Below are 55,107 nucleotides of genomic sequence, written 5' to 3' on the forward strand. Positions count from 1 at the left end.
ATGGACCGCACGCTCGGCCTCGGTTATGCGGCCGGCTCGTCGATCCTCGTCGCGATCCTGCTGGCGATCTTCGCAGTCTGGCGGCTCAGCGGCGAATCGCTGTCGGTCGACCTGATCCGCACGCGCAAGGTCGAACTGCTGTACTGGATCGCGATCCTGTTCTCGAACACGCTCGGCACCGCGCTCGGCGATTTCCTCGCGGACAGCTCGGGCCTCGGTTTCGGCGGCGGCGCGCTGCTGATCGGCGGGCTGCTAGCAGTGATCGTGCTCGCGCACTATTTCACGCGGATTTCCGGCGTGCTGCTGTTCTGGGCCGCGTTCGTGCTCACGCGCCCGTTCGGCGCGACGGTCGGCGACCTGCTGACGAAGCCGGTCGCGAAGGGCGGCCTCGCGCTCGGTACGGTCGGTTCGTCGGCCGTGCTGCTCGGCGTGCTGGTCGCGATGGTGATCTATGCGGGCGTCGCGCAGGCGCGGCGGCGCGAACCGGTACCCGCGCGGATCGCGCAGCCGGCCGGCGAATGACGGCGAACGAAAAAAAGGGCCTCGCGGCCCTTTTTTGTGTGTCGCGTCGTTCAGTGACGGCCGGTGCTGCCGAAGCCGCCTGCGCCGCGATCGCTTTCCGCGAAATCGTCGACGATGTTGAACTGCGCCTGCACGACCGGCACGATCACGAGCTGCGCGAGCCGTTCGAACGGGTTCAGCACGAACTCGGTCTGGCCGCGATTCCACGTCGAGACCATCAACTGGCCCTGGTAGTCGGAGTCGATCAGGCCGACGAGGTTGCCGAGCACGATCCCGTGCTTGTGGCCGAGGCCCGAGCGCGGCAGGATCAGCGCCGCATAGCCTGGGTCGGCGAGGTGGATCGCGAGGCCGGTCGGCACGAGCGTGGTTTCGCCCGGCTGCAGCGTGACCGGCGCGTCGAGGCACGCGCGCAGGTCGAGGCCCGCGCTGCCGGCGGTCGCATAGGCGGGCAGGTAGTCGCGCATGCGCGCGTCGAGAATTTTCAGGTCGAGTTTCATGCGGTCGTCGAATCGGTCGGGAAGGGCGCGGCGGCGCGGGCCGCCGCGCGGGAGATCAGATCAGGCGGTTGTCGGGCAGGCGCTTCGCGATTTCCGCGACGAGCGCATGCGCGAGTTCGTCCTTCGGCGCGCGCGGCAGGCGCGTGAGGCCGGCGGCTTCGAACAGCACGACTTCGTTGTCGTCGCGGCCGAACGTCAGCGGGCCGAGGTTGCCGACCAGCAGCGGCACGTTCTTGCGCTTGCGTTTCTCGTCGCCGTGCACGTCGAGGTCGCCGCTTTCGGCCGCGAACCCGACGCAGAACGGCGGATCGGGCAGCGCGGCGACCGACGCGAGGATGTCGGGGTTCTCGACGAACGCGAGCGCCGGCATCTTGCGGTCGGCCGTCTTCTTCATCTTGTGTTCGGCGGGCTGGTCGACGCGCCAGTCGGCGACCGCGGCCACCGCGATGAAGATGTCGGCATCGGCGACCGCTTGCATCACCGCGTCGTACATCTGCTGTGCGGTCTGCACGTCCTGGCGGGTCACGCCCCACGGCGTGTCGAGCGCGACCGGCCCCGCGACGAGATGCACGTCGGCGCCGGCCTGCTGCGCGGCGCGCGCGAGCGCGAAGCCCATCTTGCCGCTCGAGCGGTTCGTGAGGCCGCGCACGGGGTCGAGCGGTTCGAACGTCGGCCCGGCCGTGATCAGCACGCGCCGGTGCGCGAGCACCTTCGGCGCGAAGTGCGCGACGATCGCTTCATAGATCGCGTCGGGTTCGAGCATGCGGCCGTCGCCGACTTCGCCGCACGCCTGCGCACCCGAATCCGGGCCGAGCACCGACACGCCGTCCGCGCGCAGTTGCGCGACGTTGCGCTGCGTGGCCGGGTTTTGCCACATCTGGCGGTTCATCGCGGGAACGACGAGCAGCGGACAATCGCGCGCGACGCACAGCGTCGACAGCAGGTCGTCCGCGAACCCGTGCGCGAGCTTCGCGAGGAAATCCGTCGACGCGGGCGCGATCACGATCGCGTCGGCTTCGCGCGACAGGTCGATGTGCGCCATGTTGTTGTCGATGCGCGTGTCCCACTGGCTCGTATAGACGGGCCGGCCCGACAGCGCCTGCATCGTGACGGGCGTGATGAACTGCGTGGCGGCTTCGGTCATCGCGACCTGCACGGTCGCGCCGGCCTTGGTGAGCAGCCGCGTGAGCTCGGCGATCTTGTAGCAGGCGATACCGCCCGTCAGGCCGAGAACGAGGTGTTTTCCTGCGAGTTCTGCGTGTGCCAACTCAGGCCTCCAAGGGTCAAACGGGACGGCCGGCGCGAGGCCGGCCGTCGACGCCGAGTATGCGCGCTTAGCGCGAGCCGCGCACGCGACGCAGTTCGTCGTAGATCAGCAGCACCGCGCCGACCGTGATCGCGGAATCGGCGAGGTTGAACGCCGGGAAGTGCCAGGCGCCGAGGTGGAAATCGAGGAAGTCGATCACGTGACCGTAGACGAGCCGGTCGATCACGTTGCCGAGTGCGCCGCCGAGGATCAGCGCGAGCGACAGGCTGAACAGCCGCTGGTGGCCGTGGCGTTTCAGCAGGAAGCAGATCACGAGCGTCGCACCGATCCCGAGCGCTGTGAACGCCCAGCGCTGCCAGCCGCCCGCGGTCGACAGGAAGCCGAACGCGGCGCCGCGGTTGTACACCAGCACGAGGTTGAAGAACGACGTCAGCGCATGCTGCGCGCCGTACGCGAACGTTTTCAGGATCGCGATCTTCGACAGTTGATCGAACAGGATCACGATCAGCGAAATGCCGAGCCAGGGCGCAAGCGCGCCGCTGGCCGGTTTCGACAGGGTTTTCGCCATAGTTAAGCAACGCTCCGGATTTCGCCGTTTTCAAAGAGGTTCGAGAAGCAGCGGCCGCACAGCGTCGGATGATCGGCGTGCGCGCCGACATCTTCGCGGTAGTGCCAGCAGCGTTCGCACTTCTGGTACTTCGACGCGGCCACGTCGACGCTTTCCTGCGCTTCGTCATCGACCTTGACGACCGTCGCGGCCGACGTGATCAGCACGAACTTCAGGTCTTCGCCGAGGCTCGTGAGCGCGTCGTAGCGCGCGCCGCTCGCGTGCACGGCCACTTCGGCCTGCAGCGACGAACCGATGCGGTTCGCGGTGCGCGCTTCCTCGAGCGCCTTCGTCACGTTGCTGCGCACGTCGCGCAGCAGCGCCCACTTGTCGATCAGCGCGGCCGAGCCGGCGACTTCCGGATACGCGTAGTAGGTTTCCGTGAAGATCGTGTCGCTGGCCGGCTGGAACACCTTCCATGCCTCTTCCGCCGTGAACGACAGGAACGGCGCGAGCACACGCAGCAGGCCGTGCGTCAGGTGGTACAGCGCCGTCTGCGCGGAGCGGCGTGCGCGCGAATCGGCCGCGCTTGTGTACAGGCGATCCTTCAGCACGTCGAGGTAGAAGCCGCCGAGATCTTCCGAGCAGTACGTCTGCAGCTTCGCGACAACCGGGTGGAATTCGTACTTCTCGTAGTGGCCGAGGAGTTCCGTCTGCAGTTGCGCCGAGAACGCGACCGCATAACGGTCGATCTCGAGCCATTCGCCGACCGGCACCGCGTGTTGCGCGTAGTCGAAGTCCGACAGGTTCGCGAGCAGGAAGCGCAGCGTGTTGCGGATGCGGCGATAGCCTTCGGTCACGCGCTTCAGGATTTCCTCGGAGATCGCGAGCTCGCCCGAATAGTCGGTCGACGCGATCCACAGGCGGATGATTTCCGCGCCGAGGCGGTTCGCGACTTCATGCGGGTCGACGCCGTTGCCGAGCGACTTGCTCATCTTGCGGCCTTCGCCGTCGACCGTGAAGCCGTGCGTGAGCAGGCCCTTGTACGGTGCGCGGCCGTCGATCATCGACGCGGTCAGCAGCGACGAGTGGAACCAGCCGCGATGCTGGTCCGAGCCCTCGAGGTACAGGTCGGCCGGGAACTGCAGTTGATCCTTGTGCGAGCCGCGCAGCACGTGCCAGTGCGTCGTGCCCGAGTCGAACCACACGTCGAGCGTGTCGCGGTTCTTTTCGTACAGGTTCGCGTCGTCGCCGATCAGCTCGCGCGGATCGAGCGTCTGCCACGCCTCGATGCCCGACTGCTCGACACGTTTCGCGACTTCCTCGAGCAGTTCGAGCGTGCGCGGGTGCAGCTCGCCGGTTTCCTTGTGCACGAAGAACGCCATCGGCACGCCCCACTGGCGCTGGCGCGACAGCGTCCAGTCGGGACGGTTCGCGATCATGCTGAACAGGCGCTGCTTGCCCCACGACGGGTAGAACGCGGTCGCATCGACGCCTTCGAGCGCCGTTTCGCGCAGCGTCTTGCCGCCGGCACGCGGCGTGACGTCCATGCCGGCGAACCATTGCGACGTCGCGCGATAGATGATCGGCGTCTTGTGGCGCCAGCAGTGCATGTAGCTGTGCGTGTACTTCTCGCTGCGCAGCAGCGAGCCGGCCGCGTTCAGCGCTTCGACGATCTTCGGGTTCGCATCCCAGATCGACAGGCCGCCGAACAGCGGCAGCGATTCGATATAACGACCGTCGCCCATCACCGGGTTGATGAAGTCCGAATCGGTCATCCCGTGCGCCTTGCAGGACATGAAGTCCTCGATGCCGTACGCGGGCGACGAGTGCACGACACCGGTACCCGTGTCGGTCGTCACGTAGTCGCCGAGGTAGACGGGCGCGGTGCGCTTGTAGCCGGGGTGGGCCGGTGCGAGCGGGTGATGGAAGCGCAGGTTCGCGAGCTTCACGCCCGGCGTGGTCGCGACGACGCGGCCCGTCAGCTTGAACTCTTCCATGCACGCGGCGACGCGCTCTTCCGCGATGATCAGCAGCCCGCGCTCGGTGTCGACCAGCGCGTAGACGATTTCCGGATGGAGGTTCAGCGCCTGGTTCGCGGGAATCGTCCACGGCGTGGTGGTCCAGATCACGATGCCGCCTTCGGCGCGCGGCAGTGCCGGCAGGCCGAACGCCTGTGCGGTCTTTTCCGGTTCCGCGAACGCGAACATCACGTCGATCGTCGGATCGGTGCGGTCCTTGTACTCGACTTCCGCTTCGGCGAGCGCCGAGCCGCAGTCGAAGCACCAGTTCACCGGCTTCAGCCCGCGATACACATAACCCTTCTCGATGATCTTGCCGAGCGCGCGGAGCTCTTCCGCCTCGTTGACGAAGTTCATCGTCTTGTACGGGTTGGCCCAGTCGCCGAGCACGCCGAGGCGCTTGAAGCCGACCTTCTGCTTCTCGATCTGCTCGGTCGCGTACGCGCGCGCCTTGCTCATCACTTCGGCCGCCGGCAGCGACTTGCCGAACTGCTTCTCGATCTGGATCTCGATCGGCATCCCGTGGCAATCCCAGCCCGGCACGTACGGCGCGTCGAAGCCGGCCATGTTGCGCGACTTGACGACGATGTCCTTCAGGATCTTGTTGACGGCGTGGCCGAGGTGGATGTCGCCGTTCGCATACGGCGGGCCGTCGTGCAGGATGAACTTCGGCCGGCCCTGGCTGGCCGCGCGGATCTTGTCGTAGATGCCGCGCTCTTCCCATTCCTTGACCCATTGCGGCTCGCGCTTGGGCAGGTCGCCGCGCATCGGGAACGGCGTGTCGAGCAGGTTGACCGGATACTTGGCCTGCGGTTTCGAATCGGCTTTCTTGTTGCTCATGATGGGATCGCTATCAAATCGGGGGACGCTCGTGCGTCGTGAATCGGGTATGCGCGCGACTGGGCGGCGCGTGGGTGCGGCGCGGGGCGCCGCCGTCCGGATCAGCTAATTCGGTCGGTTGCCGACGTCGAGAAGCCCGTTGCGCGGCTGCCCGGCGCACGATCGCGCTCGATGAAATACGCGCGCGCATTCGCGACGTCCAGTGCGATCGCGCGCGACAGCGCCTCGAGATCGTCGAATTTCGCTTCGTCGCGCAGCTTCTTCAGGAATTCGACGCGGATGAGCTTGCCGTACGCATCGCCGTGCCAGTCGAGCAGGTGGACTTCGAGCAGCACGCGGCCCGAATCGTCGACGGTCGGGCGCAGGCCGAGGCTCGCGACGCCCGGCAGCGGGTCGGGGCCGAGGCCGTGCACCTGCACGACGAAGATGCCTGCGAGCGCCGGCCGCTTGTGCGCGATCGGCAGGTTCAGCGTCGGGAAGCCGAGGTCGCGGCCGAGCTTCAGCCCGTGCGCGACGTGGCCGCTGATCGCATAACCGTGGCCGAGCGCCTGCGCGGCTGCGTCGAGATCGCCGGCCGCGAGCGCGGCGCGCACGCCCGAACTCGAGATGCGCGTGCCGTCGCTGCCGGCCACCGTGCCCATCTGCTCGACTTCGAAACCGTATTGCTCGCCGGCCGCCTTCAGCGTGTCGAAGGTGCCCGCGCGTTTCGCGCCGTAGCAGAAATCGTCGCCGACCATCATCCAGCGCGTGTGCAGCCCGTTCACCAGCGTGCGCTCGACGAACGCCTGCGGCGACTGGCTCGCGAACGTGTGGTTGAAGTGCTCGACGACCACGCGGTCGACGCCGTGCTCGCGCAGCGCCTCGAGCTTGTCGCGCAGCATCGCGATGCGCGGCGGCGCGCCGGCCGGGTTGAAGAATTCGCGCGGGTGCGGCTCGAAAGTCATCACGCACACGGGCAGGCCGCGCGCGTCCGCTGCCGCGCGCACGCGCGCGAGCAGGGCCTGGTGGCCGCGATGGACACCGTCGAAGTTGCCGATCGTCAGCGCGCACGGGGCGCGGCTCTCGGCGTTGGGCAGGCCGCGGAAGACTTTCACGATAGCGGATGCAGCGTCGGGGGATGGGCGGTGGGATGCCGCAAAGCAGAAGATTATAAACGTTCGGGCGGGCCGGCGGCCGAGAAGGCGGGAAACGCGGGGGCGAATGGTAAAATTCGCGGATGAAAAAACTCGTGATCCTGATTTCCGGTCGCGGCAGCAACATGGAGGCCATCGTTCGCGCGTGCGCGCAGGAACGCTGGCCGGCCGAGGTTGCTGCCGTGATCGCCAACCGGCCCGATGCGGCCGGCCTGGCTTTTGCCGCGTCGCACGGAGTGGCGACCGCGGTGGTCGACCATCGGTCGTTCGACGGCCGCGACAGCTTCGACGCGGCGCTCGCCGCCGAGATCGACCGCTTTGCCCCCGATCTCGTGATCCTCGCGGGCTTCATGCGCATCCTCACGCCGGCATTCGTCAGACGATACGAAGGCCGGCTGCTGAACATCCACCCGTCGCTGCTGCCGAGCTTCAAGGGCATCCACACGCACCAGCAGGCGCTCGACGCGGGTGTCGCGCTGCACGGCGCGAGCGTGCACTTCGTGATTCCCGAGCTCGACAGCGGCGCGATCGTCGCGCAGGGCGCGGTGCCGGTGCGCGCGGGCGACGACGCGGCCGCGCTCGCGCGGCGCGTGCTGACGGTCGAGCATGTGCTGTATCCGCGCGCGGTGCGCTGGTTCGTCGACGGGCGTTTGCGCCTCGAGAACGGCCGGGCAGTGGTGGCGCCGGAAGAGGCGCGCTGGATTTTCGCGGATCAACCGCATACCGAAACGAGTGAGGGCGTATGAAGCTGCACGGATTCCTGATCGGCCAGACCGAGACTTTGCTGGCCGAGGTGCTGAAGTTCGCCGGCCCCGCCGACGCGACGACGAGCCGGTTCTTCCGCGCGCACCCGAAGCTCGGGCATGCCGAGCGCGGCGTGATCGCCGAGGCCGTGTTCGCGGTGCTGCGCCGGAAGATGGAGTTTTCGCATCTCGCCGAGAGCGGCACGGGCACGCCCGCGCGGCGCCTCACGCTGCTCGGCCTGATGCAGACGGCCGGCCGCAATGCGCTGAAGCCGTTTTTGTCCGACACCGAGTCCGCATGGCTCGAGCACGTGTCGAAGATCGATCCCGCGAGCCTGCCGGTGCGCGTGCGCACGAACCTGCCGGACTGGATCCACCAGGCGCTGTCGGCCCGATTCGACGCCGATGAGCTCGCGCAGCTCGCCGCCGCGCTGAACTACCCGGCGCCGCTCGACCTGCGCGCCAACGCGCAGAAGGCGACCCGCGACCAGGTGATCGACGCGCTGCGCGCAAACGGCATCGATGCGGGTGCGACGCCGTTCGCGCCGTTCGGCGTGCGCGTGGTCGGCAAGCCGGCGCTGACGCGCCTGAAGCTGTTCGAGGAAGGCGAGATCGAGGTGCAGGACGAAGGCAGCCAGTTGCTGTGCTCGCTGGTCGCGCCGCGCCGCGGCGAGATGGTCGTCGATTTCTGCGCGGGTGCGGGCGGCAAGACGCTCGCGCTGGGCGCGATGATGCGCTCGACCGGGCGCCTCTATGCGTTCGACGTGTCGGAAAAGCGCCTCGCGAAGCTGAAGCCGCGCCTCGCGCGCAGCGGGCTGTCGAACGTGAACCCCGTGCTGATCGACAGCGAGCACGACGCGAAGATCAAGCGGCTCGCCGGCAAGATCGACCGCGTACTGGTCGACGCGCCGTGCAGCGGCCTCGGCACGCTGCGCCGCAATCCGGACCTGAAGTGGCGCCAGTCGCGCACGTCGATCGACGAATTGACACCGAAGCAGGCGTCGATCCTCGCGAGCGCCGCGCGCCTCGTGAAGAAGGGCGGCCGGCTCGTCTACGCGACCTGCAGCGTGCTCGACGCCGAGAACGAGCGCATCGTCGAGCAGTTCCTGGCCGACCATCCCGAGTTCGTGCTGGTGCCTGCGCAGAAGGTGCTGGCCGACCAGCGCATCGAACTCGAGACGGGCGACTACCTGTCGTTGTGGCCGCACCGTCACGCGACCGACGGCTTCTTCGCCGCGGTGCTCGAGCGGCGCGCGCAGTAACGGCGGCACGGACGGACGATGGAGAATCTGCAGAGCCGCCTGCTGTCGCACCGGCTGGCATCGGTAATTCGCGACTTTCACCAGCCGGTGATGATCTGGCAGGCGGCGATCCTCGTCGGCGCGCTGTGTTTCGCGTGGGTGGCCGCACGCTTCGTGCACGGCCGGATCGATGCGCGCCGGCGGGCGGCCGGACGCGCGCCCGGCGCGGGTGCGCATAGCCTGAAGCGCGCGTTGTTTCCGTTGTTCGGCGGCATCTTCGTGGGCGTCGCGCAGCTTGCGTTCGACCCGTTCATGTCGACGGCGCTGCTGTCGCTCGCGCTCGTGCCGTTGTTCGGCATCGGGCTGATCTACGTGCTGTTCTTCTTCGCGCGGCGCGTGTTCGCGCGCGACGGCCACACGCATGCGTGGCTGTCGATCGTCGAGAAGATCGTGTCGACCGTCGTGTGGGCCGCGATGGTGCTGACCGTGCTCGGCATCCAGCACGACGTGCTCGGCTGGCTCGACAGCGTGCAGTTCCGGGTCGCCAATGCGCACCTCACGCTGCTGTCGCTGATCTCCGGCGCGCTGTGGGTCTGCGTGACACTGATGGTCGCGATGTGGCTCGGCTCGGTGCTCGAGGATCGCCTGACGCGCGCGAGCACGCTCGATGCGAACCTGAAGGTCGTGCTGTCGCGGGTCGGCCGCGCGCTGCTCGTGTTCGCGGCGATCCTGATCGGGCTGTCGCTGGTCGGCATCGACGTGACGGTGCTCGGCGTATTCGGCGGCGCGGTCGGTGTCGGCCTCGGCTTCGGGTTGCAGAAGATCGCGAGCAACTACGTGTCGGGCTTCATCATCCTGCTCGACCGCTCGCTGCGGCTCGGCGACGCGATCAGCGTCGGCGGGCTGCAGGGCGTCGTCACGCAGATCCGCACACGCTACACGGTCGTGCGCGGCCTCGACGGCAACGAGACGCTGATCCCGAACGAGAAGCTGATCACCGACGTCGTGCAGAACCAGTCGTCGTACCTGACGCGCGGTTATGCGAAGGTCGCGGTGCAGGTCGCGTACACGAGCGATGTCGAGCACGCGCTCGTGCTGCTCGCCGACGCCGCGAAGGACGTGCCGCGCGTGCTGGCGGAGCCGGCGCCGACCCCTTATCTGGTGAGCTTCGGCGCGGACGGGATCGACCTGGAGCTCGGTTTCTGGATCGAGGATTCGGCGAAAGGCACGTCGGGCGTGCGCTCGGCCGTGAACCGCAACATCTGGCGGCTGTTCAACGAGCACGGGATTTCGATTCCGTTTCCGCAGCGCGAAGTGCGCGTCGTCGGGCTGCCGGACGGTTTTGCCGCCGCGGGCGCGGTGGCGGGGCATGATCCGGCGGCCGGCAACGGTGCGGCGGACGGGCGCGCGTCGGCTGCATAGCGTGCGTCGGTCGTCGATCGTATCGATCCCGCGGTCGGAACCGGATCGCGGGCCTTTCCAAGTCCGCCCGTGGACTGTTCCAGTTGTGCCAGGGCAAGAAAATATTCATTTTTTACAAAGACTTGGAACGGTTGAAGTAAAATCCAAGTCTATTCGCGGTATGCTTTCATTTTTCTGACGCCTGCGCGAGCCGGCATCGCTCTCATCTCATCACAGGTAACTGCCTTGTTGAATTCCCTGCTCGATTTTCTTTCCCACGGGCTCCTGCATTTTTCGTGGTGGCAGGTCGCGCTGTTCGCGCTCGCCGTCACGCACGTCACGATCATCGGCGTGACGGTCTACCTGCACCGTTGCCAGGCGCACCGCGCGCTGGAACTGCATCCGATCGCGAGCCATTTCTTCCGCGTCTGGCTGTGGATGACGACCGGCATGCTGACCGGCCAGTGGGCCGCGATTCACCGCAAGCACCATGCGAAGTGCGAGACCGAGGAAGATCCGCACAGCCCGCAGACGCGCGGCATCTGGAAGGTGTTCCTCGAGGGCGCCGAGCTGTATCGCGCGGAAGCGAAGAATGAAGAGACGATGCGCAAGTTCAGCCACGGCACGCCGAACGACTGGATCGAGCGCAATCTCTACTCGAAGTACCCGATCCTCGGCATCAGCCTGATGATGGTGATCGACGTCGCGCTGTTCGGCGTGCTCGGCCTGACCGTGTGGGCCGTGCAGATGGTCTGGATTCCGTTCTGGGCGGCAGGCGTCGTCAACGGCTTCGGCCACTTCTGGGGCTACCGCAACTTCAACTCGGCCGACGCGAGCACGAACCTGTTCCCGTGGGGCATCGTGATCGGCGGCGAAGAACTGCACAACAACCACCACACGTTCGCGACGTCGGCGAAGCTGTCGAACAAGTGGTACGAGTTCGACATCGGCTGGATGTACATCCGCATCATGTCGGCGTTCGGTCTCGCGAAGGTGAAGAAGGTCGCGCCGACGCCGCGCCTGAACAAGCCGAAGACGGTGCTGGACCAGGAAACGCTGCAGGCCGTGCTGTCGAACCGCTACGAAGTGATGGCGCGCTACGGCAAGGCCGTGAAGCGTGCGTACCGCCAGGAGCTCGCGCACCTGAAGGAGCTCGGTTCGAGCGAGAAGTACCAGTTGATGCGCGGCGCGCGCAAGTGGTTCCACAAGGACGCCGACGGCCTCGACGAGCCGCAGAAGAAGCTGTTGCCGGAAATCTTCGCGAACAGCCAGAAGCTGCATACGTACTTTCAGTTGCGCCAGGATCTCGCCGCGATCTGGGATCGTTCGACCGCGTCGCGCGAACAGCTTCTCGCGCAATTGCAGGATTGGTGCCATCGCGCAGAACAAAGCGGCATCAAGGCGCTGCAGGAATTCGCGACACGCCTGCGTCGCTACGCCTGATTCGAAATCGATTAGAATCTCAGGACGTCAAAAACCCCGCGTTGGCGGGGTTTTTTCATTTGGGCCACCGTTTTTTGACGGAAGCGATCGGCCCGAATTTGTATGAGGCTTGGGGCAGCGGCGCAATGGTGCCCCGGGGCGAGCGTAGAGGATGGGATCGGAGTAGTGTTGAAGCGCTGATTCTGGTTGACCGCGAAGCATGGGATCGGGGTAGGCGCTAAAGCGATAACTCCGGTCGACCGCGAAGCATGGGACCAGAGTAAGGGCTAAAGCACTAACTCTGATCGACCGCGAAGCATGGGGTCCGAGTAAGCGCTAAAGCGCTCACTCGGACCGACAGGAGATATGGAGATGCAATCGACGATCAAACCCGTCGAGTACGACCGGCCCGTCGCAGCAGGGACCGTGTGCGGCGTGGGGCAGGCATGGGCCAAGGTGCCCGATGCACCGTCCCCCGAGGAACGCGCTGCGCTGAAGGCGCGCATCAAGGCGCTGCTCGTGCGTGAAAAGGCCGTGTTGGTCGCGCACTACTACGTGGATGCCGAGCTGCAGGAACTCGCCGACGAAACCGGCGGCTGCGTTGCCGATTCGCTCGAAATGGCCCGCTTCGGCCGCGATCACGACGCGCAGACGCTGGTCGTCGCCGGCGTGCGCTTCATGGGTGAAACCGCGAAGATCCTGAGCCCGAACAAGCGGATCCTGATGCCCGATCTCGATGCGACCTGTTCGCTCGACCTCGGCTGCCCGGTCGATGAATTCTCGGCGTTCTGCGATGCGCATCCCGATCGCACCGTCGTCGTCTATGCGAACACCAGCGCGGCCGTGAAGGCCCGCGCGGACTGGATGGTCACGTCGTCGATCGGCCTCGAGATCGTGGCCGACCTGCACGCGCGCGGCGAGAAGATCATCTGGGCGCCCGATCGCCATCTCGGCAGTTATATCCAGAAGAAAACCGGCGCGGACATGCTGCTGTGGCAGGGCTCGTGCCTCGTCCACGACGAGTTCAAGGGCATCGAGCTCGACCTGCTGCGCGCCGAATATCCGGATGCGAAGGTGCTCGTCCATCCGGAATCGCCGGAAAGCGTCGTTGCGCAGGCCGATGTGGTCGGCTCGACCACGCAGCTGATCGATGCGGCCGTGAAGCTGGACGCGACGCGCTTCATCGTCGCGACCGATCTCGGCATCCTGCACAAGATGCAGCTCGCGGCGCCCGGCAAGACCTTCATCGCGGCGCCGACGGCCGGCAACAGTGCGACCTGCAAGAGCTGCGCGCACTGCCCGTGGATGGCGATGAACGGCCTCGCGAACCTCGCCGACGTGCTCGAACGCGGTCACAACGAGATCTTCGTCGATCCGGCGATCGGCGAACGTGCGCGCCTGCCGATCGACCGGATGCTCGATTTCGCGGCCGCGCACAAGAAGCGCGTGCAGGCGAGCGGCGACCTGCAGCGCGACCAGCAACTGTTTGCGAACGTGGGGGCGGCATGACCGGTGCAGTCTCCCCGCTTTACGACATCGTTCGCGAGCAATACGGCGCGGCATTCGACGACGCGATCGCGCGCAACGTTGCCGATGCGATCGCGGAAGACGTCGGCACCGGTGACCAGACCGGGCGGCTCGTGCCGGCCGGCGGGCGTCGTCGCGCGCGCATCATCGTGCGCGAGGAAGCCGTGCTGTGCGGCGTGCCGTGGTTCGAGGCCGTGATCGGCCGGATCGATCCGGCGATCACCGTGCAATGGCGCTATCGCGAAGGCGACCGGATGACGCCCGATTCGACCGTCTGCGAACTCGAAGGGCCGGCGCGCGCGCTGTTGACGGCCGAGCGTAACGGGCTGAACTTCCTGCAACTGCTGTCGGGTGTCGCGACCGCGACGCGCCGTTACGTCGACCGCGTCGAAGGCACGCGCGCGAAGATCCTCGATACGCGCAAGACGCTGCCGGGCCTGCGGCTCGCGCAGAAGTACGCGGTGCGCGTTGGCGGCGGCGAGAACCAGCGTCTCGCGCTGTATGACGGCATCCTGATCAAGGAGAACCACATCGCAGCGGCGGGCGGTGTCGGCGAGGCGCTCGACGCGGCGTTCGCACTCGATTCGGGCGTGCCCGTGCAGGTCGAGGTCGAGACGCTCGCGCAGCTCGACACGGCGCTCGCGCATCGCGCGCAGTCGGTGCTGCTCGACAACTTCACGCTCGACATGATGCGTGAAGCGGTGCGTGTGGCGGCCGGCAAGGCCGTGCTCGAAGTGTCGGGCGGCGTCAATTTCGATACGGTCCGCGCGTTCGCGGAGACGGGCGTCGATCGCATCTCGATCGGCGCGCTGACGAAGGACGTGCGCGCGACGGATTATTCGATGCGGATCGTCGACTGATCGAGTGTCATACGATCAGACAAAAAAGCCGTTGGCATGCAAACGCCAACGGCTTTTTTCCTGTGCGGCCGCAACCGGGAAGGGCGCCGCTCAGCGACGCGCGCGCGGCGTGAGCACGCTCGGCAGCGCCTTCGGCAGCGTGTGCGGCCAGTCGCGGCTGTAGTGCAGCCCGCGGCTTTCGCGGCGCGACTGCGCGCTCTTCACGATCAGCGTCGCCACGTCGACGAGGTTGCGCAGTTCGAGCAGGTCGCGCGTCACGCGGAAGTTCGCGTAGTACTCGTGGATCTCGTCGCGCAGCAGCGACAGCCGGTGCTTCGCGCGTTCGAGGCGCTTGTCGGTGCGCACGATGCCGACGTAGTTCCACATCAGGCGGCGCAGCTCGTCCCAGTTGTGCGCGACGACGACTTCCTCGTCCGCATCCGACACGCGGCTTTCGTCCCATGCGGGCAGCGTGGCCGGCGTTTCCGAATCGAAGCCGGCCGCCTCGATCGCTTCGGCCGCCGCGCGGCCGATCACGAGACATTCGAGCAGCGAGTTGCTCGCGAGCCGGTTCGCGCCGTGCAGCCCCGTGTACGACGTTTCGCCGACCGCGTACAGGCCCGCGAGATCGGTGCGCCCGGCAAGATCGGTCACGACGCCGCCGCACGTATAGTGCGCGGCCGGCACGACGGGGATCGGCTGTTTCGCGATGTCGATGCCGAATTCGAGGCAGCGCGCATGGATCGTCGGGAAGTGCTCGCGCAGGAACGCTTCCGGCTGGTGGCTGATGTCGAGATACACGCAGTCGATCCCGCGCTTCTTGATCTCGAAGTCGATCGCGCGCGCGACGATGTCGCGCGGCGCGAGCTCGGCGCGCGGATCGTGCGCGGGCATGAAACGCGTGCCGTCGGGCAGCTTCAGCAGGCCGCCTTCGCCGCGCACGGCCTCCGAAATCAGGAACGATTTCGCATACGGATGGAACAGGCAGGTCGGGTGGAACTGGATGAATTCCATGTTCGACACGCGGCAGCCCGCGCGCCATGCCATCGCGATGCCGTCGCCGGTCGCCGTGTCGGGGTTCGTCGTGTACAGATAGACCTTGCCGGCGCCGCCCGTTGCGAGCACCGTGTGCGGTGCCTCGATCGTGATCGTGCGGTCGTTGTCGACGTCGAGCGCATACAGGCCGTGACAGCGGCGGCCGGGCAGGCCGAGCCGGTCCGACGTGATCAGGTCGATCGCATGGTGATTTTCGAAGAACGTGATGTTCGGATGCTGGCGCGCGCGCTCCGACAGCGTCGCAAGCACCGCATGGCCGGTCGCGTCGGCCGCGTGAATGATCCGGCGGTGGCTGTGGCCGCCTTCGCGCGTCAGGTGGAAGCCGAGTTCGGCTGCGTCGTCCTTCGTGAACGGCACGCCTTGCGAGATCAGCCATTCGATCGCTTCGCGGCCGTGCTCGACGATATAGCGCGTCGCGCCTTCGTCGCACAGGCCGCCACCGGCGACCAGCGTGTCGTCGACGTGGTTCTCGATGCTGTCCGCCGAATCGAGGACCGCCGCGATGCCGCCCTGCGCGTTATCGCTTGCGCCCTCCATCATCGAACGTTTCGCGATCAGCGCGACACGTCGCGTGCTGGCCAGATTGAGTGCGACCGACAGCCCTGCCAGGCCGCTGCCGACGATCGCCACGTCGAATTTCATGCTGCATCTCCATCGTTACGCTTTTGATCTTGTGCGTTCCGGCGGCCACGGCCGCGGAAAGGGGAGAGCATACCGCGTCGGGCCCGAGCGTGCGCGCAAAACAAAAAGCCCCGCATGCGCGGGGCTTTTCGGTCGCCGTCAGGCTGGCAGAAACCGGAGATTACTTGATCTTGGTTTCTTTGTATTCCACATGCTTGCGGACGACGGGATCGAACTTCTTGATCGCCATCTTTTCCGGCATGTTGCGCTTGTTCTTCGTGGTCGTGTAGAAGTGACCCGTACCAGCGGTCGACTCGAGCTTGATCTTGTCGCGTGCGCCTTTTGCCATGATTGTGCTCCTTGGGCTTAGGCTTCGCCGCGTGCGCGCAGGTCAGCGAGCACGGAATCGATGCCGTTCTTGTCGATCAGGCGCAGGCCGGCGTTCGAAACGCGCAGGCGCACCCAGCGGTTTTCGCTCTCTACCCAGAACCGGCGGTTTTGCAGGTTCGGCAGGAAGCGACGCTTGGTCTTGTTGTTGGCGTGGGAAACGTTGTTGCCGCTCATCGGCGCTTTCCCAGTTACTTGGCATACGCGTGCCATGAGAGCACTCCTAATACGCTAAATTCGGGGTTCGATCGCCGATGAAGGTTCTCATCGCACCGCCACGTGATCCATGGCCGCACTCTCAGAACGCCGTAGCCCTTGCAGACAAGGCCCTTCGATGGCTAGAACTGGTTGGAAAAAAGACAGACGGCGATTCTAGCAGAAAAAGTTCAGGAAAATCAAACCTAATTTCGCTTCGCCGTTGTGGCACCCCGAGGCGGGCCGCCGCGCCACAGTCTACAGCCAACCGGCACGTGCGAACGAGAAAGTGTCGCTGGTGCCGACGACGACGTGATCGAGCAGCCGCACGTCGACGAGTTCGAGCGCGTCGCGCAACACGCGGGTCAGGCGGCGGTCCTCCGCGCTCGGCTGCACCGCGCCCGACGGATGGTTGTGCGCGACGATCAGCGCCGCGGCGTTATGCGTCATCGCGCGGCGCACGATCTCGCGCGGGTAGACGGCCATGCGCGTCAGCGAGCCGCGCGTGATTTCCTCCGTCTCGATCAGGCCGTGGCGGGCGTCGAGGTACACCGCGACGAACACTTCGTGCGGGTGCGAGCCGATCTTCAGCCGCAGATAATCCTCGACCGCGCCGGGCGAATCGATCGGCGTACGTTCGGATGCTTTCTCCTTCAGCATGCGCCGCGCGATCTCGGTGACCGCGGCCAGCCGCGTGGAGCGCGCAGGGCCGATGCCCGGGTGCGCTTCGAAATCGTCGGTCGTCGCCTCGAGCAGCCCGCGCAACGTTCCGAACTGCTTGACCAATGCGCGGGCGCTGACGAATACGTCGTGCCCGGGCTTGCCGGTGCCGAGCAGCAGCGCGATCAGTTCGTCGTCGGTCAGCGCGGCCGGTCCGCGCTCCAGCATTCGCTCGCGCGGCCGCTCGGGCCGCCAGTCCACCGGGCGGTGCTTGCGCCGGCGGATCGGGAGGACGCGGCGGGGCGGATCGGTCGGCGCATCGGCGCCGTCGCGGCATTCGACCGGCGGCAGGGCGAGACAGGGTGACAGCATGCTCGAAACTCCATTGGCGGCGGGCGGTCTGCGCGACGTCGTCGCACTTTCCGCCTTGCGCGCTCAGGTGACTTACAATATTGGTTTTGCGCCGGGCCTTTTCGGCCGTATCGGGCGCCGACTGAACGAGTAATTCATGAGCCTCATCGATCTATCCGAAGTGAAGCCCGGTTCCCACGTCACGTTGCATTACCGGCTCGCACTGGCCGACGGCGCCGACATCGTCAACACCTTCACCGACAAGCCGGCCACGCTGCTGCTCGGCGCGGGACAACTGGCGCCGTCGCTGGAACAGATTCTGCTCGGGCTCAGGGTTGGAGACCACTCGACTTTTCAGCTAACGCCCGAACAGGGGTTCGGTCCCCGGAATCCCGACATGCTCCAGCGCGTGACGCTGTCGACGCTGCGCGAGAACGGGATGGTCGGCGACGATTTCACGCCGGGCGAGCTGATCGAGTTCAATGCGCCGGACGGCGGCCGGTATGCGGGGGTGCTGAAGGAAGTCGGTGAAACCTCGGCGCTGTTCGACTTCAACCATCCGCTCGCGGGCCAGGCGCTCACGTTCGAAGTGAAAATCATCGGAATCCTGTAATCATGAGCACCACCGATACGCTGTCCGGGCAGACCGTCGCCGCCGACGCCGAAATCCTGCTGGCCCAGCCGCGCGGCTTCTGCGCGGGCGTCGACCGTGCGATCGAGATCGTCGAGCGCGCGATCGCGATGCACGGTGCGCCGATCTATGTCCGTCACGAAATCGTCCACAACAAGTACGTGGTCGAGGATCTGAAGAAGAAAGGCGCGATCTTCGTCGAGGAACTCGAGGAAGTGCCGGCCGGCAATACCGTGATCTTCAGCGCGCACGGCGTGTCGAAGGCCGTGCGCGACGAGGCCGACGTGCGCGGGTTGCGCATTTACGACGCAACCTGCCCGCTGGTCACGAAGGTGCACGTCGAGGTGGCGAAAATGCGCCAGGACGGCGTCGATATCGTGATGATCGGGCACAAGGGCCACCCGGAAGTCGAAGGCACGATGGGGCAGGTCGAGCGCGGCATGCATCTCGTCGAGAGCGTCGAGGACGTGCAGAAGCTCGAGCTCGCCGATCCCGAGCGCATCGCGCTCGTCACGCAGACGACGCTGTCCGTCGACGACGCGGCCGAGATCATCGCCGCGCTGAAGGCGAAGTATCCGAAGATCCGCGAGCCGAAGAAGCAGGACATCTGCTACGCGACGCAGAACCGCCAGGATGCGGTGAAGTTCATGGCGCCGCAGTGCGACGTCGTGATCGTCGTCGGCAGCCCGAACAGCTCGAACTCGAGCCGGCTTCGCGAAGTGGCCGAGAAGCGCGGTGTGGACGCGTACATGGTCGATGCGCCCGACCAGATCGATCCGGCATGGGTCGCAGGCAAGCGCCGCATCGGCGTGACGGCCGGCGCGTCGGCACCCGAAGTGCTCGCCCAGGCCGTAATCGCGCGACTGCGCGAACTCGGCGTGCGCAACGTTCGCGCGCTCGACGGCATCGAGGAAAACGTGTCGTTTCCGCTGCCACGCGGGTTGAACCTGCCGCCCGCTGCCTGATTGCCGCATCGCACCCGCGGAACACCGAAGCGCGCCTCCCGGCGCGCTTTTTTTTGTACGTCGAAATCGAGATCGCAACCATTATTCGCGATCATGGTGCAACCCGGTTGCTCCGGATGTTCGTAACCGTCTCTCAAAATTGGTTGCAATGCAGGAAAACCCCATCGAATCAGGATTATTGGCGTCCTATAAATGGAGTTACAATGCGCCCGTTTTCAAGCCTGAATGGCTTTGAAATCGGATTTTGGCAAGGCGCGGGAGACCATTCAATGCATGTGAAGTTGGCTTACGCCGTGTCCGTCGCCGCACCGGTTGCAATGCGTGCCGGTTGCAGCAAAAAGAGCGACGACGGGGCGGGCAGGGAGGCTGCGGTGTTCGCGGCATCGCCGGCCAGCGGCGTGCGCGTCGCCGGAACCGGTCGTGCGGCACCATCGGTGTGCCGCATTGCGCAGCAATTGGGCAAGGACAAGGAAAACGGGGCACGTTTGGCGATCGAGGAAATCAACGCGCTTGGCCTGGCGAACGGTCGGGCAGCGGGCATGCAGGTTGCATTGCAACAAGCCGCCGGTCGCGGTGTGACAACGACCGTGCGCGCCGATCGACGGATGCCGGCTATGGCGCCCGGCGATGCGGGCAGCGCGGGGATGTCACCGGCCCCCTTTCATTTCGATTCGACGAAACAGCGTGTCGCCGCGAGCGGTGGTGTCGTGGTGCGCGGCCTGGTTCGTACGATGGATTCCGACGCAGCCCCGACGCATGTCGGGCGCGGCTTTCGCGATGCCTTGCCAGGCGACGCGGCACGGAATCCGATCCGCCTGGATGCGGGGCTTGCCTCGCGCCGGACGGTAAAAGGCACGGATGCCGGGCAACCGGACGATGGCCGTCCCGGCATGCTGCCCTACGACTTCAAGGAGGCTACGAACACCGTCCTCGACGTCGTGACGATTTAGCGACGGGACTCATGACGGCACCGGAACAGTGCGGTGCCGTTTTTGTATCCGCTCCGGCGGCAGGTCCGGCCGTACAGGCCGGGCGGCGCGCGCCGGGACGATCCACACCCTTACCGGTATCGACTAGTACCCGCAGTGTCGCCGAGAAGGCGCGATTCCTCGCTTACCCGCGGGGCGCAACGTCCTCCGGCAGCACGGGCCAAGGAGCTTTAAATGGATATTTTCGTCCAGCAGGTTCTCAACGGGCTGGTGCTCGGCAGTGTGTACGCCATCATCGCGTTGGGTTACACGATGGTGTACGGCATTCTCGGCATCATCAACTTCGCGCACGGCGACGTGCTGATGATCGGCGCGATGGTCGCGTTGTCGGCCATCACCGTGCTGCAGAACCACTTCCCCGGACTCGGCAACATCGCCACGCTGACGATCGGCCTGGGCATTGCCGCGGTCGTTTGTGCATTCGTGGGCTTCACGATCGAGCGTGTCGCGTACCGGCCGCTGCGCCGCGCGCCGCGCCTCGCGCCGCTGATCACCGCGATCGGCGTGTCGATCCTGCTGCAGACGGCCGCGATGATCATCTGGTCGCGCAACCCGCTGCCGTTCCCGCAATTGCTGCCGACCGATCCGATCAACGTGATCAAGGCGACCGACACGACGCCCGGCGCCGTGATCTCGGTGACTGAAATCGTGATCATCGCGGTGGCGTTCATCGTGATGGGCGGCCTGCTGCTGCTCGTGCACAAGACCAAGCTCGGCCGCGCGATGCGCGCGATCGCCGAAAGCCCGAACACGGCAAGCCTGATGGGCGTGAACCCGAACTTCGTGATTTCCGCGACGTTCATGATCGGCTCCGCGCTTGCCGCGCTGGCCGGCGTGATGATCGCGTCCGAATACGGCAACGTGCACTTCTACATGGGCTTCATCCCCGGCATGAAGGCGTTCACGGCGGCGGTGCTCGGCGGGATCGGCAACCTCGGCGGTGCGATGGTCGGCGGCGTGCTGCTCGGCCTGATCGAGCAGCTCGGTGCCGGCTACATCGGCAACCTCACGGGCGGCGTATTCGGCAGTAACTACCAGGACGTGTTCGCCTTCATCGTGCTGATCATCGTGCTGGTGTTCCGTCCGTCGGGCCTGCTGGGCGAACGGGTCGCGGATCGCGCGTAACGGAAGGGAGCAAACAACATGACATCCATTCAACCGATCGAATCCTCGACGTCGCTCGTCGAAGAGCGCAACACCGCCAAGACCGTCGTCATCGGCATCCTGACCGCTGTATTCGTGATCGCCGCGCCGATCATCATCGGCTCGGCCGGCGGCAACTACTGGGTCCGCGTGCTCGACTTCGCGATGCTGTACGTGATGCTCGCGCTCGGCCTGAACGTGGTGGTCGGCTTCGCCGGCCTGCTCGACCTCGGCTACATCGCGTTCTACGCGGTGGGCGCGTACACGGCGGCGCTGCTGTCTTCGCCGCACCTGACCTCGCAGTTCGAGTGGATCGCGGCCATCGCGCCCGGCGGGCTGCACATCCCGTTCCTGATCATCGTGCCGATCGCGATGGCGCTGGCGGCCACCTTCGGGATCCTGCTCGGTGCGCCGACGCTGCGCCTGCGCGGCGACTACCTGGCGATCGTGACGCTCGGCTTCGGTGAAATCGTCCGGATCTTCATGAACAACCTCGACCGTCCGGTGAACATCACCAACGGCCCGAAGGGGATCACGGGGATCGATCCGGTGCACGTCGGCGGCTTCAACCTGTCGCAGACGCACTCGCTGTTCGGCTTCCAGCTGCCGTCGGTCTACATGTACTACTACCTGTTCGTGCTGTGCTCGCTGCTGGTGATCTGGGTGTGTACGCGCCTGCAGCACTCGCGTATCGGCCGCGCATGGGCGGCAATCCGCGAGGACGAGATCGCGGCGAAGGCGATGGGCATCAACACCCGTAACGTGAAGCTGCTCGCGTTCGCGATGGGCGCGTCGTTCGGCGGCCTGTCGGGCTCGATGTTCGGCGCGTTCCAGGGCTTCGTGTCGCCGGAATCGTTCACGTTCTGGGAATCGATCGTCGTGCTCGCCTGCGTGGTGCTCGGCGGCATGGGCCATATCCCGGGCGTGATCCTGGGCGCGGTGCTGCTCGCGATCTTCCCGGAATTCCTGCGCTCGACGATGAGCCCGCTGCAGCATGCGCTGTTCGGTCATGACATCGTCGATACGGAAGTGATCCGTCAGGCGCTGTACGGCCTCGCGATGGTGATCATCATGCTGTACCGCTCGGAAGGCCTGTGGCCCGCGCCGAAGCATGAGGACAAGATCGCGAAACTGGCGAAGCGCGCCAGCAAGAAGCCGGTGCGCGCGTAACGAACGGACAAGGGGATACACACATGAGCGACAAGCAAATCCGACTGTCCGTGCAGGGCGTGAACAAACGCTTCGGCGGCCTGCAGGCACTGTCCGACGTCGGCCTGCAGATCAAGGAAGGCGAGATCTACGGCCTGATCGGCCCGAACGGCGCCGGCAAGACGACGTTCTTCAACGTGATCACGGGCCTCTACACGCCGGACTCCGGCGACTTCAAGCTGGACGGCCAGAACTACACGCCGACGGCCGTGCACCAGGTGGCGAAGGCGGGCATCGCGCGCACGTTCCAGAACATCCGCCTGTTCGGCGGGATGACGGCCCTCGAGAACGTGATGGTGGGCCGCCACGTGCGCACCAAGCACGGCCTGCTCGGCGCGGTGTTCCAGACGCCGGCCGAACGCCAGGAAGAGCGCGAGATCAAGGAACGCGCGATCGAGCTGCTCGAATACGTGGGCGTGCTGCAGTACGCCGACTACACGTCGCGCAACCTGTCGTACGGCCACCAGCGCCGTCTCGAGATCGCGCGGGCCCTTGCGACCGACCCGAAGCTGCTCGCGCTGGACGAGCCGGCGGCCGGGATGAACGCGACCGAGAAGGTCGAACTCACGCGCCTGCTCGACAAGATCCGCTCGGACGGCCGCACGATTCTGCTGATCGAGCACGATGTGAAGCTCGTGATGGGGCTGTGCAACCGGATGACGGTGCTCGATTACGGCAAGGTGATCGCCGAGGGTCTGCCGCAGGACGTGCAGAAGAATCCGAAGGTGATTGAGGCATATCTCGGCGCAGGGGTGCACTGATGGCAGCGGCAATGTTGAAAATCAAGGGCTTGCAGGTCAACTACGGCGGCATTCAGGCCGTCAAGGGCGTTGACATGGAAGTCCGTCAGGGCGAGCTCGTGACGCTGATCGGCGCGAACGGTGCAGGCAAGACCACGACGATGAAGGCGATCACGGGTCTGAAGCCGTATTCGGCGGGCGACATCGAGTACGACGGCAAGTCGATCAAGGGCATCCCGGCGCACGAACTGCTCAAGCGCGGCCTCGCGATGGTGCCGGAAGGCCGCGGGATCTTCGCGCGGATGTCGATCGTCGAGAACATGCAGATGGGCGCTTACCTGCGCAACGACACCGAGCAGATCAAGAAGGACGTCGACCGGATGTTCGGCTTCTTTCCGCGCCTGAAGGAGCGTGCATCGCAGCTCGCGGGCACGCTGTCGGGCGGCGAGCAGCAGATGCTGGCGATGTCGCGCGCGATTCTGTCCAAGCCGAAGCTGCTGCTGCTCGACGAGCCGTCGATGGGGCTGTCGCCGATCATGGTCGAGAAGATCTTCGAAGTGGTGCGCGAGATCTCGAAGGAGGGCATCACGGTGCTGCTCGTCGAGCAGAACGCGCGCCTTGCGCTGCAGGCGGCCGACCGCGGTTACGTGATGGACTCGGGCATGGTCACGATGGAAGGCGACGCGAAGCAGATGCTCGACGATCCGAAGGTGCGGGCAGCGTATCTCGGCGAGTAAGTGGATGAATAAGCGGGCCCGGTGACGCGCGGCGGCAGACGCCGCGCGCGTCGTGCAAGGGCTTTCGAAAGGCTGTCACGGGATGCCGTGACAGCCTTTTTTTCGTGTCGTGCGATTCGTGTCGAACTGAACTGTGCGTGCGGAGGCGACTCCATTCGACTGTTGCACCACGCACGCGATGCGGGAAACGACAGGGCAGGCCACCCGCAGCCGGTCGCCCGCAGCCGGTCGCCCGCAAACCGACACACGGGCCGCATAGCATCCACAGCCCATCGGCACACGGAGAACACGCATGAGTCTGGACTACGGTTTCGTGAAGGCGAAGGTGACATCGGTGGCGAAGCTGAAGGGCTCGCCGCACGGCAGCGAGATCCAGTATCACATCCACCTGACGCTGGCGCTGCCGGCCGGCGACTGGGATGTCGCGATCAACGTCGGCACCAGCGATGCGGACGACTTGCTGAACTACAAGCTCGTCTACGATTTCCACCATCCCGTCACGCAGACGCTTGCGGCCGCGGCGGAAGGCTACACCGACCTCACGGGGCAGGCCGCGCTGCCCGCGCTCGACTACCTGCGCAGCGACATCCTGAACGAGACGGGCGCGTGGCGCGCGAGCGCGGTGATGGACGGCACCGAGAACCCGGAGCCGATCCCGTCGCTGCTGCGGCTCGTGAGCGCCGCGCAGTCGCAGGGCCTCGACGTCGTCGTGTTCGGCCGCACCTATGCGGAAGGCAACGGCATTCACGACACGCACATGAACCAGGGTTCGACGGGCCCGAACTACCTGCATCGCGCAGGCGACGACCATAACGACCACAACGACGTCTGGCAGGACGGCGCGCTGATCGTGCGCGTGAGCGATACGCAGTGGGCCGCGTATTTCGCGGCGTTCGAACAGCAGGCCGTGCCGACCGATGCGCTCGGCAATCCGCTGCCGGACGCGGGGCCGATCACGCGTTGAGGCCGGCCGCTGTCGCGGCCGGCGGCATCACGCGGCCGGCAGCGTCTTGCCGAACGAGATGCGCTCCTCGACGCGATAGCCGAGCGCCGCATAAAAGCGGCACGCATCGTCGTTGCCGGGCAGCACCTGCAGGTTGATCTTCATGCAGCCGCGCGCGGCGAGCGTGCTTTCCGCGTGCGCGATCAGCGCACGGCCGACGCCGAGCCGCCGCGCGTCGTTCGCGACGCCGAACGAGTAGAGCCAGCCGCGATGTCCGTCGAAACCCGCCATCAACGTGCCGACGACGCGCGCGCCGCTGGTCGCGACGAAGAACAGCTCGGGCTGCGTCGCGAGCTTCAGCTCGATCGATCGCAGCGGATCGCGGTGCGGCGGCGCGCCGGCTTCGTCGTATTGCGGGAACGCGTCGCGCCATACCGCGAGCACGGCATCGGTGTCGGCGCGTTCGAACGGGCGGATCGCGACAGCATCGGCGGCGGCATCCATCGCGGCGGTCTCCTTAGAGCGTGTCGAGGATCGACCGCAGCATCGCCATCATCTGGTCGATCTCGTCGGTCGTCACGTTCAGCGCGGGCATGAAGCGCAGCAGGTTCGGCCGCGCGGCGTTCAGCAGCAGGCCGTCGGGCTGCATGTCGCGCGCCTTCTCGACGATCTGCGGGCCGATGTCCTTGCCGAGCAGCAGCGCGCGCAGCAGGCCTTCGCCGCGTTCGCCCTCGAAGCCGCGCTCCTCCGACAGCTCGAGCAGCTTGCGCTTCAGGTATTCGCCGCGTGCGCGCACGCCTTCGAGGAAGCCGGGCGCGACGAGCTGCGAGATCACCGAATAGCCGGCCGCCGTCATCAGCGGGTTACCGTTGTACGTGCCGCCCTGGTCGCCGGCCTCGAACACCGCGACGTCGGCCTTCGACAGCAGCGCAGCGAGCGGCACGCCGCTGCCGATGCCCTTGCCGAGCGTCATGACATCCGGCTCGATGTCGGCGAGCTCGTACGCGAACAGCGTACCCGCACGGCCGCAGCCGCTCTGCACTTCGTCGACGATCAGCAGCAGGTTGTGCTGCTTCGTCAGCGCGCGCAGTTCGCGCATGAACTCGCGCGTTGCCGGGATCACGCCGCCTTCGCCCTGGATCGGTTCGAGCATCACGGCGACGGTCTTGTCGGTGATCAGCTTCTCGACCGAGTTGATGTTGTTCAGTTCGGCCTTCGGGAAGCCCGGCACCTGCGGCGCGTAGATCGTGTCCCAGCCCGGCTTGCCGCTGGCCGACATCGTCGCGAGCGTGCGGCCGTGGAAGCTGTGATCGAACGTGATGATCTCGTACGCGCCGTTGCGGAACTTGCGGCCCCACTTCCGCGCGAGCTTGATCGCACCTTCGTTCGCCTCGGCGCCGCTGTTCGTGAAGAACACCTTGTCGAACACGCTGTGTTGCGTGAGCAGGCCCGCAAGCTTCGCCATCGGCTCGTTGTAGAACGCCGGCGACGGGTTCAGCAGCTTTTCGGCCTGCGTCTTCAGCGCTTCGACGACACCGTCGTTGCAGTGGCCGAGGCTATTGACGGCCCAGCCCTGGATGAAGTCCAGATAGCGCTTGCCCGTGTGATCGTAGAGCCACGAACCCTTGCCGTGCGTAAACACGATGTCGGGGCGGTTCGTGATGTACATCAGCGAGTCGATCGGGTAATCGTTCAAGGGCATGGCAGCAGACTCCAGCGGACGTTGAAAGGGAAACGGGGCAATAAAAAAGCCACGGAAGGCCGTGGCTGGTGGGTTCGAACAGCTTGTGCGTAACCGGTGAAGCAGTGTGGGGGTTACGCGCGAGTCCGTGACGAGCCTGCGGCATCCGGGCGGAGCGGCGAGCGGCGACGTCGAAGGGCGGACAGGAAGCGGTTCATGTGCGCAAGCATAAGGCATCCCGCGCCCCACTGTAAACCGCCGCGATGCCATGGATGTGACATCGCGACGCGGAGCGCGGGTGTGCCTTACTCAGACCGGATGCGCGAGATCGGCGGCGCTCGTGAACGAGTCCGCGTAGAACTCGTCGGCCGGCAGCGCGTGGTGCTGCGTGAAGTCGCGTTGCGCGGATTCGACCATCACCGGCGCGCCGCACGCGTACACCTGGTGACCCGACAGATCGGGCAGGTCCTCGATCACCGCGCGATGGACGAAGCCCGTGCGGCCCGTCCACTGGTCGCCGTCGTCGGGCTCGGAGAGCACCGGCACGTACTTGAAGTTCGGGATTTCGCTGGCCCACTGCTCGGCGAGCTCGCCGAGATAGATGTCCTTCTTGCGGCGTGCGCCCCAGTAGAGCGTCATCGGGCGCGTGATGCCCCGGTGCTTCACGTGCTCGATGATCGCCTTGATCGGCGCGAAGCCCGTGCCCGATGCAAGCAGTACGATCGGCTTGTCGGAATCCTCGCGCAGGAAGAACGTGCCGAGCGGGCCTTCGAAGCGCAGGATGTCGCGCTCCTTCATCGCGCCGAACACGTGGTCGGTGAACTTGCCGCCCGGCATGTGGCGGATGTGCAGCTCGATCGGGCCTTCCTCGTGCGGCGCGTTCGCCATCGAGTAGCTGCGGCGCGAGCCGTCCTTCAGGATGAATTCGACGTACTGGCCCGCGAGGTATTGCAGGCGCTCGTTGGCGGGCAACTGCAGCTTCACGACCATCACGTCGTCGGCCTTGCGCTCGAGCGCGGCGATCCGGCACGGCAGCTTCTTGACCTGCACGCCGTCGACGCCGGCGATTTCGCGCACGTCGATCTCGAGATCGCACTGCGCCTTCGAGCAGCACAGCAGCGCGAGGCCGCGCGTGCGCTCGTCATTGGACAGTGCCGACGCGGCATGCGGGCCCTGTTCGATCTGGCCCGACACGATCTGGCCCTTGCAGGAGCCGCACGCGCCGTTCTTGCAGCCGTACGGCAGATGGACGTTCTGGCGCAGCGCCGCCGCCAGCACGGTTTCGTCCGACTCGACCTGGAATTGCCGGCCGCTTTGCTTGAGAGTGACGTTGAATGCCATAGAACCAAACTAGAACAAAATGTGGGGACCGTGCATGTCGAGCACGGCAGCTACAATGCAAACCCGTTGCGCGTCGCGCAGCGGTGGCTACTGATTTCGCAACCAACATGATCGCGACACGAATCCTGCGCCGGCCGCGCGCACTGATCGTCGGCTGCGGCGACGTCGGCATGCGCTGCGTCGCGCAATGGCGCGACACGCGCCGCAACCTGCGGATCTTCGCGCTGACGAGCCACCCGGCCCGCCGCGACGAGCTGCGTGCCGCGGGCGCGACGCCGATCGTCGGCGACCTCGATCGCCGCGCGACGCTCGGCCGCCTCGCGGGCCTTGCCCGCACGATCCTGCATCTCGCGCCGCCGCAGTCCGACGGCCGCGACGACCGGCGCACGCGTGCGCTGATCGCCGCAACGACCGTGCCCGCGCGGCGCCCGGCGGCACCGCCGGCACCTGCGGTCGGCCGGCTCCGAACGCTGCGCGCCGCTGTCCGGCAGGCCGGCGCGCCCGTTCGGGCAGCGCGTATTGTACCCGACGGTCTTCGCGCGCCGAGGCTCGTCTATGCGAGCACGACGGGCGTATACGGCGATTGCGGCGGCGCGCGCATCGACGAAACGCACCCGCTGCGTCCCGCGAATCCGCGCGCGTTCCGGCGCGTGTCGGCCGAGCGGCAACTGCGCGCGGCGACGGTGCGCGGCGTGCTGTCCGCGCGCATCGTGCGCATTCCCGGCATCTACGCGGCGAACCGTCTGCCGGTCGCGCGGCTCGAGCGCGGCACGCCGGCGCTCGAGCCGGCCGACGACGTCTACACGAACCATATCCACGCGGACGATCTCGCGGCGATCCTGCGCCGGGCGGCCGAGCGCGGCAGGCCGGCGCGCGCCGTGCACGCGTCGGACGACAGCGAACTGCGGATGGGGGAGTATTTCGACCGGGTCGCGCAGGCGCTCGGCCTGCCGCTGCCGCCGCGCGTCAGCCGCGCGGACGCCGAGCGCCAGCTCGAACCGACGCTGCTGTCGTTCATGCGCGAGTCGCGGCGCCTGTCCAACGCACGGCTCAAGGCCGAATTGTGCGTGACGTTGCGTTATCCGACCGTAGACGATTTCCTTCAAACGCTCGCGCCGGGCAGCGCGTCAGGTCAGCGCCGGTAACGCCTCGATCAGCAGGAAGCACAGCAGCGCACCGATCAGCGCGCCGATCAGGTTCGGATGATATTTGTGCTTCATGTGCATCGCGGCCAGCAGCCCGCCGATCACGATGACACCGACGACCGCGAACGCGATCATCACGTACGACAGTTCGAAAGAATGGTTGATGTTCATGATGTCTCCCCCTGCATCGCTGCTCGTACAGCTTGTGATTCGAGTATAGCGGGGGATCGTACGGCCGAGACGCGGCCGGACACCGAACGGTCGTGCGGATTTTCCCTTACAGGGTTTTGACCGGATTGCGCAACGCTGAAAGGTCGGCGTCATCGAGCCAGCGCCACGCGCCGGGTTCGAGGTCGTCCGGCAGCGCGAAGCCGCCGATGCTTTCGCGATGCAGCAACTCGACGCGGTTGCTCGCCGCCGCGACCATGCGTTTCACCTGGTGATACTTGCCTTCGAGGACGGTCAGCGCGAGCGCGTGCGTGTCGCGCGCGTCGGCGGCGATCGCCGCGATCGGCTTCGGCTCGCCGTGGAGCTGCACGCCGGTGCGCAGCGCGTGCAGCTGCGCATCGTCGAGCGGGTGGCGCACGGTCGCGACGTAAGTCTTCGGCACCTTGCGCTTCGGCGACGTGTACGCGTGCACGAACTGGCCGTCGTCGGACAGCAGCAGCAGGCCCGTCGTGTCCTGGTCGAGACGGCCGACGCACTGCACGCCGCGCGCGACGAGCGGCGCGGGCAGCAGGCTGAACACGCTTGCATGATGTTGCGGATCGCGCGAGCACTCGTAGCCGGCCGGCTTGTTGAGCGCGAGATACGCGCGCGCGTGGAACGGCCAGGCCGTATCGTCGACCGAGAACACGAGGCCGTCGGTGTCGAACGTGGCGTCGGGGTCGGTCGCGCTGGCGCCCGCGACGGCGACGCGGCCCGCTTCGATCAGGCCGCGGCACTGGCGGCGCGAGCCGAAGCCCTGGGTGTAGAGAATGCTTTCGAGATCCATAGCGCGCGCATTCTATCAAGCGGCGCGCGGTCGGCATGAATACGCTGCGCTGGTAAGCTGCCGAAACGCGCCGCGCCGCGCTCGTTCATTTTTCACGGAAGGACCATGCACTTCGATTCGTTCCCGTTCGGCCGCAAGGCTGCCGCCGTCATCGTTGCTGCGACCGTTTCGTCGGCCGCGTTCGCGCATGCGCATCTCGCGAAGAGCGATCCGGCGGCGGGCGCGGCGCTGGCCGCCGCACCGGCCGCCGTCACGATCGATTTCACCGAGCCGCTGGAGCCGGCGTTCAGCTCGATCGTCGTCGTCGACGGCGACGGCAAGACGGTGTCGAACGGCAGCGCGCGCATCGATGCGTCGAACCGCAAGCGGATGACGGTGCCGCTCACGGCGATCGGCACGGGCGCCTATACGGTGAAATGGGTGGCCGTCGCGACCGACGGACACCGCACGCAAGGTGCGTACGGCTTCGGCGTGAAGTGACGCAACAGCGGAGGCAGGCCCGTGCCAGGGTTGCCGCCGCTCTTATCCGACAGGGAGTTTCCCGCGTGAATCCGACGACGCTCGATGCACTCGCCGATTTCCCCCGTCTGCTCGAAGCCCATTTCGCGGCCGTGCCCGACGGCTACGCGCGCTGGACGCCCGACGACTGGGCCGGGATCCCGAGCGAGCACTTCTCGCCGCTCGGGCAGCTCTGCCATGTGCGCGACATCGAGATTGACGGTTATCACGTGCGGCTGCGGCGGATGCTCGACGAAGATCGGCCGCTGCTCGTGTCGATCGACGGTGATGCGCTCGCGATCGAGCGCCGCTACAACGATGCCTATGCGTCCGACGTGCTCGCGGCGATCCGCGAAGCGCGACGCGAGACGCTGGACCTCGTGTCGCGCCTCACGCCCGAACAGTTCGAGCGTATCGGCGAGTTCGACGGCTACGGGTCGCTGACCGTGCGCGGGCTCGTCCATTACCTGTGCAGCCACGACCAGCAGCATCTGGCCGGCATGCAGTGGCTGCTCGGCAAGATCGACGCGGCGCTGTACGCACGCTGAACCGGCCGGCGCTCGCGCCGCCGCGAGCGGATTCCGGCGCCGCCGTCGGTGCGGCAGAGCACACCGCGACGTTCCGATTGGATCGATTTTCTGGATAATTCATCCAGCCGCGGCCGGCTGACCTGCGCGTCCCGCGTGCCTACACTCCTAGCTTCGTTCAACGGAAAAAGGAGTCAACCGTGGCTACTCACACGCTCGCAGACAAGGTCGTCCTGATCGCAGGCGGCGCAAAGAATCTCGGCGGCCTGATCGCGCGGGACCTGGCGGGCCACGGCGCGAAGGCGGTGGCGATTCACTACAACAGCGCGGCGTCGCAGGCGCAGGCCGAGGAGACGGCCGCCGCGGTGCGCGCGGCCGGCGCCGAAGCCGCGACGTTCCAGGCCGACCTGACGACGGCCGCCGCGGTCGAGAAGCTGTTCGACGATGCGAAGCAGCGCTTCGGCAAGATCGACATCGCGATCAATACGGTCGGCAAGGTGCTGAAGAAGCCGTTCACCGAGATCAGCGAAGCCGAGTACGACGAGATGTTCGCGGTCAACAGCAAGTCGGCGTTCTTCTTCATCAAGGAAGCGGGGCGGCACCTCGAGGATCACGGCAAGCTCGTCACGCTCGTGACGTCGCTGCTCGGCGCGTTCACGCCGTTCTATGCGGCGTACGAAGGGTCGAAGGCGCCGGTCGAGCACTTCACGCGCGCGGCGTCGAAGGAGTACGGCGCACGCGGGATCTCGGTGACGGCCGTCGGGCCCGGCCCGATGGACACGCCGTTCTTCTATCCGGCCGAGGGCGCCGATGCGGTCGCGTATCACAAGACGGCGGCCGCGCTGTCGCCGTTCAGCAAGACGGGCCTGACCGACATCGAGGACGTCGTGCCGTTCATCCGCCATCTGGTGACCGACGGCTGGTGGATCACGGGCCAGACGATCCTGATCAACGGCGGCTATACGACCAAGTAACCAACCAGACAGCCGATCACATACCGGGCCGCGCCGGCCGCTTCCGGCGCGCGGCGCACCGTGCACCGCAATGTGCCGATTGCGTGGACAATGGACGGGCGCGCAGCCGCGAGGCCGCGCGCCCGTTTTCTCTGTGCCGCCGGACCCTGCCGCGATGCGCGACGGCTGCCGGCGACGGCCGTCCGAACCCATGTTCCCCGCCAATGGACAAGCTGGATCAGGTCAGAATCTTCCTGCAGGTTGCCGAGATGGGCAGCTTCATCAAGGCCGCGCATGCGCTCGACGTGCCGCGCGCGACCGTGTCGGCGGCCGTCCAGCAGCTCGAGGCGGGGCTCGGCACGCGCCTCTTGCACCGCACGACGCGTCAGGTGCAGCTGACCGCCGACGGCGCGCTGCTGCTCGAACGCGGCCGGCGCCTGCTCGCCGAGGCCGACGAACTCGACCGACTGTTCCGCCGCCGCGACCGCGACGTGGTCGGGCGGTTGAACGTCGACGTGCCTAGCCGGATCGCGCGCCGCGTGGTCGCGCCCGCGCTGCCGTCGCTGTTTCGCCGCTACCCGAAGCTGCAACTGTCGCTCGGCTCGACGGACCGCTCGATCGACCTCGTACAGGAGGGCGTCGACTGCGCGATCCGCGTCGGGCGGCTTGCCGACAGCAGCCTCGTCGTGCGGCCGCTCGGGCAGTTCACGCTGATCAACTGCGCGAGCCCCGACTATCTGCGCGAATGCGGCGTGCCCGAGCATCCGGATGCGCTCGCGCACGGGCACTGGGCGATCGGCTATGCGTCGCCGACGACGGGGCGCGAGCTCGGCTGGGAATACTGCGTGGACGGCGAGCGGCACACGCTGACGCTGCCGAGCCGCGTGATCGTCAACAACGCCGAAACCTATATCGCCGGCTGCATCGCCGGGATGGGGCTGATCCAGATTCCGCGGTTCGACGTCGAGCATCTGCTCGACAGCGGCGCGCTCGTCGACGTGATGCCCGGCCACCGCGCCGAGCCGATGGACGTGTCGGCCGTGTATCCGCACCGGCGGCACCGGTCGCGCCGGCTCAACGCGTTCGTGGATTGGTTTGGGGAGCTGATGGCGGATGCGTTGACAGGGGCGGCGGCCGGGAAGGGCGCGGAAGGCGATTGACCGGGGCGGCCGGTTTGCGTCGTGCGCCGTCGCGCGTGTTTCAGTCGGCCGGCGCTGTGAACCGCCGGTTGCGCCCGACTTCCCGCACCGCTTCGATCAGTGCCGCGCCGGCGCCGTCCGGCTTCGACGCGAACGCATAAAAACGCGCGGCCGGCAGCGCGGGCAGGCCGTCCTGCGGCCCGCACGCGCGCAGCCCGTCGCGCAGCTGGCTGCGCGCCAGCGCGGTGACCGCGAAGCCCGCGAGCGCGGCCGACACGCAGCCGGCCATGCTGCTGCTCTCGAACAGCACGCGAAACGGCCGCAGCGCGGCGGCGAGCGCCGATACGACGGCTTCACGATAGACGCACGGTTCCGGAAACAGCGCGAGCGGCACTTCGCCGCCGGCGTCGAGCGTGCGGTCAGACGCGAATGCCCATACGAGCGGTTCTTCCCACAGCAGTTCGCCCGACGCGTCGACCTGTCGGCACTGCTTGCCGAACACGACATCGAGCCGGCCGAGCGCCTGCTCGCGCAGCAGCGACGCGGTGATCCCGACCTTCAGCTCGATCACCGTACGCGGATGGCGGTCGCGGAACGTGCGCAGCACGTGAGGCAGCCACGCACCCGCGAAATCCTCCGATGCACCGACGCGCAGCCGCCCGTGCGCCGGCGCGCCGCGCAGCCTCGCGCGCACTTCGCGCTCCATGTCGACGATGTTGCGCGCGTACGTGTACAGCGTGTCGCCCGCCGGCGTGAGCGCGATGCGGCGCGTCGTGCGCGCGAGCAGCACGGTGCCGGCCGCCTGCTCGAGCCGCTTGATATGGCCGCTGACGGCCGACGGCGTCAGCGCGAGGCGTTCTGCTGCCGGCGCGAACCCGCGGCTGTCGACGACTTCGAGGAAGGTGCGCAGCAGCGCGATGTCGAGCGAGGTCGACGCGGGATCGGTCAGCGGTTCCATGGGTCAATTCAACGCGATATTCGATGAATGAATCATGATACTCCGTGAATCGTGATGAAAGGCCGGCCTACCATCGTCTGCTCAAGTTGACCCGACGGAGAACACGATGACTGCCTATGCGCATGCGACGACCGCGTCGCTCGATATCGCCTATCTCGAATGGAACCCGCGCGGCGAGCGCGTGGCCGTGCTGCTGCACGGCTGGCCGGACAGCCCGGTCGGCTGGGAGCCCGTGGCGGCGGCGCTTGCCGCGCGCGGCTACCGCGTACTCGCGCCCGCGCTGCGCGGCTTTGCGCCGACGCGCTTTCGCGACGCATCCGTGCCGCGCAGCGGCGAGCTCGCGGCGCTCGGGCGTGACCTGCTCGAATTCGTCGATGTGCTCGGCGTCGAGCGGCCCGTGCTGGTCGGGCACGACTGGGGCGCCCGCGCGGTCGCGAACGCGTGCGGGCTGTGCGACGGCGTCTCATCGCATCTGGTGATGCTGTCGGTCGGGTACGGCACCAACGATCCCGGTCAGCCGCTGTCGCTGCAGCAGGCGCGCAACTACTGGTATCACTGGTTCATGGCGACGCCGCGCGGCGAGCAGGCGCTGCGCGACGATCGCCGTGCGTTTGCTCGCGTGATGTGGGACACGTGGTCGCCGCCCGGCTGGTATCGCGACGGCGATTTCGATGCGGCCGCCGCCGCGTTCGACGGGCCCGACTGGATCGACGTCGTGCTGCATTCGTACCGGCATCGCTGGGGGTTCGCGCCGGGCGCGCCGGCCTATGCCGACGACAATGCGCGGCTGAATCCGGCACCCGTGCTGTCGGTGCCGACGCTCGTGCTGCACGGCGGCGCGGATACCTGCAATCATCCGGACAGCTCGGCTGGGCGCGAACGGTTCTTCACCGGGCGCTACGCGCGGCAGGTGCTGGACGGCGTGGGGCATTTTCCGCAGCGCGAGGCGCCGGCGGCAGTCGCCGACGCGATCCTCGGGTTCTGCGAGCGCGACTGACGCGCGTCGGCCGGCCCGACGCGCAGGGAATCAACCGCCGACGCGGGGCGCGAGCAGGTCGGCGAGGCCGATGTTCCGGAACATCTCGCGGCGGATGCGATCGCCGACGCGGAACACTTCCTCTGCGCCGTCCTGCGACGGATCGACGAACACGCGATACGGGCGCTTGCCGGCCGGCGCGGCGACGAGGTCGGCGATCGCCGTCGCGACGGCACCGGCATCGGCGTCCGCGGGTTCGAGCGCGGCGAGGCCCTGCAGCGCCTGCTCGGCGACGCCCGCGTACGGCCCGCTGTCGTAGGCCGCCTGCACGACGGTATCGGCCGGCTTGCCCGCGTGGACGAAGTGATTCGTGCCCCGGGTGAACGCGCCCGGCACGACGATCGACGTTTCGATGCCCCAGCGGGCGAGCTCGGCCGCATACGACACCGCGAGCGAATCCATCGCGGCCTTCGCGGCGAAGTAGGGCGCGAGGAACGGCGGCGTGCCGCCGCGCGCCGACGAGGACGACACCCACACCAGCAGGCCGCGCCCCTGGCGGCGCAGGTGCGGTAGCGCCGCCCGGTTCACGCGCTGGGTCGACACGACGTTGATGTCGTAGAGCTGCGCCAGCTGTTCGGGCGTGAACGCCTCGGCCGGGCCGAACACCATGTGGCCGGCGTTGTGGACGACGATGTCGAGGCGGCCGTTGTCGGCGATCACGCGGTCGATTGCGGCGTCGACGGACGCGTCGTCGCCGACGTCGAGTTCGACGGTGCGCAGGTCGACATCGTGTTCCCGCGCATAGGCGGCGATGGTTGCGACGCGCGGCGCGTTGCGGCCGGCGCTTTCGCGCATCGACGCGTAGACCGTATGGCCGGCACGGGCGAGTGCCTGGGCGGTCAGCAGGCCGAAGCCGCTGGACGCACCGGTGACGAGAATGACTTCCTTCATGATCGATCTCCTGCAAGTGTGACGGAGCGGGCGCGGCGTGCGGTTCGTCAGCACATGCCGCCGTTGGCACGCAGGACCTGGCCGTTGACCCACGCGCCGTCGGGGCCGGCGAGGAACGCGACGACGCCGGCGATGTCCGCGGGCTGGCCGAGCCGTTCCAGCGGATTCATCTTCGCCATCCGGTCGACGAGTTCGGGGCTCTTGCCCTGCAGGAACAGCTCGGTCGCGACCGGCCCCGGCGCGACCGCATTCACGCTGATGCCGCGGCCGCGCATCTCCTGCGCGAGAACCTGCGTCAGGCCCTCGACGGCCGCCTTGGTCGCGATGTACACGCCGTAGGTCGGCAGGCGCATGCCGATCACGCTCGACGACAGGTTGACGATGCGGCCGCCGTCGCGCAGGCGTTTCGCCGCCTCGCGGCTGACGTTGAATGCGCCCTTCAGGTTGATCGCGACGATCTGGTCGAAGTCCGCGTCGTCGACGTCGGCGATCGCGGCGAGCTTCATCACGCCCGCGCTGTTGACGACCACGTCGACGCGGCCGAACGCGCGCTCGGCCGTGTCGAACAGCGCGGCGGGCGCCGCCGGGGCGGCGACGTCCGCCTGCACCGCGACGGCTTCGCCGCCGTCGGCGACGATCGCGTCGACCACTTCCTGCGCGGGGCCGGCGCTGCCGGCATAGTTCACGACGACCCTGAAACCGTCCCGGGCGAGACGGCGGGCGATTTCCGCGCCGATGCCGCGCGAAGAACCCGTGACGAGGGCGACCTTTTCCGATGTGCTCATGTCCTTGCTCCTTGGTTCGTGAGTGCCGTACGAGCCGGCGACAGGACTAATGTAGGCTTCCTCGATCAATAAAAATAATGAATAATGATCAGATCAAGAATGACTAAAAGTATGTCTCATGGCATTCGACAGCAGGCTCCTGAGCGGTATCGGCGTGCTCTCGGCGGTGATCGAGGCCGGCACCTTCGCGCGCGCGGGCGAGGCGATGGGGCTGACGCAGCCGGCCGTGAGCCGCGCCGTCGCGCGGCTGGAAGAGCGCGTCGGCATCCGGATCTTCAACCGGACGGCGCGCGCGATCACGCTGACCGACGAAGGGCGGCGCTTTTACGAGGCGGTCGCGCCGCTGCTGGCCGGCATCGAGGAGGCGGCGGTCGACGCCGGCCGTTCCAGGGCGCGCGTCAGGGGGCGGCTGCGGGTCAACGTGGACGGTACGTTCGGCCACTACGTGCTGGCGCCGCGGATGGCGGAATTCCTCGACCGCTTCCCTGAACTGTCCGTCGAGATCAGCGTGCGCGACCGGATGGGCGATCTCGTCGCCGACGGCTTCGACGTGGCGGTGCGCTTCGGCATTCCGGAGCCGTCGTCATACCGCGCGCGGCTGCTGCTCGAGACGCGCGTGCTCACCTGCGCGTCGGCGGCCTATGTCGCGCGTCACGGCGAACCGCGGCATCCGCACGATCTCGCGGACGGGCATCGTTGCGTGCTGATCCGCGATCCGGTAACGGGGCGGCCGTTCGAATGGGTCTTCCATCGCGGCAACGAGGTGGTGCCGTTCGATGCGGGCGGCCGGCTGATGGTCAACGACACGGGCGCGCTGCTCGGCGCCTGCCTCGGCGGCGCGGGCGTCGCGCAGCTGCTGGAACTCTACGCGCGGGACATCCTCGCCGACGGGCGGCTGGTCCTGCTGCTGCCGGAATGGGCGGACGAGACGTTCCCGCTTTATGCGTATCACCACGCGTCGAACCTCGTCTCCGCGAAGGTGCGGGTGTTTCTCGACTTCGTCCGCGAGCTGATGGCCTGAGGTTGCGCGGCGACGAAAGGCGGCCGGGCGGCCGTCGGGTCATTCGGTGCGATGGGGGACGTTGTCCGGGAACGGATAGGGCGCATGCGGTCCCGGCCAGTCGGGCACGGGCGGCGCGCTCAACACGTCGCATCCGCCCAGCATGAGCGACAGAACCGCGGCGAGCACGCCGCGGCAAATCGGGCTTGAAATGGCGCGCGTGCACATGGCCGGCCTCCGTGCTGCATTCCCTGATGCTTGGACTGCCGGGCGAGGTCACGCGTTGCGGTGCAGGTTGCGCGCGGCGAAAAACAAAAAACCCGCGAAGCTGTGAGCTTGCGCGGGTTTCGACAGGTGCAGCGCGTGGCGCTGCGAAATGCTGGTGCCCAGGGCCGGAATCGAACCGGCACGCCTTGCGGCGGGGGATTTTGAGTCCCCTGCGTCTACCAATTTCACCACCTGGGCTTGTTCCTGGCCGCGCATGCGATTGTGCGCGGCGAAACGCGAATTATGGCGGAAAACCGGGCACCGGGCAAGCAGCCCGGCGACCGGCCGCGTACTACTGGCTCAGGTACACGAACTGGCCATGTTTGATGATCCCCATCACGCTCGCGCGCTGGTCGAGCCCGACATGATCCTTGTCGCTGGTGTTGACGACCCCGTTCGGCACGATGAGCTCATGCGCGCGTTCGAGTTCGCGGCGCAGCGCCGCGCGGAACGCCGGCGTGCCGGGCTGCGCGCTCTTCAGTGCGCGGCCGACCGCGTCGGCGAGGCGCGGGTAGACGCCAGCCGCGTCGCCCGCGAACTGCGTGACCGTGCCTGCGCCGTACTTCGCCTCGTACGCGTCGACGAACGCGAGCGCGGCCTTGCGCGCCGGATGGTCGGCCGGCAGCGTGCGCGCGACGACGACCGGCTGGGTCGGGAACAGCGTCCCGTCGACGTCCTTGCCGCCGAGCTTGATGAATTCCGGCGTCGCGATCCCGTGGGTCTGATAGATCGCGCCCTTGTAGCCCCGCTCGATCAGCGTGCGCTGCGGCAGCACGGCCGGCGTGCCCGAGCCCGCGATCAGGATCGCATCGGGTTTCGCCGCGATCAGCTTCAGCGCCTGGCCCGTGACGCTCGCATCGGTGCGGTTGAAGCGCTCGGTCGCGACGACGCGGATCTTGCGCAGGTCGGCGAAGCGCGTGAACTCGTTCAGCCAGCTGTCGCCGTAGCTGTCCGCGAAGCCGATGAAGCCGACCGTCTTCACGCCGCGGTTCGACATGGCGCGTGTCATCACGTCGGCCATCGCGCGGTCGCTCTGCGCCATCTTGAACGCCCAGGTCCGCGCGCCTTCCTGCGGCTCGACGATCGCGCCGGAGCCGACCAGCGTGACCATCGGCGTCTGCCCGGCGGCCACCGCGTCGAGCGCCGCGAGTGCGGCCGGCGTGATGTTCGGCCCGACCACGACGTCGACGTGATCCTCGTCGACCAGCTTGCGGATGTTGCGCACCGCGGTGCCCGGGTCGGACGCGTCGTCGAGCACCGTTACCTGCACCGGCTGCCCGGCGATCGTCTTCGGCCACATCAGGATGGCGTTCTTGCTCGTGATGCCGATCGCGGCGGCAGGGCCGGTCGACGACAGGTCGACGCCGACCTTCAGGTCGGCCTGCGCGGCCGCGCAGGCCAGCACGAGGGCGGCGCCGGCGGCGCGGCGCAGCAGGGCGGAAAGCGTCATGCGGGAATCTCCGTCGGGCAGCAAAAAGGGGCGCGATATGCGCCCCTGTATTTATACACGCCGATTTCAGGAAAACGCCGGGCCGCCCCAGGTTTTCTTGACCCCCTTGGGGGTATGGCGCGAAGCGACAGGTCCGAGGGCGCTTACAGTTCGTACGATTCGGATTCGCCCTTGAGCGCCTGCTCGATCAGCTTGCGGTTCAGCGTCGGCGACAGCAGTTCGACGAGCGTATACACATAGCTGCGCAGGTAGGCACCCTGCTTGAGCGCGACGCGCGTCACGTTGCTGCCGAACAGGTGGCCGACCGGGATCAGGCGCAGGTTGCGGTCGCGCTCGGGGTTGAACGCGATGTCGGCCATGATCCCGACGCCGAGGCCGAGCTCGACGTAGGTCTTGATCACGTCGGCGTCGATCGCCTCGAGCACGATGTCCGGCGACAGCCCGCGCAGCGCGAACGCCTGGTTGATCTTCTTGCGGCCGGCGAACGCGTCGTCGTACGTGATCAGCGGATATTGCGCGAGATCGTCGAGCGACGGCGGCTTGCGTTCGAGCAGCGGGTGATCGGCCGGCACGACGGCCGCGTGGTGCCACTGGAAGCAGGGCAGCGACACGAGTTCCTTGTAGTCGGAGATTGCCTCGGTCGCGATCGCGAGATCGGCCTGGTCGTGGATCACCATCTCGGCCACCTGCGTCGGGCTGCCCTGCAGGATCGACAGGTGCACCTTCGGGAAGCGCTTCTTGAATTCGGCGATCGCGGCCGGCAGCGAGTAGCGGGCCTGCGTGTGGGTGGCCGCTATGGTCAGGTTGCCCTGGTCCTGCGCGGCGTAATCCTTCCCGACCCTTTTTAGGCTTTCAACCTCCTGCAGGATCCGCTCGACCGACGCGAGGATGATCCTGCCCGGCTCGGTGAGCGAGCGCACGCGCTTGCCGTGCCGCGTGAAGATCTCCACGCCCAGCTCGTCCTCGAGCTCGATGATCGCCTTCGACACCCCCGGCTGCGACGTGTAGAGCGCCTTGGCGGCCTCGGTGAGGTTGAAATTCTGCCGGACGGCCTCGCGCACGAAGCGAAATTGGTGCAGGTTCATTTATAACCCTTCCGCATATCAACAGAATTTTTTAGTCGTTTGAAATATAAGGCGAGTTTATTACGATTCACCGGAGTTTTTCAAATATGGATATCTGTTTTCGTCATTAGCAATCCACCGGGCAGCGGATGGCCGGTGGCAGTGACGGTGGAACGGAGATTCGGGCGCGACGTGGCTAGGACGTCGCGCGGTCACCACGAAAACCCCTGGGGTCCCCGAATGTATCAGTACGACCAATACGACCAGACGATCGTTGACGAGCGTGTCGCGCAGTACCGCGATCAGGTGCGCCGCCGCTTGTCGGGCGAGTTGAGCGAAGACGAATTCCGTCCGCTGCGTCTGCAGAACGGCCTGTACATGCAGCGCCACGCATACATGCACCGCATCGCGATTCCGTACGGCAACCTGCGCAGCGACCAGCTCCGGATGCTGGCGCGCATCGCCCGCGAACACGATCGCGGCTACGGCCACTTCTCGACCCGCTCGAACATCCAGTTCAACTGGATCCAGCTTGAAGACACGCCCGAGATCCTCGCGAAGCTCGCGTCGGTGCAGATGCACGGCATCCAGACCTCGGGCAACTGCATCCGCAACATCACGGCGGACCAGTTCGCGGGCGTCGCGCAGGACGAGGAGATCGATCCGCGTCCGTGGTCGGAAATCCTGCGCCAGTGGTCGACGTTCCATCCCGAATTCGCGTGGCTGCCGCGCAAGTTCAAGATCGCGGTGTCGGGTTCGAAGCACGACCGCGCGGCCGTGCAGATCCACGATCTCGGCGTGTACCTGAAGAAGAACGCGCAGGGCGAGGTGGTCGCGAGCATCCTCGCGGGCGGCGGCCTCGGCCGTACGCCGATCATCGGCGCGGTGATCAAGGAAGACCTGCCGTGGCAGCACCTGCTCACCTACTGCGAAGCCGTGCTGCGCGTGTATAACCGCTTCGGCCGCCGCGACAACCTGTACAAGGCGCGTATCAAGATTCTCGTGAAGGCGCTGTCGCCCGCGAAGTTCGCGCAGCAGGTGGAGGAAGAGTGGCAGCACCTGAAGGACGGCCCGTCGACGCTCACGCAGGCGGAAGTCGACCGCGTGTCGCAGTATTTCAAGCCGCCCGTCTACGAGAAGCTGGCCGACACCGACGCATCGTTCGAACAGCACCTGCTCGAGAACAAGGCGTTCGCGCGCTGGGTCGAGCGCAACGTCGCGCCGCACAAGGTGTCCGGCTACGCGGCCGTCACGCTGTCGCTGAAGGATCACCGCGTGGCGCCGGGCGACGCGACCGACCAGCAGATGGAGCTGGTCGCCGACTGGGCCGACGCATACTCGTTCGGCGAACTGCGCGTGTCGCACGAGCAGAACCTGATCCTCGCGAACGTGAAGAAGCGCGACCTGTTCGCGGTGTGGGAAAAGGCGAAGGCGGCCGGTTTCGCGACGCCGAACATCGGCCTGCTGACCGACATCATCGCGTGCCCGGGCGGCGATTTCTGCTCGCTCGCGAACGCGAAGTCGATCCCGATCGCGCTGGCGATCCAGCAGCGTTTCGACGATCTCGACTACGTGTACGACCTCGGCGACCTGTCGCTGAACATTTCCGGTTGCATGAACTCGTGCGGCCATCACCACGTCGGCAACATCGGCATCCTCGGCGTCGACAAGGACGGCGCCGAGTGGTACCAGGTGTCGCTCGGCGGCGAGCAGGGCACGGGCCACAACGGCGCGCGCCTCGGCCGCGTGATCGGGCCGTCGTTCTCGGCGGAAGAGGTGCCGGGCGTGATCGCGAAGCTGATCGACACGTTCGTCGAAGCACGCATCGACGGCGAGCGCTTCGTCGACACGTACGACCGCATCGGCATCGCGCCGTTCAAGGAGCGCGTGTATGCGGCGCGCCAGGCAGTGAACGCGTAACCAACCGGGTACAAGGAATTTGCAGATGGCTTCGATTATCAAGAACCGCGCAGTGATCGACGATGCATGGCAGGTCGTGCGCGCGGCGGAAGACGGTGCGCTGCCCGCGGTCGACGCGTTGCCGGCCGGCAAGGTGCTGGTGCCGTTCGCGTTGTGGCAGGCCGAGCGCGCGGCGCTCGTCGCCGCGAAGACGAAGGACGAACTCGGCGTGTGGCTCGCGCCGGACAGCGAGCCGGCCGATCTCGTGGCCGATTTCGGCGCGATTTCGCTGATTGCCGTCGACTTCCCGCGCTTCGCGGACGGCCGCGGCTACAGCATCGCGCGCCTGCTGCGCGAGCGTTACGGCTGGACGGGCGAGCTGCGCGCGATCGGCGACGTGCTGCGCGACCAGTTGCTGTACATGTCGCGTTGCGGCTTCGACGCATTCGCGGTGCGCGCCGACCGGGACATCCACGACGCGCTGAATGCGTTCACGGAATTCACGCAGCGCTATCAGGGCGCGTTCGACGAGCCGGCGCCGCTGTTCCGCCGCCGCGCCGCCGCGGCCGACGCCAAGGTGGGCGCATGAGTACCGCTACCGCGCTGACGCCGGAACTCGCCGCGAAGGTCGAGCGCCTCGACGCGCTGCTCGCGCAGATCGGCGCACGTCACGAGAAGGTGAAGTTCGCGAGCAGCCTCGCCGCGGAAGACATGCTGCTCACGCACGCGATCCTGTCGAAGGGCGTGTCGATCGGCATCTTCTCGCTGAACACGGGCCGCCTGCATGCGGAGACGCTCGGCATGATCGACCGCGTGCGCGAGCGCTACGGCTACGAGATCGAGCAGTTCCATCCGCAGCAGGATGCGGTCGACCAGTACGTCGCCGAGCACGGCCTGAACGCGTTCTACGAGAGTGTCGAGCTGCGCAAGTCGTGCTGTCACATCCGCAAGGTCGAGCCGCTGAACCGCGCGCTGGCCGATGTCGGCGCGTGGGTCACGGGCCAGCGCCGCGAGCAGTCGGTCACGCGTGCGGAGCTGCACGAGGAAGAACAGGACGAAGCGCGCGGGATCGCGAAGTACAACCCGCTCGCCGACTGGACGGAAGCCGATGTGTGGGCGTACCTTGGCGCGTTCGACGTGCCGGTCAACCCGCTGCATGCGCGCGGCTACCCGAGCATCGGCTGCGAGCCCTGCACGCGCGCGATCCGCCCCGGCGAGGACAGCCGCGCGGGCCGCTGGTGGTGGGAATCGCGCGACACGAAGGAATGCGGGCTGCACATCACGATCACGCCGATTCCCGCGAGTGCCGAAGCCGGCGCCGCGCACTGAACGCGTCACAAGAAACTGAATATTGCGCCGCCTGCGACAGCGGGCGACACGAACCCAGAAGAGAAGGACTGAAACCATGAGCACGACGCTCGAGCAATCCGCCTTTGCCCCGGCCACCGGCGGCGACAGCCGCATGGGCCACCTCGACTGGCTCGAAGCCGAGTCGATCCACATCCTGCGCGAACTGGTCGCCGAATGCAGCAAGCCGGCGCTGTTGTTCTCGGGCGGCAAGGATTCGGTCGTCGTGCTGCATCTGGCACTGAAGGCGTTCGGCCTCGGCGCGAACCGCAAGACGACGCTGCCGTTCCCGCTCGTGCACATCGACACGGGCCACAACTACGACGAAGTGATCGATTTCCGCGACCGCCGCGCGCAGGAGCTCGGCGCCGAGCTGGTGGTCGGCCACGTCGAGGATTCGATCAAGCGCGGTACGGTCGTGCTGCGCCGCGAAACCGATTCGCGCAACGCCGCGCAGGCCGTCACGCTGCTCGAGACGATCGAGCAGCACGGCTACACCGCGCTGATCGGCGGCGCGCGCCGCGACGAAGAGAAGGCGCGGGCGAAGGAGCGCATCTTCTCGTTCCGCGACGAATTCGGCCAGTGGGATCCGAAGGCGCAGCGCCCGGAGCTGTGGAGCCTCTTCAACGCACGGCTGCATAAAGGCGAGCACCTGCGCGTGTTCCCGATCTCGAACTGGACCGAGCTCGACGTGTGGCAGTACATCGCGCGCGAGAACCTCGAACTGCCGTCGATCTACTACGCGCACCAGCGCGAGATCGTGCGTCGCAACGGCCTGCTCGTGCCCGTCACGCCGCTCACGCCGATGCGCGATGGCGAGACGAGCGAAGTCGCCCAGGTGCGCTTCCGCACGGTCGGCGACATCAGCTGCACGTGCCCGGTCGAGAGCGACGCGGACGACGTCGAGAAGATCATCGCCGAGACCGCGGTGACCGAGATCACCGAGCGCGGCGCGACGCGGATGGACGACCAGACCTCCGAAGCCGCGATGGAACAGCGCAAGAAGCAAGGTTATTTCTGAAGCACACGAGGACATTCACATCATGAGCATCATCGAAAATCACGAAGACCTCGGCGTGCTGCGCTTCATTACCGCGGGCAGCGTCGACGACGGCAAGAGCACGCTGATCGGCCGCCTGCTGTACGACAGCAAGGCCGTGCTGTCCGACCAGCTGTCCGCGCTGTCGCGCGCGAAGAACAAGCGCACGGTGGGCGACGAGCTCGACCTCGCGCTGCTGACCGACGGCCTCGAAGCCGAGCGCGAGCAGGGCATCACGATCGACGTCGCATACCGCTACTTCGCGACCGCGAAGCGCAAGTTCATCATCGCCGATACGCCGGGCCACGAGCAGTACACGCGCAACATGGTGACCGGCGCGTCGACCGCGCACGCGGCGATCATCCTGATCGACGCGACGCGCGTGACGGTCGAAAACGGCGTTGCCGAACTGCTGCCGCAAACGAAACGCCACAGCGCGATCGTCAAGCTGCTCGCGCTGCAGCACGTGATCGTCGCGATCAACAAGATGGACCTCGTCGACTACAGCGAGGCGCGCTTCAACGAGATCCGCGACGCGTACGTCGCGCTCGCGAAGCAGCTCGGCCTCGACGATGTGCGCTTCGTGCCGGTGTCGGCGCTGAAGGGCGACAACATCGTCGGCGCGAGCGAGCGCATGCCGTGGTATGCGGGCGAGCCGCTCCTCGACGTGCTCGAGGCGCTGCCGGTGGAGACGCAGGCGCATGACGCACTGCGCTTCCCGGTGCAGTGGGTCGCGCGCCAGGACGGCAGCTCGGCCGACGATTTCCGCGGCTACATGGGCCGCATCGAGTCGGGCGAGGTGAAGGTCGGCGACGAGATCGTCGTGCTGCCGTCGAACCGCACCGCGACGATCGCCGAGATCGTCGCGCCGGTGCCCGGCGGCACCGCGTCCGTCGCGCAAGCGTTCGCGGGCCAGACGGTGACGATCCGTCTCGAACAGGATGTCGACGTGTCGCGCGGCGACATGTTCGTCACGACCGCCGAGCCGGTCGAGCCGGCCAAGAAGCTCGAGGCCGACCTGTGCTGGTTCGACGAAGCGCCGCTGTCGCAGCAGCGCAAGTACCTGCTGAAGCAGACCACGAGCACGGTGTTCGTGAAGATCGGCGCGGTCAAGCAGGTGCTCGACGTGCATACGCTGTCGCACGCGATCGACCGTCACGAACTGAAGATGAACGACATCGGCCGCGTCGCGCTGACGCTGCAGAAGCCGATCGTCTGCGACACGTACGATGCGCATCCGGGCACGGGCGCGTTCGTGCTGATCGACGAGGCGACGCACCACACGGTCGCCGCAGGCATGATCCGGGCGTTCTCGGCGTAACAACCGGCGAACCGCGCCGCCATGCGGCGGCGCGGACCGGACGCCGCCGTCCGCAGGACAAGCGAAGCGACAAACATGGGCAAGGTATATCTGATCGGAGCGGGGCCGGGCGCAGCGGACCTCATCACGGTGCGCGGCGCGCGGCTGCTGGCGCAGGCCGACGTCGTGCTGCACGATGCGCTGGTCGAGCCCGCGATGCTCGACTACGCGCCGAACGCGCGCAGGATCGCGGTCGGCAAGCGCTGCGGGCAGCGCTCGACCGCGCAGCACTTCATCAACAAGCAGATCGTCGATGCGGCGCGCGAGCATGCGTGCGTCGTGCGGCTGAAGGGCGGCGACCCGATGCTGTTCGGTCGCGCCGAAGAGGAAATGCGCGCGCTCGATGAGGCCGGCATCGACTACGAGGTCGTGCCGGGCATCACCGCAGCGCTGGCCGGCGCGGCGACGCTGAAGCGTTCGCTGACGCTGCGCGGCGTGTCGCGCAGCGTCGCGTTCGCGACGCACAGCCGTGCGCCGGGCAGCGACGAGATCCGCGAAGCCGCGCGCGCCGATTCGATCGTCTACTACATGGGCCGCGACAGTGCCCCCGGCATCGCGCAGGAGTTGATCGATGCCGGCCGTGCGCCGGCGACGCCCGTGGCGATCGTCGAGGCATGCAGTACCGCGCGCGAGCGCTCGCTGACGCTGACGCTCGCGCAGATGGCGGCTGGCGACGCGCAGGCGTGGCTCGATCCCGCGGAACCGAGCCTGCTGATGATCGGCGATGCGTTCGCCGAGCGCGCACGGCACGCGAAAGAGGGCGATTCGTTGCGGACTGCCGCCTGAGCGGAAGCCGGCCGCAGTCCGAAATAAAAAAGCGCTGGCGGAAGCCAGCGCTTTTTTATTTGGAGCCGCCGTTGCGCTTACGCGTCGTCGCCGATCCGGTCGATGCAATAGCGTGCGATCGCGTCGAGCACGCCGTCGTCTTCGCCGACAGCCGTCGCGCAGCGGATCTCGACGCCCGGATGCGCGGCGCGGCACGCATCGACGAGCTGCGGCAGGTCGCGGCGGATATGGCCGCCCTGGCCGAAGAACACGGGTACCACGGTGATGCGCGTGCAGCCGGCGGCGACTTGCGCGGCCACGGCCTCACCGAGCGACGGCGTCATCAGCTCGAGGAACGCGAGCGACACGTGCGACGCAGGGGAGCCGGCGCCGCGCAGCCGCGCGGCGAGCCGCTCGAACGGCTCGGCCCAGCGCGGATCGCGGGCGCCGTGGCCGAACAGGACGATGCCGTGCGAGCTCATGTCGAAGTCTCCGTCGTGATGCGGCGCTCAGTGCCGGTCGACCCACTTTAGCGCGAACAGGCCGAGCGCGAGATAGATCAGGCCCGGCGTCGCGGCGGTGAGCGGTGCGGGCCACGTGTTCAGCGTGCCGATGTGCGAGAACAGCGTATTGAGCAGCTGGAAGCTCATGCCGAGCATGATGCCCCCGAACACCTTCACGCCGACCACGCCGGCGCGCGTGTGCAGGTACGCGAACGGCAGCGACAGCACGAGCATCACGAACACCGCGAACGGATACAGCAGCTTGCGCCACAGCGCGATGTCGTAGCGCTGCGTGTCCTGCTGGTTCTCGCGCAAATGCTGGATGTAGCGGAACAGGTTGATGATCGACATGCGCTCCGGCGACACGAGCAGCACCGACAGGATCTGCGGCGTCAGGTCCGACCGCAGCCGGTATTCGGGCAGCGACACCTGCTGCGACCGGTAGACGGGGTTCAGCGCATCGGCCGGCTGGCCGCTGATCGGCTTGATCGGCGTGAGCTCGGTTTCGGTGACGCCCGTCAGCAGCCAGTGGCCGGGCGGCTCGTAGCGGCCCGTCTGCGCGATCCGCACGTTCTGCAGCTGGAATTTCGAGTCGAACTCGTAGATGCGCACGTTGCTGATCGTCGAATCGGGCGACAGGCTGCCGACGTTGACGAAGCGCGTGACCTGTTCGCCGTTTTCGCGGGCCGCGAGCGTGTCCTTCACCCACACGCCCGACTGGAAATTCGACGAAACCGACGCGCCGAGCGCCTGCAGCCGCACGCGTTCGGACAACTGGTCGGCGTACGGGCCGACGAATTCGCCGATCAGGTAGGTGATGATTACGAGCGGCACGCCGATCTTCAGCAGCGAGCGCAGCGCCTGGTTGGTCGCGAGGCCCGACACGCGGAAGATCGTGAATTCCGAATTCGCGGCCATTTGCGCGAACACGTAGATCGCGCTGATCAGCGCGGCGACCGGGATGATCTCGTAGAAGCGCGACGGCGTCTGCAGCGCGACGCGCATCACCGCGTAGCCGAACTTGTAGTTGCCGTGCCCGACCGAGTTCAGTTCGCTGATCAGGTCGAAGAAGAAGAACAGGCCCGAGAACGCGAACAGGATGAAGACGAACGTGACGTAGATCTGTCGCGCGAAGTACTTTTCATAGAGCCGCATCGATCATGCTCCCGAGCGGCCGAACAGCGCGCGTGTAAACAGCGGACGATTGCGCACGCGCAACCAGAAGATGACGGCGACGATCGCCGCGACGAGCGCGTGCAGGCCGACGAGGCCGACGCCGAACGACATCTTGCCCTGCTCGATCTGCGCCTGCACGACGTTCAGCAGGTTCGAGTAGGTGAGGTAGATCAGCACGGCCATCACGAGGTTGATCGTGCGGCTGCGGCGCGGGTTCTGGTACGCGAGCGGGATGCCGAGCACCATCAGGTTGAGCGCGATCAGCGGCAGCCCCGCGCGCCACGCGAACTCCGCGAGATTGTCGCGCGTCGGGTTGCGCAGCAGCTCGGGTGTCGGCGTGCTGTTGGTGGTCTGCACGTTCACGACCGGCTTGCTGGTGATCTTCACGCCATAGCGCTCGAACTCCATGATCTTGAAGTTCGGCTGGCCGGGCGTGCCGTCGTAGCGGCGGCCGTCTTCCAGCACGACGAAACGGTCGCCGTCCTTCGACGTTTCCGTATGGCCCGTCTGCGACACGACGACGTTGACCTTGCCGTTCTCGGTCGACGTCACGAACACGTTCTGCACCTTGCTCTGGTCGGGCGTCATCTTCTCGATGAAGAACACGCGATGGTTCGACGCCGACTCGCGGAACTGGCCCGGCGCGAGCAGCGAGATCTCGTCGCGCTGCTGGAAGCGTGCCTTGATCATCTTGCTCTGCTGGTTCGACCACGGCCAGCCGACGAACGCGAAGAACGCGATCAGCAGGATGAGCGGCGTAGCGAACACGCCGATCGGCTTGATGAGGCGCGTGAGGCTCACGCCCGACGCGAGCCACACCACCATTTCGGAATCCCGGTACCACCGGGTCAGCACGAACAGGATCGACACGAACAGCGTGACGACGAGCATCACGGCAAGATAGCCGATCACGGTCAGGCCGATCAGCACGAGCACGTCCCGCGGGTCGATTTCACCGGACGCGGCGTAACCGACGATGCGGATCATCATCGTCGTGAGCATGATCGTGAGCAGCACCATGAACACGGCGCCAGCCGTATACGCAAGCTCGCGCTGGAGGGAGCGTTCGAAGATCATTCTTGATGAGAAGAGGGCGGGAGGCTGCGCACGCGTGGTGGAGCGCTCGCGCCGCCACGGGAAAAATAGCGGATAATTGCGGCTTTCATCCTTAGCCCAGATTTTATCCGAGGACAAGCGCGATGGACTTTAGCATAAAAGGCTGTGATTGGAGCAAAGGCGAGGCCAAGGGGTTCCTGACCGGGAAGTCCGACTGCATCGTGCTCGGCATCTTCGAGGCGCAGACGCTTTCGGGCGCGGCGCTCGACATCGACACGGCCACCAAGGGACTGATTTCGCGCGTGGTGAAGGCCGGCGACATGGACGGCAAGCGCGGCAAGACGCTGTTCCTGCACGAAGTGTCGGGCATCGGCGCGTCGCGCGTGCTGCTCGTCGGCCTCGGCAAGCAGGATGCTTTCAATCAGAAAGCCTATAACGATGCAGCCACGGCCGCCTGGCGCGCGCTGCTGGCGACCAAGGTCGTCCAGGTCACGTTCACGCTCGCGCAACTGCCGGTCGACGAGCGCAGCTCCGACTGGGGCGTGCGCGCGGCGATTCTCGCGCTGCGCAACGAGACCTACCGCTTCACGCAGATGAAGAGCAAGCCGGAACCGGCGTCGCACACGCTCAAGCGTGTCGTGTTCAGCGTCGATCCGTCGGATGAAAAGGCCGCTAAGGTCGCGGTCAAGCAGGCCGTTGCGCTCGCGAACGGGATGGATCTCACTCGCGACCTCGGCAACCTGCCCGGCAACGTCTGCACGCCGACCTATCTCGGCAACACCGCGAAGAAGCTCGCGAAGGATTGGGGCCTGAAGGCCGAAGTGCTCGGGCTCAAGCAGATCCAGGCGCTGAAGATGGGCTCGTTCCTGTCGGTCGCGCGCGCGTCGGTCGAGCCGCCGCAGTTCATCGTGCTGCACTACCAGGGCGCCGCCGCGAAGGCCGCGCCGGTCGTGCTGGTCGGCAAGGGCATCACGTTCGACACGGGCGGCATCTCGCTGAAGCCGGGCGAGGGCATGGACGAGATGAAGTACGATATGTGCGGCGCCGGTTCCGTGCTCGGCACGATGCGCGCGGTTGCCGAGATGGGCCTGAAGATCAACGTCGTCGCGATCGTGCCGACCTGCGAGAACATGCCGGGCGGCAACGCGACGAAGCCGGGCGACATCGTCACGAGCATGAAGGGCCTGACGATCGAGGTGCTGAACACCGACGCCGAAGGCCGCCTGATCCTGTGCGACGCGCTCACGTATGCGGAGCGCTTCAAGCCGGCCGCGGTGATCGACGTCGCGACGCTGACGGGCGCGTGCATCATTGCGCTCGGCCATCACAACAGCGGCCTGTTCTCGAAGGACGACGCGCTCGCGGGCGAACTGCTCGACGCGTCTCGCGAAGCGGGCGACCCGGCATGGCGCCTGCCGCTCGACGACGAGTACCAGGATCAGCTGAAGTCGAACTTCGCGGATCTCGCGAACATCGGCGGACGTCCGGCCGGCAGCGTGACGGCCGCGTGCTTCCTGTCGCGCTTCACCGAGAACTACCCGTGGGCCCACCTCGACATCGCGGGCACCGCGTGGAAGAGCGGTGCCGCGAAGGGTGCGACGGGCCGCCCGGTGCCGCTGCTCGCGCAGTTCCTGATCGACCGCGCCGGCCAGTGATGGCGGTGCTGACGACGATGCGGGTACGCGGGCAATGACGCGGATCGATTTCCACTCGAACGTCGGCGATTCGCTCGCGTATGCGTGCCGGCTGCTGCGCAAGGCCTACCAGGCCGGGCAGCCGGTTGTCGTGCTCGCCGAGCCCGCGCGCCTGCGCGCGCTCGACGAGCGGCTCTGGACGTTCTCGCCGCTCGATTTCATTCCGCATTGCGGCGTCGACAGCGAGCACGCGGCCGGCACGCCGATCGTGCTGGCCGCCGATCTCGACAAGGCGCCGCATCATCACGTGCTGCTGAACCTCGGCGCGACCGTGCCCGCGCAGTTCGCCCGCTTCGAGCGCCTGCTCGAAGTGGTCGGCAACGCGCCGGACGAACTGGCCGCGGGCCGCGACCGCTATCGCTTCTACCGCGATCGCGGCTACGCGCTGAACAACTACAAGCAGGGCAGCTAGCCGCAACCGTCGACGGAGTGTTGCCGTGACACAAGCCGATTCATCCTCTATCCCGACGCTGACCGACGTGCTGGTGCCGGGCAAGCCGGTGCCGGCGCGCTCGCCCGCGCCCGACGCGCCGCAGCCGCACGCCGGCGCGGCGATTCCGGTGCTGACCGACGTGATCGCGCCGGCCGATTCCACGAAAGCCGAGGGCGACCCCGAATTCGTCGTGATCGAACCTGTGCCGACGCTGCACGTGCCGGCGGTCGAGCTGCCGGGCGACGTGGCGACGGCTGCCGCGGCGGCGATGGGCGAGACCGATGCGCCGGCCGAACCGGGCGCCGCGGAGCATGTGGTCGCCGAGCACGCAGCGGCCATGAATGCGCCGCTCAAGACGTCGCTGGCCGAAGATGATGCGCCGCAGCATGCGTTCGCTGCGGTGGCGTGCGACGCGGTCGGGCACGCGTCTGACGCGGTCATGCCGGAGGCGGTCGTACCGGCCGCGGTGCCGCAGCCGGATGTGCAGGCAGCCGTCGGGCTGACGCCTGAAGATGCGCAGCATATCGCCGAGCGCCTGCGCAATCGGCTGACGAGCTATCTGACCGGAGCAGGGCGCGAGGCCATCGAGGCCCGCTGTCGCGACGCACTGCATGAGCATTCGGCCTGGCTGGTCGGCCAGGTCACGCGCGAGGTGGCGCTGACGCTGGAAACCGAGGTCATGGACTGGGTTCGCGACGCGGTCGACGAAGAGATCGCGCGCCGCCGCGCCGGTCGTTCGGGCTGAACTTCGGGCTGAACCCCCGGCCGTTCCGGTGACAGAAAAAGGGGCGGTTCCAGTAAGTGCCGGCGAAGCTGCCGGCGACGGGCAAACCCGCCTGTCGGCGGCACCCAGCACAACGGTTGTGCCCCGTCCGGGGCATCCGGTTCAATGCAGCGACAGCACCCATTGCGCGAGTGCGTGGGCTTCGCCGCTCGTCAGTTGCGTATTGGCGGGCATCGGCACGCCGCTCCACACGCCGACGCTGCCTTTCACGATCGATTGGGCAAGGTAATCGACGGCGTCGCCGCGCGCCGCATACTTGCCGGCGATGTCGCGGAACGACGGGCCCATCAGCGGCTTGCCGACCGCATGGCAGGCCATGCAGTTCTTGCGCTGCGCAAGCGCGAGCCCGTCGGCTTGTTCGGCGCGCGCCGCCGCTGCGCCGCCGGTCAGCAGCATCACGAGCAGCGCGCGCAATATCGTCTGTTTCATGCGGTTCTCCGCCGGCGGGGACGGCCGGCTTCATGGTCCGCGCATTATAAAAGCAAAGGGAACGCACGTTTTGCGCGTTCCCCCGGCGGCCATCTCCATTGGGGTCGCATGCTGCGGCGATATCGCGTCAACCCGTGACGGCGCCCTGGTTCGCCGGCCGGGCGAGGGCCGCGAATTTCGCGAGCACGCCGCGCGTGTAGCGCGGCGCCGGCTGTTTCCACGCGGCGCGACGGCGCGCGAGTTCGGCATCGTCGATGTTCAGTTCCAGCAGCAGCCGGTGCGCGTCGATCGTGATCGAGTCGCCTTCCTGCACGAGCGCAATCGTGCCGCCGACGAACGCCTCGGGCGCGACGTGGCCGACCACCATGCCCCACGTGCCGCCCGAGAAGCGGCCGTCCGTGATGAAGCCGACCGATTCGCCGAGTCCCTTGCCGATGATCGCGGACGTCGGCGCGAGCATTTCCGGCATGCCGGGGCCGCCCTGCGGGCCGAGGTAGCGCAGCACGAGTATGTCGCCGGCGTGGATCCGGTCGCCGAGGATCGCATCCATTGCGCTCTGCTCGTCGTCGAATACGCGGGCGGGGCCCGTGATCACCGGGTTCTTCAGGCCGGTGATCTTTGCGACCGCGCCGTCTTCCGCGAGATTGCCCTTCAGGATCGCCAGGTGGCCTTCCTTGTACAGCGCGCGGTCGATCGGGAAGATCACGTCCTGGTCCGCGCGCGGCACGCTCGGCACGTCCTTCAGTTCGTCGGCGATCGTGCGGCCGGTGATCGTCATGCAGTCGCCGTGCAGCAGCCCCGCATCGAGCAGGATCTTCAGCACCTGCGGAATCCCGCCGGCCCGGTGCAGGTCGGTCGCGACGTACCGGCCCGACGGCTTCAGGTCGCAGATCACGGGCACGCGCTTGCGGATGCGCTCGAAGTCGTCGATCGTCCAGTCGACCTCGGCCGCATGCGCGATCGCGAGATAGTGCAGCACCGCATTGGTCGAGCCGCCGGTCGCCATGATTACCGACACCGCGTTCTCGATCGACGCCTTCGTGATGATGTCGCGCGGCTTCAGGTCGCGCTTCACGGCTTCGACGAGCACGCGCGCCGATTCGGCCGCCGAATCGACTTTCTCCTGGTCGGGGTTCGCCATCGTCGACGAGTACAGCAGCGACATCCCGAGCGCCTCGAACGACGAACTCATCGTGTTCGCGGTGTACATGCCGCCGCACGAACCCGACGTCGGGCACGCGTTCTGCTCGACGCCTTCGAAATCCTCCTGCGACATCCGGCCCGCGGTGAATTCGCCGACGGCCTCGAACGACGACACGATCGTCAGGTCGCGGCCCTTCCAGTGGCCGGGGCGGATCGTGCCGCCGTACACGTAGATGCCCGGCACGTTCAGGCGCGCGAGCGCGATCATGCCGCCCGGCATGTTCTTGTCGCAGCCGCCGACGACGACCACGCCGTCCATCCATTGCCCCTGCACGCAGGTCTCGATGCAGTCGGCGATCACCTCGCGCGACACGAGCGAGTACTTCATGCCCTCGGTGCCCATCGACATGCCGTCCGAAATCGTCGGTGTGCCGAAGATCTGCGGGTTCGCGCCGGACGCCTTCACGGCCGCGACGGCCGCGTCCGACAGGCGCTGCAGGCCGGAATTGCACGGCGTGATCGTCGAATGGCCGTTCGCGATGCCGACCATCGGCTTGTCGAAATCGTCCTTCTGGTAGCCGAGTGCGTAATACATCGAGCGATTCGGCGAACGGGCCACGCCTTGCGTGATGTGCTTCGAGCGACGGTTGTATGGCATGGGGGACTCCATCGTTGTCTGGGCGACGCCCGTGAGCGGCGCGCCGGTTCGGATGAAACAAGAATGGAGTGTCCGGATTGGGATGTCCAATATATTATTTGTCGCCTATTAAGTCGTTTTGCGAATGAGTAACGTATGGCCGATCCGACACCCGACCTGCGCCAATGGCGCTATTTCATGACCGTTGCCGACGAGCGCCATTTCGGCCGCGCGGCCGAACGCCTGTCGATGACGCAACCGCCGCTGTCGCAGGCGATCCGGGCGCTCGAGGATGCGCTCGGCGTCGCGCTGTTCGTGCGCACCAAGCGGTCGGTGGCGTTGACCGCGGTCGGCGCGGCGCTGTTGCCCGACGTGCGCCGGCTGCTTGCGTCGGCCGATGCGCTGCCGCCGCTCGCGCGGCGGCTCGCGCGCGGCGAGGCCGGCTCGCTGTCGCTCGCGTTCGTGTCGACCGCCGATTACGGGCTG

General features: G+C 67.0%; 58 protein-coding genes and 1 tRNA gene (2 of these 59 cut by a window edge). 33 read left to right on the top strand and 26 right to left on the bottom strand.

All coding sequences use genetic code 11. The features are described 5' to 3' along the window. Positions 1-522 carry the 3' portion of a membrane protein gene (locus KVT39_RS19695; RefSeq protein WP_034178824.1) on the top strand. The gene continues 249 nt to the left of window position 1, outside the view, so 522 of the gene's 771 nt are visible here — the last part of the coding sequence; its start codon lies off the left edge, out of view; the stop codon is at positions 520-522. A gap of 50 nt (positions 523-572) precedes the next feature. Here KVT39_RS19695 and dut read toward each other — a convergent pair whose 3' ends face one another. From dut to KVT39_RS19720, 5 genes are all read right to left on the bottom strand, one after another. After that, positions 573-1,019 carry a dUTP diphosphatase gene (gene dut, locus KVT39_RS19700; protein ID WP_131948614.1) on the bottom strand — a complete coding sequence of 149 codons (447 nt, stop codon included), beginning with the start codon at positions 1,017-1,019 and terminating at the stop codon, positions 573-575. 55 nt (positions 1,020-1,074) lie between these two features. Further along, on the bottom strand, positions 1,075-2,286 hold the full coding sequence (gene coaBC / locus KVT39_RS19705; RefSeq protein WP_175749842.1) for a bifunctional phosphopantothenoylcysteine decarboxylase/phosphopantothenate--cysteine ligase CoaBC: 1,212 nt from the start codon (positions 2,284-2,286) through the stop codon (positions 1,075-1,077). Between the two features lie 67 nt (positions 2,287-2,353). Next, complete coding sequence (lspA, locus tag KVT39_RS19710; RefSeq protein WP_034178821.1) at positions 2,354-2,854, bottom strand: signal peptidase II; 501 nt, start codon at positions 2,852-2,854, stop codon at positions 2,354-2,356. Between the two features lie 2 nt (positions 2,855-2,856). Further along, positions 2,857-5,694 carry an isoleucine--tRNA ligase gene (ileS, locus tag KVT39_RS19715; protein WP_217590027.1) on the bottom strand — a complete coding sequence of 946 codons (2,838 nt, stop codon included), beginning with the start codon at positions 5,692-5,694 and terminating at the stop codon, positions 2,857-2,859. Positions 5,695-5,795: 101 nt separating this feature from the next. Beyond that, positions 5,796-6,788 (bottom strand): bifunctional riboflavin kinase/FAD synthetase, encoded by a 993-nt coding sequence (locus KVT39_RS19720; protein ID WP_034178819.1) that lies wholly within the window; start codon positions 6,786-6,788, stop codon positions 5,796-5,798. Positions 6,789-6,910: 122 nt separating this feature from the next. Between KVT39_RS19720 and purN the strand changes: the two genes are divergently transcribed. The 6 genes from purN to nadC all read left to right on the top strand — a co-directional run bounded on the left by purN (position 6,911) and on the right by nadC (position 14,021). After that, a complete protein-coding gene (gene purN, locus KVT39_RS19725) occupies positions 6,911-7,573 on the top strand; it encodes a phosphoribosylglycinamide formyltransferase (protein WP_034178818.1) in 663 nt (220 codons plus the stop codon). Continuing rightward, entirely contained in the window at positions 7,570-8,832 is a 1,263-nt protein-coding gene (locus KVT39_RS19730) for an RsmB/NOP family class I SAM-dependent RNA methyltransferase (RefSeq protein WP_034178817.1), read from the top strand. The genes purN and KVT39_RS19730 overlap by 4 nt, the downstream gene beginning before the upstream one ends. 18 nt (positions 8,833-8,850) lie before the next feature. Beyond that, positions 8,851-10,233, top strand: a complete 1,383-nt coding sequence (locus KVT39_RS19735) for a mechanosensitive ion channel family protein (protein ID WP_217590028.1) — start codon at positions 8,851-8,853, stop codon at positions 10,231-10,233. Positions 10,234-10,458: 225 nt separating this feature from the next. Beyond that, positions 10,459-11,655, top strand: coding sequence for an acyl-CoA desaturase (locus tag KVT39_RS19740; RefSeq protein ID WP_034178815.1), 1,197 nt, complete (start codon positions 10,459-10,461; stop codon positions 11,653-11,655). Positions 11,656-12,006: 351 nt separating this feature from the next. Further along, positions 12,007-13,143: a quinolinate synthase NadA gene (gene nadA / locus KVT39_RS19745; protein WP_105390097.1), complete on the top strand. Its 1,137-nt coding sequence runs from the start codon at positions 12,007-12,009 to the stop codon at positions 13,141-13,143. Further along, the gene (gene nadC / locus KVT39_RS19750) at positions 13,140-14,021 is read left to right on the top strand and encodes a carboxylating nicotinate-nucleotide diphosphorylase (RefSeq protein WP_034178814.1); all 882 of its coding nucleotides are present in this window, start codon (positions 13,140-13,142) and stop codon (positions 14,019-14,021) included. Before nadA ends, nadC begins: the two co-directional genes overlap by 4 nt. A 90-nt stretch (positions 14,022-14,111) precedes the next feature. Here nadC and nadB read toward each other — a convergent pair whose 3' ends face one another. The 4 genes from nadB to radC all read right to left on the bottom strand — a co-directional run bounded on the left by nadB (position 14,112) and on the right by radC (position 17,291). Beyond that, complete coding sequence (gene nadB / locus KVT39_RS19755) at positions 14,112-15,698, bottom strand: L-aspartate oxidase (protein ID WP_034178813.1); 1,587 nt, start codon at positions 15,696-15,698, stop codon at positions 14,112-14,114. Between the two features lie 160 nt (positions 15,699-15,858). Next, the gene (gene rpmG / locus KVT39_RS19760; protein WP_006478046.1) at positions 15,859-16,026 is read right to left on the bottom strand and encodes a 50S ribosomal protein L33; all 168 of its coding nucleotides are present in this window, start codon (positions 16,024-16,026) and stop codon (positions 15,859-15,861) included. A gap of 17 nt (positions 16,027-16,043) precedes the next feature. Next, the gene (rpmB, locus tag KVT39_RS19765; RefSeq protein ID WP_004186391.1) at positions 16,044-16,277 is read right to left on the bottom strand and encodes a 50S ribosomal protein L28; all 234 of its coding nucleotides are present in this window, start codon (positions 16,275-16,277) and stop codon (positions 16,044-16,046) included. Positions 16,278-16,517: 240 nt separating this feature from the next. Next, a complete protein-coding gene (radC, locus tag KVT39_RS19770; RefSeq protein WP_034178812.1) occupies positions 16,518-17,291 on the bottom strand; it encodes a DNA repair protein RadC in 774 nt (257 codons plus the stop codon). Between radC and KVT39_RS38530 the strand changes: the two genes are divergently transcribed. The 9 genes from KVT39_RS38530 (at position 17,290) to KVT39_RS19810 (ending at position 24,648) form a co-directional block, all read left to right on the top strand. After that, on the top strand, positions 17,290-17,424 hold the full coding sequence (locus tag KVT39_RS38530) for a hypothetical protein (RefSeq protein ID WP_258170484.1): 135 nt from the start codon (positions 17,290-17,292) through the stop codon (positions 17,422-17,424). The two genes, radC and KVT39_RS38530, sit on opposite strands and share 2 nt — an antisense overlap. A gap of 3 nt (positions 17,425-17,427) precedes the next feature. After that, a complete protein-coding gene (locus KVT39_RS19775) occupies positions 17,428-17,883 on the top strand; it encodes a peptidylprolyl isomerase (RefSeq protein ID WP_034178811.1) in 456 nt (151 codons plus the stop codon). Positions 17,884-17,885: 2 nt separating this feature from the next. Continuing rightward, entirely contained in the window at positions 17,886-18,866 is a 981-nt protein-coding gene (ispH, locus tag KVT39_RS19780; protein ID WP_034178810.1) for a 4-hydroxy-3-methylbut-2-enyl diphosphate reductase, read from the top strand. Between the two features lie 203 nt (positions 18,867-19,069). Then, positions 19,070-19,816: an amino acid-binding protein gene (locus KVT39_RS19785; protein WP_217590029.1), complete on the top strand. Its 747-nt coding sequence runs from the start codon at positions 19,070-19,072 to the stop codon at positions 19,814-19,816. Positions 19,817-20,029: 213 nt separating this feature from the next. Beyond that, positions 20,030-20,980, top strand: a complete 951-nt coding sequence (locus KVT39_RS19790) for a branched-chain amino acid ABC transporter permease (RefSeq protein ID WP_034178808.1) — start codon at positions 20,030-20,032, stop codon at positions 20,978-20,980. An 18-nt stretch (positions 20,981-20,998) separates the two neighbouring features. Continuing rightward, the gene (locus tag KVT39_RS19795; protein WP_034178807.1) at positions 20,999-22,168 is read left to right on the top strand and encodes an ABC transporter ATP-binding protein; all 1,170 of its coding nucleotides are present in this window, start codon (positions 20,999-21,001) and stop codon (positions 22,166-22,168) included. 23 nt (positions 22,169-22,191) lie between these two features. Then, the gene (locus KVT39_RS19800) at positions 22,192-22,968 is read left to right on the top strand and encodes an ABC transporter ATP-binding protein (RefSeq protein ID WP_034178806.1); all 777 of its coding nucleotides are present in this window, start codon (positions 22,192-22,194) and stop codon (positions 22,966-22,968) included. Further along, positions 22,968-23,684, top strand: a complete 717-nt coding sequence (locus tag KVT39_RS19805) for an ABC transporter ATP-binding protein (RefSeq protein WP_034178805.1) — start codon at positions 22,968-22,970, stop codon at positions 23,682-23,684. The genes KVT39_RS19800 and KVT39_RS19805 overlap by 1 nt, the downstream gene beginning before the upstream one ends. A 292-nt stretch (positions 23,685-23,976) precedes the next feature. Continuing rightward, complete coding sequence (locus KVT39_RS19810; protein ID WP_034178804.1) at positions 23,977-24,648, top strand: DUF2278 family protein; 672 nt, start codon at positions 23,977-23,979, stop codon at positions 24,646-24,648. A 27-nt stretch (positions 24,649-24,675) separates the two neighbouring features. On the opposite strand, the gene KVT39_RS19815 is transcribed toward KVT39_RS19810, so the two are convergent. The 3 genes from KVT39_RS19815 to KVT39_RS19825 all read right to left on the bottom strand — a co-directional run bounded on the left by KVT39_RS19815 (position 24,676) and on the right by KVT39_RS19825 (position 27,649). Next, positions 24,676-25,131, bottom strand: coding sequence for a GNAT family acetyltransferase (locus tag KVT39_RS19815; RefSeq protein WP_217590030.1), 456 nt, complete (start codon positions 25,129-25,131; stop codon positions 24,676-24,678). Positions 25,132-25,144: 13 nt separating this feature from the next. Beyond that, positions 25,145-26,329 (bottom strand): acetylornithine transaminase, encoded by a 1,185-nt coding sequence (locus KVT39_RS19820; protein ID WP_034178802.1) that lies wholly within the window; start codon positions 26,327-26,329, stop codon positions 25,145-25,147. 288 nt (positions 26,330-26,617) lie between these two features. Further along, a complete protein-coding gene (locus KVT39_RS19825) occupies positions 26,618-27,649 on the bottom strand; it encodes a CDP-6-deoxy-delta-3,4-glucoseen reductase (RefSeq protein WP_034178801.1) in 1,032 nt (343 codons plus the stop codon). A 107-nt stretch (positions 27,650-27,756) separates the two neighbouring features. Between KVT39_RS19825 and KVT39_RS19830 the strand changes: the two genes are divergently transcribed. Continuing rightward, positions 27,757-28,794, top strand: coding sequence for an NAD-dependent epimerase/dehydratase family protein (locus KVT39_RS19830; RefSeq protein ID WP_217590031.1), 1,038 nt, complete (start codon positions 27,757-27,759; stop codon positions 28,792-28,794). Here the strand turns inward: KVT39_RS19830 and KVT39_RS19835 are convergent. After that, a complete protein-coding gene (locus tag KVT39_RS19835) occupies positions 28,777-28,965 on the bottom strand; it encodes a hypothetical protein (RefSeq protein ID WP_034178799.1) in 189 nt (62 codons plus the stop codon). The two genes, KVT39_RS19830 and KVT39_RS19835, sit on opposite strands and share 18 nt — an antisense overlap. A gap of 106 nt (positions 28,966-29,071) precedes the next feature. Further along, on the bottom strand, positions 29,072-29,788 hold the full coding sequence (locus KVT39_RS19840) for a pseudouridine synthase (protein ID WP_034178798.1): 717 nt from the start codon (positions 29,786-29,788) through the stop codon (positions 29,072-29,074). 105 nt (positions 29,789-29,893) lie between these two features. On the opposite strand from KVT39_RS19840, the gene copC reads away from it, so the two are divergent. The 4 genes from copC to KVT39_RS19860 all read left to right on the top strand — a co-directional run bounded on the left by copC (position 29,894) and on the right by KVT39_RS19860 (position 32,926). Continuing rightward, positions 29,894-30,268, top strand: coding sequence for a copper homeostasis periplasmic binding protein CopC (copC, locus tag KVT39_RS19845; protein WP_034178797.1), 375 nt, complete (start codon positions 29,894-29,896; stop codon positions 30,266-30,268). A gap of 65 nt (positions 30,269-30,333) precedes the next feature. Further along, positions 30,334-30,834 (top strand): DinB family protein, encoded by a 501-nt coding sequence (locus KVT39_RS19850; protein WP_034178796.1) that lies wholly within the window; start codon positions 30,334-30,336, stop codon positions 30,832-30,834. A gap of 179 nt (positions 30,835-31,013) precedes the next feature. After that, the gene (locus tag KVT39_RS19855) at positions 31,014-31,787 is read left to right on the top strand and encodes an SDR family oxidoreductase (RefSeq protein WP_006478064.1); all 774 of its coding nucleotides are present in this window, start codon (positions 31,014-31,016) and stop codon (positions 31,785-31,787) included. A 203-nt stretch (positions 31,788-31,990) separates the two neighbouring features. Then, entirely contained in the window at positions 31,991-32,926 is a 936-nt protein-coding gene (locus KVT39_RS19860; RefSeq protein WP_034178795.1) for a LysR family transcriptional regulator, read from the top strand. A gap of 40 nt (positions 32,927-32,966) precedes the next feature. Here KVT39_RS19860 and KVT39_RS19865 read toward each other — a convergent pair whose 3' ends face one another. After that, entirely contained in the window at positions 32,967-33,863 is an 897-nt protein-coding gene (locus tag KVT39_RS19865; RefSeq protein ID WP_217590032.1) for a LysR family transcriptional regulator, read from the bottom strand. 106 nt (positions 33,864-33,969) lie between these two features. Here KVT39_RS19865 and KVT39_RS19870 point away from each other — a divergent pair, with 106 nt between their 5' ends. Then, positions 33,970-34,860 carry an alpha/beta fold hydrolase gene (locus KVT39_RS19870; RefSeq protein ID WP_034178793.1) on the top strand — a complete coding sequence of 297 codons (891 nt, stop codon included), beginning with the start codon at positions 33,970-33,972 and terminating at the stop codon, positions 34,858-34,860. 30 nt (positions 34,861-34,890) lie between these two features. Here the strand turns inward: KVT39_RS19870 and KVT39_RS19875 are convergent, their stop codons facing one another. Both KVT39_RS19875 and KVT39_RS19880 read right to left on the bottom strand, forming a co-directional pair. Continuing rightward, on the bottom strand, positions 34,891-35,790 hold the full coding sequence (locus KVT39_RS19875; RefSeq protein ID WP_034178792.1) for an SDR family oxidoreductase: 900 nt from the start codon (positions 35,788-35,790) through the stop codon (positions 34,891-34,893). Positions 35,791-35,837: 47 nt separating this feature from the next. Further along, entirely contained in the window at positions 35,838-36,575 is a 738-nt protein-coding gene (locus KVT39_RS19880) for an SDR family oxidoreductase (RefSeq protein WP_217590033.1), read from the bottom strand. Between the two features lie 118 nt (positions 36,576-36,693). Between KVT39_RS19880 and KVT39_RS19885 the strand changes: the two genes are divergently transcribed. Continuing rightward, positions 36,694-37,596, top strand: coding sequence for a LysR family transcriptional regulator (locus tag KVT39_RS19885; RefSeq protein ID WP_217590034.1), 903 nt, complete (start codon positions 36,694-36,696; stop codon positions 37,594-37,596). Between the two features lie 39 nt (positions 37,597-37,635). Here KVT39_RS19885 and KVT39_RS19890 read toward each other — a convergent pair whose 3' ends face one another. From KVT39_RS19890 to KVT39_RS19905, 4 genes are all read right to left on the bottom strand, one after another. Then, a complete protein-coding gene (locus KVT39_RS19890) occupies positions 37,636-37,803 on the bottom strand; it encodes a hypothetical protein (protein WP_217590035.1) in 168 nt (55 codons plus the stop codon). Positions 37,804-37,955: 152 nt separating this feature from the next. Further along, positions 37,956-38,040 (bottom strand) — tRNA-Leu (locus KVT39_RS19895). Between the two features lie 94 nt (positions 38,041-38,134). After that, complete coding sequence (locus KVT39_RS19900) at positions 38,135-39,292, bottom strand: ABC transporter substrate-binding protein (protein WP_034178789.1); 1,158 nt, start codon at positions 39,290-39,292, stop codon at positions 38,135-38,137. 143 nt (positions 39,293-39,435) lie between these two features. Beyond that, on the bottom strand, positions 39,436-40,377 hold the full coding sequence (locus KVT39_RS19905; protein WP_034178788.1) for a CysB family HTH-type transcriptional regulator: 942 nt from the start codon (positions 40,375-40,377) through the stop codon (positions 39,436-39,438). A 219-nt stretch (positions 40,378-40,596) separates the two neighbouring features. Here KVT39_RS19905 and KVT39_RS19910 point away from each other — a divergent pair, with 219 nt between their 5' ends. The 6 genes from KVT39_RS19910 (at position 40,597) to cobA (ending at position 46,787) form a co-directional block, all read left to right on the top strand. Continuing rightward, on the top strand, positions 40,597-42,276 hold the full coding sequence (locus KVT39_RS19910) for a nitrite/sulfite reductase (protein ID WP_034178787.1): 1,680 nt from the start codon (positions 40,597-40,599) through the stop codon (positions 42,274-42,276). Between the two features lie 25 nt (positions 42,277-42,301). Then, positions 42,302-42,844 (top strand): DUF934 domain-containing protein, encoded by a 543-nt coding sequence (locus KVT39_RS19915; RefSeq protein ID WP_175749824.1) that lies wholly within the window; start codon positions 42,302-42,304, stop codon positions 42,842-42,844. Then, positions 42,841-43,584, top strand: coding sequence for a phosphoadenylyl-sulfate reductase (locus tag KVT39_RS19920; RefSeq protein WP_072443577.1), 744 nt, complete (start codon positions 42,841-42,843; stop codon positions 43,582-43,584). The genes KVT39_RS19915 and KVT39_RS19920 overlap by 4 nt, the downstream gene beginning before the upstream one ends. Positions 43,585-43,660: 76 nt before the next feature. Continuing rightward, on the top strand, positions 43,661-44,623 hold the full coding sequence (gene cysD / locus KVT39_RS19925; RefSeq protein ID WP_034178784.1) for a sulfate adenylyltransferase subunit CysD: 963 nt from the start codon (positions 43,661-43,663) through the stop codon (positions 44,621-44,623). Between the two features lie 22 nt (positions 44,624-44,645). After that, positions 44,646-45,962, top strand: a complete 1,317-nt coding sequence (locus tag KVT39_RS19930; protein ID WP_217590036.1) for a sulfate adenylyltransferase subunit 1 — start codon at positions 44,646-44,648, stop codon at positions 45,960-45,962. Between the two features lie 75 nt (positions 45,963-46,037). Then, positions 46,038-46,787, top strand: coding sequence for a uroporphyrinogen-III C-methyltransferase (cobA, locus tag KVT39_RS19935; RefSeq protein ID WP_034178782.1), 750 nt, complete (start codon positions 46,038-46,040; stop codon positions 46,785-46,787). Positions 46,788-46,864: 77 nt separating this feature from the next. On the opposite strand, the gene KVT39_RS19940 is transcribed toward cobA, so the two are convergent. The 3 genes from KVT39_RS19940 to lptF are packed head-to-tail and all read right to left on the bottom strand — an operon-like array spanning position 46,865 to position 49,522. After that, positions 46,865-47,248 carry a sirohydrochlorin chelatase gene (locus KVT39_RS19940; RefSeq protein ID WP_034178781.1) on the bottom strand — a complete coding sequence of 128 codons (384 nt, stop codon included), beginning with the start codon at positions 47,246-47,248 and terminating at the stop codon, positions 46,865-46,867. Between the two features lie 27 nt (positions 47,249-47,275). After that, entirely contained in the window at positions 47,276-48,424 is a 1,149-nt protein-coding gene (lptG, locus tag KVT39_RS19945) for an LPS export ABC transporter permease LptG (RefSeq protein ID WP_034178780.1), read from the bottom strand. A gap of 3 nt (positions 48,425-48,427) precedes the next feature. Next, positions 48,428-49,522: an LPS export ABC transporter permease LptF gene (lptF, locus tag KVT39_RS19950; RefSeq protein ID WP_034178779.1), complete on the bottom strand. Its 1,095-nt coding sequence runs from the start codon at positions 49,520-49,522 to the stop codon at positions 48,428-48,430. A gap of 122 nt (positions 49,523-49,644) precedes the next feature. Here lptF and KVT39_RS19955 point away from each other — a divergent pair, with 122 nt between their 5' ends. The 3 genes from KVT39_RS19955 to KVT39_RS19965 are packed head-to-tail and all read left to right on the top strand — an operon-like array spanning position 49,645 to position 52,373. Next, on the top strand, positions 49,645-51,156 hold the full coding sequence (locus KVT39_RS19955) for a leucyl aminopeptidase (protein WP_034178778.1): 1,512 nt from the start codon (positions 49,645-49,647) through the stop codon (positions 51,154-51,156). A 34-nt stretch (positions 51,157-51,190) separates the two neighbouring features. Beyond that, a complete protein-coding gene (locus tag KVT39_RS19960; protein WP_034178777.1) occupies positions 51,191-51,607 on the top strand; it encodes a DNA polymerase III subunit chi in 417 nt (138 codons plus the stop codon). A gap of 25 nt (positions 51,608-51,632) precedes the next feature. Further along, positions 51,633-52,373 (top strand): DUF2486 family protein, encoded by a 741-nt coding sequence (locus KVT39_RS19965; protein WP_217590037.1) that lies wholly within the window; start codon positions 51,633-51,635, stop codon positions 52,371-52,373. Between the two features lie 141 nt (positions 52,374-52,514). On the opposite strand, the gene KVT39_RS19970 is transcribed toward KVT39_RS19965, so the two are convergent. Together KVT39_RS19970 and ilvD are read right to left on the bottom strand one after the other, a co-directional pair. Next, a complete protein-coding gene (locus KVT39_RS19970) occupies positions 52,515-52,841 on the bottom strand; it encodes a c-type cytochrome (protein WP_034178775.1) in 327 nt (108 codons plus the stop codon). A 127-nt stretch (positions 52,842-52,968) separates the two neighbouring features. After that, the gene (gene ilvD / locus KVT39_RS19975) at positions 52,969-54,642 is read right to left on the bottom strand and encodes a dihydroxy-acid dehydratase (protein ID WP_217590038.1); all 1,674 of its coding nucleotides are present in this window, start codon (positions 54,640-54,642) and stop codon (positions 52,969-52,971) included. Between the two features lie 135 nt (positions 54,643-54,777). Between ilvD and KVT39_RS19980 the strand changes: the two genes are divergently transcribed. Further along, positions 54,778-55,107 carry the beginning of a LysR substrate-binding domain-containing protein gene (locus KVT39_RS19980; RefSeq protein ID WP_131948593.1) on the top strand. Its footprint extends 585 nt past the window's final position, so the window shows 330 of its 915 coding nt (coding positions 1-330); its start codon is at positions 54,778-54,780; its stop codon lies beyond the right edge, outside the window.

The sequence above is a fragment of the Burkholderia sp. GbtcB21 genome (genome assembly GCF_019091065.1).
Lineage (GTDB): Bacteria > Pseudomonadota > Gammaproteobacteria > Burkholderiales > Burkholderiaceae > Burkholderia > Burkholderia pyrrocinia_C.

Excerpts from the sequence above, each read along its gene's own strand:
- cysD (WP_034178784.1), top strand. The coding sequence starts at position 43,661 with ATGAGCACGACGCTCGAGCAATCCGCCTTTGCCCCGGCCACCGGCGGC.
- KVT39_RS19840 (WP_034178798.1), bottom strand. The coding sequence starts at position 29,788 with ATGGATCTCGAAAGCATTCTCTACACCCAGGGCTTCGGCTCGCGCCGC.
- KVT39_RS19730 (WP_034178817.1), top strand. The coding sequence starts at position 7,570 with ATGAAGCTGCACGGATTCCTGATCGGCCAGACCGAGACTTTGCTGGCC.
- KVT39_RS19890 (WP_217590035.1), bottom strand. The coding sequence starts at position 37,803 with ATGTGCACGCGCGCCATTTCAAGCCCGATTTGCCGCGGCGTGCTCGCC.
- KVT39_RS38530 (WP_258170484.1), top strand. The coding sequence starts at position 17,290 with ATGCTCGAAACTCCATTGGCGGCGGGCGGTCTGCGCGACGTCGTCGCA.
- radC (WP_034178812.1), bottom strand. The coding sequence starts at position 17,291 with ATGCTGTCACCCTGTCTCGCCCTGCCGCCGGTCGAATGCCGCGACGGC.
- KVT39_RS19820 (WP_034178802.1), bottom strand. The coding sequence starts at position 26,329 with ATGCCCTTGAACGATTACCCGATCGACTCGCTGATGTACATCACGAAC.
- nadC (WP_034178814.1), top strand. The coding sequence starts at position 13,140 with ATGACCGGTGCAGTCTCCCCGCTTTACGACATCGTTCGCGAGCAATAC.
- cobA (WP_034178782.1), top strand. The coding sequence starts at position 46,038 with ATGGGCAAGGTATATCTGATCGGAGCGGGGCCGGGCGCAGCGGACCTC.
- KVT39_RS19800 (WP_034178806.1), top strand. The coding sequence starts at position 22,192 with ATGAGCGACAAGCAAATCCGACTGTCCGTGCAGGGCGTGAACAAACGC.
- KVT39_RS19835 (WP_034178799.1), bottom strand. The coding sequence starts at position 28,965 with ATGAACATCAACCATTCTTTCGAACTGTCGTACGTGATGATCGCGTTC.
- KVT39_RS19810 (WP_034178804.1), top strand. The coding sequence starts at position 23,977 with ATGAGTCTGGACTACGGTTTCGTGAAGGCGAAGGTGACATCGGTGGCG.
- lptF (WP_034178779.1), bottom strand. The coding sequence starts at position 49,522 with ATGATCTTCGAACGCTCCCTCCAGCGCGAGCTTGCGTATACGGCTGGC.
- KVT39_RS19830 (WP_217590031.1), top strand. The coding sequence starts at position 27,757 with ATGATCGCGACACGAATCCTGCGCCGGCCGCGCGCACTGATCGTCGGC.
- KVT39_RS19930 (WP_217590036.1), top strand. The coding sequence starts at position 44,646 with ATGAGCATCATCGAAAATCACGAAGACCTCGGCGTGCTGCGCTTCATT.
- KVT39_RS19865 (WP_217590032.1), bottom strand. The coding sequence starts at position 33,863 with ATGGAACCGCTGACCGATCCCGCGTCGACCTCGCTCGACATCGCGCTG.
- nadA (WP_105390097.1), top strand. The coding sequence starts at position 12,007 with ATGCAATCGACGATCAAACCCGTCGAGTACGACCGGCCCGTCGCAGCA.
- KVT39_RS19860 (WP_034178795.1), top strand. The coding sequence starts at position 31,991 with ATGGACAAGCTGGATCAGGTCAGAATCTTCCTGCAGGTTGCCGAGATG.
- KVT39_RS19955 (WP_034178778.1), top strand. The coding sequence starts at position 49,645 with ATGGACTTTAGCATAAAAGGCTGTGATTGGAGCAAAGGCGAGGCCAAG.
- purN (WP_034178818.1), top strand. The coding sequence starts at position 6,911 with ATGAAAAAACTCGTGATCCTGATTTCCGGTCGCGGCAGCAACATGGAG.
- KVT39_RS19880 (WP_217590033.1), bottom strand. The coding sequence starts at position 36,575 with ATGAGCACATCGGAAAAGGTCGCCCTCGTCACGGGTTCTTCGCGCGGC.
- KVT39_RS19805 (WP_034178805.1), top strand. The coding sequence starts at position 22,968 with ATGGCAGCGGCAATGTTGAAAATCAAGGGCTTGCAGGTCAACTACGGC.
- KVT39_RS19795 (WP_034178807.1), top strand. The coding sequence starts at position 20,999 with ATGACATCCATTCAACCGATCGAATCCTCGACGTCGCTCGTCGAAGAG.
- KVT39_RS19900 (WP_034178789.1), bottom strand. The coding sequence starts at position 39,292 with ATGACGCTTTCCGCCCTGCTGCGCCGCGCCGCCGGCGCCGCCCTCGTG.
- dut (WP_131948614.1), bottom strand. The coding sequence starts at position 1,019 with ATGAAACTCGACCTGAAAATTCTCGACGCGCGCATGCGCGACTACCTG.
- KVT39_RS19875 (WP_034178792.1), bottom strand. The coding sequence starts at position 35,790 with ATGAAGGAAGTCATTCTCGTCACCGGTGCGTCCAGCGGCTTCGGCCTG.
- lspA (WP_034178821.1), bottom strand. The coding sequence starts at position 2,854 with ATGGCGAAAACCCTGTCGAAACCGGCCAGCGGCGCGCTTGCGCCCTGG.
- KVT39_RS19815 (WP_217590030.1), bottom strand. The coding sequence starts at position 25,131 with ATGGATGCCGCCGCCGATGCTGTCGCGATCCGCCCGTTCGAACGCGCC.
- KVT39_RS19825 (WP_034178801.1), bottom strand. The coding sequence starts at position 27,649 with ATGGCATTCAACGTCACTCTCAAGCAAAGCGGCCGGCAATTCCAGGTC.
- KVT39_RS19785 (WP_217590029.1), top strand. The coding sequence starts at position 19,070 with ATGCGCCCGTTTTCAAGCCTGAATGGCTTTGAAATCGGATTTTGGCAA.
- rpmB (WP_004186391.1), bottom strand. The coding sequence starts at position 16,277 with ATGGCACGCGTATGCCAAGTAACTGGGAAAGCGCCGATGAGCGGCAAC.
- KVT39_RS19970 (WP_034178775.1), bottom strand. The coding sequence starts at position 52,841 with ATGAAACAGACGATATTGCGCGCGCTGCTCGTGATGCTGCTGACCGGC.
- KVT39_RS19940 (WP_034178781.1), bottom strand. The coding sequence starts at position 47,248 with ATGAGCTCGCACGGCATCGTCCTGTTCGGCCACGGCGCCCGCGATCCG.
- copC (WP_034178797.1), top strand. The coding sequence starts at position 29,894 with ATGCACTTCGATTCGTTCCCGTTCGGCCGCAAGGCTGCCGCCGTCATC.
- KVT39_RS19775 (WP_034178811.1), top strand. The coding sequence starts at position 17,428 with ATGAGCCTCATCGATCTATCCGAAGTGAAGCCCGGTTCCCACGTCACG.
- rpmG (WP_006478046.1), bottom strand. The coding sequence starts at position 16,026 with ATGGCAAAAGGCGCACGCGACAAGATCAAGCTCGAGTCGACCGCTGGT.
- ileS (WP_217590027.1), bottom strand. The coding sequence starts at position 5,694 with ATGAGCAACAAGAAAGCCGATTCGAAACCGCAGGCCAAGTATCCGGTC.
- KVT39_RS19915 (WP_175749824.1), top strand. The coding sequence starts at position 42,302 with ATGGCTTCGATTATCAAGAACCGCGCAGTGATCGACGATGCATGGCAG.
- nadB (WP_034178813.1), bottom strand. The coding sequence starts at position 15,698 with ATGAAATTCGACGTGGCGATCGTCGGCAGCGGCCTGGCAGGGCTGTCG.
- ilvD (WP_217590038.1), bottom strand. The coding sequence starts at position 54,642 with ATGCCATACAACCGTCGCTCGAAGCACATCACGCAAGGCGTGGCCCGT.
- KVT39_RS19870 (WP_034178793.1), top strand. The coding sequence starts at position 33,970 with ATGACTGCCTATGCGCATGCGACGACCGCGTCGCTCGATATCGCCTAT.
- KVT39_RS19905 (WP_034178788.1), bottom strand. The coding sequence starts at position 40,377 with ATGAACCTGCACCAATTTCGCTTCGTGCGCGAGGCCGTCCGGCAGAAT.
- KVT39_RS19790 (WP_034178808.1), top strand. The coding sequence starts at position 20,030 with ATGGATATTTTCGTCCAGCAGGTTCTCAACGGGCTGGTGCTCGGCAGT.
- KVT39_RS19920 (WP_072443577.1), top strand. The coding sequence starts at position 42,841 with ATGAGTACCGCTACCGCGCTGACGCCGGAACTCGCCGCGAAGGTCGAG.
- lptG (WP_034178780.1), bottom strand. The coding sequence starts at position 48,424 with ATGCGGCTCTATGAAAAGTACTTCGCGCGACAGATCTACGTCACGTTC.
- KVT39_RS19960 (WP_034178777.1), top strand. The coding sequence starts at position 51,191 with ATGACGCGGATCGATTTCCACTCGAACGTCGGCGATTCGCTCGCGTAT.
- ispH (WP_034178810.1), top strand. The coding sequence starts at position 17,886 with ATGAGCACCACCGATACGCTGTCCGGGCAGACCGTCGCCGCCGACGCC.
- KVT39_RS19885 (WP_217590034.1), top strand. The coding sequence starts at position 36,694 with ATGGCATTCGACAGCAGGCTCCTGAGCGGTATCGGCGTGCTCTCGGCG.
- KVT39_RS19910 (WP_034178787.1), top strand. The coding sequence starts at position 40,597 with ATGTATCAGTACGACCAATACGACCAGACGATCGTTGACGAGCGTGTC.
- KVT39_RS19735 (WP_217590028.1), top strand. The coding sequence starts at position 8,851 with ATGGAGAATCTGCAGAGCCGCCTGCTGTCGCACCGGCTGGCATCGGTA.